Annotated in this window: 52 protein-coding genes (2 of these 52 cut by a window edge); 21 read left to right on the forward strand and 31 right to left on the reverse strand. The window is 62.6% G+C overall.

What is annotated here, in order from left to right; genetic code table 11:
* Window positions 1-15 carry the 3' portion of an NAD(P)H-dependent oxidoreductase gene (locus NKI25_RS20535; protein WP_023676544.1) on the forward strand. It extends 567 nt beyond the left edge of the window, so the window shows 15 of its 582 coding nt (coding positions 568-582); its start codon lies beyond the left edge, outside the window; its stop codon occupies window positions 13-15.
* 214 nt (window positions 16-229) lie between these two features.
* Here the strand turns inward: NKI25_RS20535 and NKI25_RS20540 are convergent, their stop codons facing one another.
* The 5 genes from NKI25_RS20540 to NKI25_RS20560 all read right to left on the reverse strand — a co-directional run bounded on the left by NKI25_RS20540 (window position 230) and on the right by NKI25_RS20560 (window position 7902).
* The gene (locus NKI25_RS20540; protein ID WP_352999214.1) at window positions 230-2704 is read right to left on the reverse strand and encodes a GcvT family protein; all 2475 of its coding nucleotides are present in this window, start codon (window positions 2702-2704) and stop codon (window positions 230-232) included.
* Window positions 2701-3882, reverse strand: coding sequence for a pyridoxal phosphate-dependent aminotransferase (locus NKI25_RS20545; RefSeq protein ID WP_352724938.1), 1182 nt, complete (start codon window positions 3880-3882; stop codon window positions 2701-2703). Before NKI25_RS20545 ends, NKI25_RS20540 begins: the two co-directional genes overlap by 4 nt.
* Window positions 3882-4781 carry a homocysteine S-methyltransferase family protein gene (locus NKI25_RS20550; protein ID WP_352999216.1) on the reverse strand — a complete coding sequence of 300 codons (900 nt, stop codon included), beginning with the start codon at window positions 4779-4781 and terminating at the stop codon, window positions 3882-3884. The genes NKI25_RS20545 and NKI25_RS20550 overlap by 1 nt, the downstream gene beginning before the upstream one ends.
* Window positions 4778-7231, reverse strand: a complete 2454-nt coding sequence (locus NKI25_RS20555; RefSeq protein ID WP_352568960.1) for a GcvT family protein — start codon at window positions 7229-7231, stop codon at window positions 4778-4780. The genes NKI25_RS20550 and NKI25_RS20555 overlap by 4 nt, the downstream gene beginning before the upstream one ends.
* Window positions 7232-7308: 77 nt before the next feature.
* A complete protein-coding gene (locus NKI25_RS20560; protein ID WP_031211731.1) occupies window positions 7309-7902 on the reverse strand; it encodes a helix-turn-helix domain-containing protein in 594 nt (197 codons plus the stop codon).
* A 269-nt stretch (window positions 7903-8171) separates the two neighbouring features.
* Here NKI25_RS20560 and NKI25_RS20565 point away from each other — a divergent pair, with 269 nt between their 5' ends.
* Window positions 8172-8870: a nitroreductase gene (locus NKI25_RS20565; RefSeq protein WP_352623286.1), complete on the forward strand. Its 699-nt coding sequence runs from the start codon at window positions 8172-8174 to the stop codon at window positions 8868-8870.
* A 19-nt stretch (window positions 8871-8889) separates the two neighbouring features.
* Here the strand turns inward: NKI25_RS20565 and NKI25_RS20570 are convergent, their stop codons facing one another.
* The 4 genes from NKI25_RS20570 to NKI25_RS20585 are packed head-to-tail and all read right to left on the reverse strand — an operon-like array spanning window position 8890 to window position 14030.
* A complete protein-coding gene (locus NKI25_RS20570; protein WP_023676538.1) occupies window positions 8890-9477 on the reverse strand; it encodes a sarcosine oxidase subunit gamma in 588 nt (195 codons plus the stop codon).
* Window positions 9470-12466: a sarcosine oxidase subunit alpha gene (locus tag NKI25_RS20575; protein WP_352999218.1), complete on the reverse strand. Its 2997-nt coding sequence runs from the start codon at window positions 12464-12466 to the stop codon at window positions 9470-9472. The genes NKI25_RS20570 and NKI25_RS20575 overlap by 8 nt, the downstream gene beginning before the upstream one ends.
* Complete coding sequence (locus tag NKI25_RS20580) at window positions 12463-12759, reverse strand: sarcosine oxidase subunit delta (RefSeq protein ID WP_023676536.1); 297 nt, start codon at window positions 12757-12759, stop codon at window positions 12463-12465. Before NKI25_RS20580 ends, NKI25_RS20575 begins: the two co-directional genes overlap by 4 nt.
* A gap of 11 nt (window positions 12760-12770) precedes the next feature.
* Complete coding sequence (locus tag NKI25_RS20585; RefSeq protein WP_352568999.1) at window positions 12771-14030, reverse strand: sarcosine oxidase subunit beta; 1260 nt, start codon at window positions 14028-14030, stop codon at window positions 12771-12773.
* 269 nt (window positions 14031-14299) lie between these two features.
* On the opposite strand from NKI25_RS20585, the gene NKI25_RS20590 reads away from it, so the two are divergent.
* The 8 genes from NKI25_RS20590 to NKI25_RS20625 all read left to right on the forward strand — a co-directional run bounded on the left by NKI25_RS20590 (window position 14300) and on the right by NKI25_RS20625 (window position 24650).
* Window positions 14300-16789: a mechanosensitive ion channel family protein gene (locus NKI25_RS20590; protein WP_352587630.1), complete on the forward strand. Its 2490-nt coding sequence runs from the start codon at window positions 14300-14302 to the stop codon at window positions 16787-16789.
* A 156-nt stretch (window positions 16790-16945) separates the two neighbouring features.
* On the forward strand, window positions 16946-17209 hold the full coding sequence (locus NKI25_RS20595) for a hypothetical protein (RefSeq protein WP_023676533.1): 264 nt from the start codon (window positions 16946-16948) through the stop codon (window positions 17207-17209).
* A 268-nt stretch (window positions 17210-17477) separates the two neighbouring features.
* Window positions 17478-20039, forward strand: a complete 2562-nt coding sequence (locus NKI25_RS20600) for a GcvT family protein (RefSeq protein ID WP_352999220.1) — start codon at window positions 17478-17480, stop codon at window positions 20037-20039.
* 7 nt (window positions 20040-20046) lie between these two features.
* On the forward strand, window positions 20047-21009 hold the full coding sequence (locus NKI25_RS20605; RefSeq protein ID WP_352587636.1) for a site-2 protease family protein: 963 nt from the start codon (window positions 20047-20049) through the stop codon (window positions 21007-21009).
* 100 nt (window positions 21010-21109) lie between these two features.
* On the forward strand, window positions 21110-21958 hold the full coding sequence (locus NKI25_RS20610; protein ID WP_352587639.1) for a DUF1194 domain-containing protein: 849 nt from the start codon (window positions 21110-21112) through the stop codon (window positions 21956-21958).
* Between the two features lie 114 nt (window positions 21959-22072).
* Window positions 22073-23023: an ABC transporter substrate-binding protein gene (locus NKI25_RS20615; protein ID WP_352452114.1), complete on the forward strand. Its 951-nt coding sequence runs from the start codon at window positions 22073-22075 to the stop codon at window positions 23021-23023.
* Window positions 23024-23094: 71 nt separating this feature from the next.
* Window positions 23095-23871, forward strand: coding sequence for an ABC transporter permease (locus NKI25_RS20620; protein WP_023676527.1), 777 nt, complete (start codon window positions 23095-23097; stop codon window positions 23869-23871).
* The gene (locus NKI25_RS20625; protein ID WP_352452112.1) at window positions 23868-24650 is read left to right on the forward strand and encodes an ABC transporter ATP-binding protein; all 783 of its coding nucleotides are present in this window, start codon (window positions 23868-23870) and stop codon (window positions 24648-24650) included. The genes NKI25_RS20620 and NKI25_RS20625 overlap by 4 nt, the downstream gene beginning before the upstream one ends.
* Window positions 24651-24676: 26 nt before the next feature.
* On the opposite strand, the gene NKI25_RS20630 is transcribed toward NKI25_RS20625, so the two are convergent.
* The 5 genes from NKI25_RS20630 to NKI25_RS20650 form a co-directional block, all read right to left on the reverse strand.
* Window positions 24677-25168 carry a GNAT family N-acetyltransferase gene (locus NKI25_RS20630; protein WP_352568952.1) on the reverse strand — a complete coding sequence of 164 codons (492 nt, stop codon included), beginning with the start codon at window positions 25166-25168 and terminating at the stop codon, window positions 24677-24679.
* Window positions 25165-25455 carry a type II toxin-antitoxin system TacA family antitoxin gene (locus NKI25_RS20635; RefSeq protein WP_352477597.1) on the reverse strand — a complete coding sequence of 97 codons (291 nt, stop codon included), beginning with the start codon at window positions 25453-25455 and terminating at the stop codon, window positions 25165-25167. The genes NKI25_RS20630 and NKI25_RS20635 overlap by 4 nt, the downstream gene beginning before the upstream one ends.
* 81 nt (window positions 25456-25536) lie before the next feature.
* The gene (locus NKI25_RS20640; RefSeq protein ID WP_348625928.1) at window positions 25537-26475 is read right to left on the reverse strand and encodes a GlxA family transcriptional regulator; all 939 of its coding nucleotides are present in this window, start codon (window positions 26473-26475) and stop codon (window positions 25537-25539) included.
* A gap of 350 nt (window positions 26476-26825) precedes the next feature.
* Window positions 26826-26960, reverse strand: a complete 135-nt coding sequence (locus NKI25_RS20645; protein ID WP_013894968.1) for a hypothetical protein — start codon at window positions 26958-26960, stop codon at window positions 26826-26828.
* Window positions 26961-27295: 335 nt separating this feature from the next.
* The gene (locus NKI25_RS20650; RefSeq protein WP_023676522.1) at window positions 27296-27481 is read right to left on the reverse strand and encodes a hypothetical protein; all 186 of its coding nucleotides are present in this window, start codon (window positions 27479-27481) and stop codon (window positions 27296-27298) included.
* A gap of 229 nt (window positions 27482-27710) precedes the next feature.
* Between NKI25_RS20650 and NKI25_RS20655 the strand changes: the two genes are divergently transcribed.
* On the forward strand, window positions 27711-28610 hold the full coding sequence (locus tag NKI25_RS20655) for a LysR substrate-binding domain-containing protein (RefSeq protein ID WP_023676521.1): 900 nt from the start codon (window positions 27711-27713) through the stop codon (window positions 28608-28610).
* 6 nt (window positions 28611-28616) lie between these two features.
* On the opposite strand, the gene NKI25_RS20660 is transcribed toward NKI25_RS20655, so the two are convergent.
* From NKI25_RS20660 to NKI25_RS20705, 10 genes are all read right to left on the reverse strand, one after another.
* Entirely contained in the window at window positions 28617-29600 is a 984-nt protein-coding gene (locus NKI25_RS20660; protein ID WP_352587646.1) for an alpha/beta hydrolase, read from the reverse strand.
* A 268-nt stretch (window positions 29601-29868) separates the two neighbouring features.
* Window positions 29869-30051, reverse strand: coding sequence for a hypothetical protein (locus tag NKI25_RS20665; RefSeq protein ID WP_352587649.1), 183 nt, complete (start codon window positions 30049-30051; stop codon window positions 29869-29871).
* 187 nt (window positions 30052-30238) lie between these two features.
* Window positions 30239-32308: an ASKHA domain-containing protein gene (locus NKI25_RS20670; protein WP_352452107.1), complete on the reverse strand. Its 2070-nt coding sequence runs from the start codon at window positions 32306-32308 to the stop codon at window positions 30239-30241.
* Window positions 32309-32421: 113 nt separating this feature from the next.
* A complete protein-coding gene (locus NKI25_RS20675; RefSeq protein ID WP_023676516.1) occupies window positions 32422-33396 on the reverse strand; it encodes a methyltetrahydrofolate cobalamin methyltransferase in 975 nt (324 codons plus the stop codon).
* A gap of 80 nt (window positions 33397-33476) precedes the next feature.
* A complete protein-coding gene (locus NKI25_RS20680; RefSeq protein ID WP_023676515.1) occupies window positions 33477-34568 on the reverse strand; it encodes a methylenetetrahydrofolate reductase in 1092 nt (363 codons plus the stop codon).
* Window positions 34565-35188 (reverse strand): methylenetetrahydrofolate reductase C-terminal domain-containing protein, encoded by a 624-nt coding sequence (locus NKI25_RS20685; protein WP_352454616.1) that lies wholly within the window; start codon window positions 35186-35188, stop codon window positions 34565-34567. Before NKI25_RS20685 ends, NKI25_RS20680 begins: the two co-directional genes overlap by 4 nt.
* Window positions 35181-35483 carry a virulence factor gene (locus NKI25_RS20690; RefSeq protein ID WP_352452105.1) on the reverse strand — a complete coding sequence of 101 codons (303 nt, stop codon included), beginning with the start codon at window positions 35481-35483 and terminating at the stop codon, window positions 35181-35183. The genes NKI25_RS20685 and NKI25_RS20690 overlap by 8 nt, the downstream gene beginning before the upstream one ends.
* Before the next feature lie 235 nt (window positions 35484-35718).
* The gene (locus NKI25_RS20695) at window positions 35719-36630 is read right to left on the reverse strand and encodes a fatty acid desaturase (protein WP_352587653.1); all 912 of its coding nucleotides are present in this window, start codon (window positions 36628-36630) and stop codon (window positions 35719-35721) included.
* Between the two features lie 43 nt (window positions 36631-36673).
* A complete protein-coding gene (locus NKI25_RS20700) occupies window positions 36674-37456 on the reverse strand; it encodes a formyl transferase (protein WP_352587656.1) in 783 nt (260 codons plus the stop codon).
* An 80-nt stretch (window positions 37457-37536) separates the two neighbouring features.
* Window positions 37537-38112 (reverse strand): DUF4893 domain-containing protein, encoded by a 576-nt coding sequence (locus NKI25_RS20705; protein ID WP_023676510.1) that lies wholly within the window; start codon window positions 38110-38112, stop codon window positions 37537-37539.
* A 122-nt stretch (window positions 38113-38234) separates the two neighbouring features.
* On the opposite strand from NKI25_RS20705, the gene NKI25_RS20710 reads away from it, so the two are divergent.
* Together NKI25_RS20710 and NKI25_RS20715 are read left to right on the forward strand one after the other, a co-directional pair.
* Window positions 38235-39146 carry an NAD-dependent epimerase/dehydratase family protein gene (locus NKI25_RS20710; protein ID WP_031211725.1) on the forward strand — a complete coding sequence of 304 codons (912 nt, stop codon included), beginning with the start codon at window positions 38235-38237 and terminating at the stop codon, window positions 39144-39146.
* A gap of 41 nt (window positions 39147-39187) precedes the next feature.
* Window positions 39188-39721, forward strand: coding sequence for a hypothetical protein (locus NKI25_RS20715; protein WP_023676509.1), 534 nt, complete (start codon window positions 39188-39190; stop codon window positions 39719-39721).
* A 15-nt stretch (window positions 39722-39736) separates the two neighbouring features.
* On the opposite strand, the gene NKI25_RS20720 is transcribed toward NKI25_RS20715, so the two are convergent.
* On the reverse strand, window positions 39737-40378 hold the full coding sequence (locus NKI25_RS20720; protein ID WP_023676508.1) for a DUF1638 domain-containing protein: 642 nt from the start codon (window positions 40376-40378) through the stop codon (window positions 39737-39739).
* Between the two features lie 64 nt (window positions 40379-40442).
* Between NKI25_RS20720 and NKI25_RS20725 the strand changes: the two genes are divergently transcribed.
* Window positions 40443-40583: an entericidin A/B family lipoprotein gene (locus NKI25_RS20725; protein WP_023676507.1), complete on the forward strand. Its 141-nt coding sequence runs from the start codon at window positions 40443-40445 to the stop codon at window positions 40581-40583.
* Between the two features lie 81 nt (window positions 40584-40664).
* Here NKI25_RS20725 and NKI25_RS20730 read toward each other — a convergent pair whose 3' ends face one another.
* On the reverse strand, window positions 40665-41363 hold the full coding sequence (locus NKI25_RS20730; protein WP_023676506.1) for a cobalamin B12-binding domain-containing protein: 699 nt from the start codon (window positions 41361-41363) through the stop codon (window positions 40665-40667).
* A gap of 308 nt (window positions 41364-41671) precedes the next feature.
* On the opposite strand from NKI25_RS20730, the gene NKI25_RS20735 reads away from it, so the two are divergent.
* From NKI25_RS20735 to NKI25_RS20755, 5 genes are all read left to right on the forward strand, one after another.
* Complete coding sequence (locus NKI25_RS20735) at window positions 41672-43246, forward strand: trimethylamine methyltransferase family protein (RefSeq protein ID WP_352999223.1); 1575 nt, start codon at window positions 41672-41674, stop codon at window positions 43244-43246.
* 148 nt (window positions 43247-43394) lie between these two features.
* On the forward strand, window positions 43395-44024 hold the full coding sequence (locus NKI25_RS20740) for a hypothetical protein (protein ID WP_352999224.1): 630 nt from the start codon (window positions 43395-43397) through the stop codon (window positions 44022-44024).
* Window positions 44025-44128: 104 nt separating this feature from the next.
* The gene (locus tag NKI25_RS20745) at window positions 44129-44884 is read left to right on the forward strand and encodes a dienelactone hydrolase family protein (RefSeq protein WP_352999226.1); all 756 of its coding nucleotides are present in this window, start codon (window positions 44129-44131) and stop codon (window positions 44882-44884) included.
* Window positions 44885-44953: 69 nt separating this feature from the next.
* On the forward strand, window positions 44954-45514 hold the full coding sequence (locus NKI25_RS20750) for an RNA polymerase sigma factor (RefSeq protein ID WP_352452095.1): 561 nt from the start codon (window positions 44954-44956) through the stop codon (window positions 45512-45514).
* A gap of 2 nt (window positions 45515-45516) precedes the next feature.
* The gene (locus NKI25_RS20755; RefSeq protein ID WP_352999228.1) at window positions 45517-47637 is read left to right on the forward strand and encodes a vWA domain-containing protein; all 2121 of its coding nucleotides are present in this window, start codon (window positions 45517-45519) and stop codon (window positions 47635-47637) included.
* A 148-nt stretch (window positions 47638-47785) separates the two neighbouring features.
* On the opposite strand, the gene bmt is transcribed toward NKI25_RS20755, so the two are convergent.
* On the reverse strand, window positions 47786-48802 hold the full coding sequence (gene bmt, locus NKI25_RS20760; protein ID WP_352454606.1) for a betaine--homocysteine S-methyltransferase: 1017 nt from the start codon (window positions 48800-48802) through the stop codon (window positions 47786-47788).
* Window positions 48803-48890: 88 nt separating this feature from the next.
* The gene (locus NKI25_RS20765) at window positions 48891-49733 is read right to left on the reverse strand and encodes a helix-turn-helix domain-containing protein (protein WP_352635626.1); all 843 of its coding nucleotides are present in this window, start codon (window positions 49731-49733) and stop codon (window positions 48891-48893) included.
* Between the two features lie 228 nt (window positions 49734-49961).
* On the opposite strand from NKI25_RS20765, the gene NKI25_RS20770 reads away from it, so the two are divergent.
* Window positions 49962-50972: a fatty acid desaturase gene (locus tag NKI25_RS20770; protein ID WP_352999231.1), complete on the forward strand. Its 1011-nt coding sequence runs from the start codon at window positions 49962-49964 to the stop codon at window positions 50970-50972.
* Between the two features lie 83 nt (window positions 50973-51055).
* On the forward strand, window positions 51056-51856 hold the full coding sequence (locus tag NKI25_RS20775; RefSeq protein WP_352500944.1) for a phosphate/phosphite/phosphonate ABC transporter substrate-binding protein: 801 nt from the start codon (window positions 51056-51058) through the stop codon (window positions 51854-51856).
* A gap of 109 nt (window positions 51857-51965) precedes the next feature.
* Here NKI25_RS20775 and NKI25_RS20780 read toward each other — a convergent pair whose 3' ends face one another.
* The 3 genes from NKI25_RS20780 to NKI25_RS20790 all read right to left on the reverse strand — a co-directional run.
* A complete protein-coding gene (locus NKI25_RS20780) occupies window positions 51966-53279 on the reverse strand; it encodes a M24 family metallopeptidase (RefSeq protein ID WP_352501103.1) in 1314 nt (437 codons plus the stop codon).
* Between the two features lie 25 nt (window positions 53280-53304).
* Window positions 53305-54882, reverse strand: coding sequence for an ArnT family glycosyltransferase (locus tag NKI25_RS20785; protein WP_352999233.1), 1578 nt, complete (start codon window positions 54880-54882; stop codon window positions 53305-53307).
* Between the two features lie 88 nt (window positions 54883-54970).
* Window positions 54971-57223, reverse strand: partial view of a GcvT family protein gene (locus NKI25_RS20790; RefSeq protein WP_352500942.1) — the 3' portion only. 336 nt of this gene lie beyond the right edge of the window; only the last 2253 of its 2589 coding nucleotides appear in the window; its start codon lies beyond the right edge, outside the window; the stop codon is at window positions 54971-54973.

The following is a 57223-nucleotide window of genomic DNA, read 5'->3' on the forward strand; positions in this document are numbered from 1 at the left end:
ATGGACGCGTTCTGACGCGGGAGGGGACTTTTCCTTCTCCCCTTGTGGGAGAAGGTGGATCGGCGCGTAGCGCCGAGCCGGATGAGGGGTGCTGGAAGAAACGCGGCGTGGGAAGATTGGGACGGGACCGCTAAACGCTAATTCCGTTGAGGTAGCGATCCTTCCAACACCCCTCATCCGACCGAGCTTCGCTCGGCCACCTTCTCCCACAAGGGGAGAAGGAAAAGAGTTACATCCGCACCCGTTCCGATTTTGGATCGTACATCGGCTTGAGCGAGGCCTTGGCGGCAAAGCGCTCGCCGGCGATCTCGATCTCGTAGGACGACGCCAGCACGTCCGCCTCGCTCTCGCCCTTGCAAGGCACGTAACCAAGCCCGATTGCGCCGCCGAGATGATGGCCGTAATTGCCCGAGGTGATCGGGCCGACGATCGTGCCGTCGCGCAGGATCGCCTCATTGTGGAAGAGCAGCGGCTCGGGGTCGTTCAGGCGGAACTGCACCAGCCGGCGTGACAGGCCGGTTTCTTTCTTCGTCAGCACCGCATCGCGGCCAAGGAATTCGCCCTTGGCCGTTTTCACCGCGAAACCCAGCCCGGCCTCCAGCACATTGTCCTCGTCGGTGATGTCGTGGCCGAAATGCCTGAAGGCCTTTTCGATGCGGCAGGAATCCAGCGTATGCAGGCCGCATAGCTTCAGGCCGGCGTCAGTGCCGGCTTCCGCGATCGCTTCGAAGACATGGGCAGCCTGGTCGGTCGAGACATAAAGCTCCCAGCCGAGTTCGCCGACATAGGTGACGCGGTGAGCGCGGGCCAGGCCCATGCCGATCTCGATCTCCTGAAACGTCCCGAACGGGTTGTTCTCGTTGGAGAAATCGTTCGGGCTCACCTTTTGGATCAGCTTTCTCGAATCCGGGCCCATCAGGCAAAGCACGGCTTCGGCCGCCGTCACATCGGTGATGACGACGAACTCGTCGGCAAGGTGTTTTCTCAGCCAGGCCAGGTCGCGTTGCAGCGTCGCACCGGGCACGACGAGCAAGAAGGTCGTTTCGGACAGTCGCGAGACGGTGAGATCGCTCTCGATGCCGCCGCGCTGGTTGAGCATCTGGGTATAGACGATCTTGCCCGGCGCCACGTCCACGTCGTTGGCGCAGAGCCTTTGCAGGAAGGCGCAGGCATCGCGGCCTTCGACACGGATCTTGCCGAACGAAGTCATGTCGAACAGGCCGACGCCGTTCCTGATCGCAAGATGTTCCTCGCGCTGGTTGTCGAACCAGTTCTGCCGCTTCCAGGAATAGCGGTATTCGCGCTCCTGGCCGGGCCTAGCGAACCAGTTGGCGCGCTCCCAGCCGGCGACCTCGCCGAACACGGCGCCGCGCGCCTTCAGATGTTCGTGCAGCGGCGAGCGCCTTATGTTCCGCGAGGTCGCCATCTGCCGGTAGGGGAAATGATCGGCGTAGAGCAGGCCGAGCGTTTCGGAGACGCGCTCTTTGAGATAGCGGCGGTTCTTCTGGAACGGCTGGGCGCGGCGGATGTCGACCTCCCAGAGGTCGAAAGGCGCTTCGCCATCATTGATCCATTGCGCCAGCGCCATGCCGGCGCCGCCGGAGGAGACGATGCCGATCGAATTGTAGCCGGTCGCCATCCAGTAGCCGGAAAGCTCCGGCGCCTCGCCGAGATAGTAGCGGTCGTCGGGCGTAAAACTCTCGGGACCGTTGAAGAAGGTGTGAATACCGGCGGTGGCCAGCATCGGCATGCGGTTGACGCCCATTTCGAGGATCGGCTCGAAATGGTCCATGTCCTCCGGCAACTGGTCGAAGCAGAAATCCTCGCTTATGCCGTTCATGCCCCAAGGCTTGGCCACTGGCTCGAAAGCGCCGAGCATCATCTTGCCGGCATCTTCCTTGTAGTAGGCACACTCGTCCGGCACGCGCAGCACCGGCAGGCGGGAGAGCCCGGGGATCGGCTCGGTGACGAGATAGAAATGTTCGCAGGCGTGCAACGGGATGGTGACGCCGTTCTGCGTGCCAAGTTCGCGTGCCCACATGCCGGCGCAGTTGACGACGATATCGGCTTCGATCAGGCCTTGCTCGTCGCCCTGCGCCCAGGAAATGCCGGCGACGCGGCCGGCCCTGGTATGCACCTTGGTCACCTTGACGTTCTCGACGATCGTTGCACCGCGCTGGCGCGCGCCCTTGGCCAACGCCATGGCGATATTGGCCGGATCGCACTGGCCGTCGAGCGGCAGGTGCACGGCGCCGACCACATCTGATACATTGAGATGCGGGTACATCTGCTTGACTTCGTTTGGCGAAATCTCGCGCACGTCGACATCGAAGGCGCGGGCGAGAGATGCCTGCCGATAGATCTCGTGCTTGCGCTCCTCGGTAAGCGCCACCGTGATCGAGCCGACCTGGCGCATGCCGGTGCCGACATCGGTCTCGGCCTCCAGCTTGACGTAGAGGTCGGCCGAGTACTTCGCCAGCCGCGTCATGTTCTGCGAGCCGCGCAATTGGCCGATCAGGCCGGCGGCGTGCCATGTCGTGCCCGACGTCAGCTGCTTGCGCTCGAGCAGCACGATATCGGTCCAGCCGAGCTTGGCCAGATGATAGGCGACCGAGCAACCGGAGACGCCGCCACCGATGATGACCGCCCTCGCTTTGGGAGGAATGGCCTTGGTCGGAATGGTTTTGGTGGGCGAGGCGCTCATGCGGCCTCACAGCGATAGAAGGAGGCGAAGCGGCGCAGGCGTGTGGCAGCCTCCATCAGCACCGGCTCAGGCTGGCAGAGGCTGAAGCGGATGTGGCCGGCTGCAGCCTCGCCGAAGCTCGAGCCGGGCATGACGCCGACCTTCTCCTGGTCGAGGAAAGCCCAGGCGAATTTTTCGTCGTCCGGCTCGATCGCCGATATGTCGAGCATGACGTACATGCCGCCTTCGGAGCCGCGCACGGTGATGTTGTTCATACCGCGCATGGCATCGAGGACGACGGCGCGCCTTGCGGCATAGCGCTCGGCGATCTCCTTGACGCCGTAACCATTTTCGAGCGCCTCAGCGCAGGCGAGGCTGATGAAGGCCGGTAGGCCGTAGGTCATCACCAGATTGAGGTCGGTCAGCAGCGAGACCATCTCCTCGGGCCCGGTCAGCCAGCCCATGCGCCAGCCGGTCATGCCGTGGCTCTTCGACATCGAATTGATGACCAGCGTGCGTTCCGCCATGCCGGGCAGCGAGCGTGGTGAGACGTGCTCGCCGCCGCCCAGCGTCCAGTAGACCTCGTCCGACAGCAGCCATAGGTCATGCTCGCGGCAGATCTGCGCCAGATCCTCCAGGCGCTCTCGCGAATAGACGGCGCCCGTGGGGTTGTTGGGCGTGTTGATCAGGATGGCGCGGGTGTTCGGCCGAAGGGCGGCGCGAATGTCGGCGGCGCGCGGCTGAAAGCCATCCTCGGCGGGGGTCTCGACGACGCTGAACTCGGCGCCCGCCGCACTGAAGGTGTTGGGATAGGTGGCGTAATACGGCGCGACGACGATAGCATGGTCGCCCTGGTCGAGAACCGCTTGAATGGCCGCGTAAAGCGCGGCCTGCCCGCCCGGCGTGGCGATGACCTGGTCGGGATTTGTCGCAACGCCGGTGCACCGCATCGAGGCCGCCGCCATCGCCTTGCGCAGGCGTGGAACGCCGGCAAGCGGCGTGTAGTGGTGATTGCTGGCGCGGACGGCCGTCACGCAGGCTTCGATCGTCTCGCTCGGCGTGTCGAAATCATGGTCGCCGACCGACAGCATGATGATGTCCTCGCCGGCCTGCTTGCGCGCCCAGGCAGCGGAATGAACCTCCCAGCCATCCTTGCCCGAAGGCACGATGCCGGAAATGCGCGATGATGGCCTAGGCATTATGCTGCTCCCGAAATTTCATAACCGGCCTGTTCGAGCCGGTAGCGCAGCGCGGCGATGTGGGCCGGTCCGACTTCGCAGCAGCCGCCGACGATGCCGGCGCCGGCCTCGACCCAACCGACCGCCTGGCCGGCATAGGCATCCGGATCAAGGTCGTGGCGGGCGTGCAGCACTTCCACGGTACCGCCATGCTTGAGCGCCTCAATCGAGGTGAAGCCGTTGGCATAAGCGCCGACCGGACCGCCGAGAGCGATCAGTTCGGGCAGCGCTGCAGCGATCGCTTCGGGCCGGCAGCAATTGATCAGCCGGGCCGCGACGGGCAGGCCGGCAAGAGCGCCCGACGCCGCCGCAATGGCTTCGCCGCTGCGCAGGCGCGGCGTGCCGTGGTCGGCAAGCGTCCACGACACCCATACGGGCTTGCCGCTTTCCGACGCCGCGGTGACGGCGGCGCGCGCCTCTTCGGCCGACGCCATGGTTTCGCACAGAAACAGATCGACGCCGTCCGCCTGCTCGGCAACGATACGGCGATAGATGTCGAGCGTATCCTGGAAGGATATCGACAGCGCCGGCGCATAGCTGCCGAACAGCGGCGACAGGCAGCCGGCGATCGCCGCGTCGCCGGCCTGGTCGCGGGCTTGCCTTGCCAGTTCGATGCCGCGCTTCTGCAGCGGCTTGAACAGCTCTTGCGCGCCTTCGCGTGCCAGCCGCTCCGGCGTGGCTGAATAGGTGTTGATGGTGATGACGCGGGCGCCGGCGCGGATGAATTCCGCATGCAGGTCGCGCACCAGATCCGGTTCGTCGATCAGCACCCTGGCCGACCACAGCGGCGTCGGCTCGGAACTGCTACGGCGGACCAGCTCCTGGCCCATGCCGCCATCGGTGAGGATCACTTTCTTCATGCTCTGAGCCTCTCGTTCTTTGGATCCCATAACGGCTCATCCTTCTGCACGACCGCCCGAAAACGTTCGCCGAAGATCTCGATCTCGACCGCGGTTCCCGGCTCGGTGAGGTCGGCGCGCAGCATGCCGAGCGCGATCGACCTGTCGATGCGATGACCCCAGCCGCCGGATGTCGTCTCGCCGACGATCCGGCCGTCATGCCACAGCGTCGACATGGTGGGCGCATCGCAGTCGCCGGGGTTTTCGACAACCAGCGTGACGAAGCGCTTCTTGATGCCCTGCTGCTTCTCGTTTTGCAGCGCCGTCTTGCCGCGGAAGTCGGGCTTATCCCATCTGACGAATCGCTCCAGCCCGCCCTGCAGGATCGAGTAGTCGGTCGACAGGTCGCCCTTCCAGGTACGGTAGCCTTTTTCGAGCCGCAGCGAATCCAGCGCGTACATGCCGAACGGTTTTAGTCTATGCCTCTTCCCGGCCGCCCAGACGGCGTCGAAGATGGCTGCGGTATCGTCGACCTTGCTGTGGATTTCCCAGCCGAGCTCGCCGGCGAAGGACACGCGCACCAGCTTTGCCCAACGTCCGGCGATACTGGTTTCCTGATGCGTCAGCCAGGGCAGGGTGAGGTCGGCTGCGCAGAGTTCGGCGAGGATTTTTCGCGAGTTGGGGCCGGCGAGGATCTGGGTGGAGTATTCCTCCGTCCTGTCGATCAGCTTGAATGTGGCGTCCTTCGGGATGCGCGACTTCAGCCATTCGAAATCATGCCACTGAGCCACAGCGGCGGTGATCAGCGTCATCAGGTTCTCGTCGTGGCGGACCACCGACATTTCGGTGACGATGCGGCCCTTGTCGTCGGCAAAATAGACGAGGCCGATGCGGCCGGGTTTCGGCACCAGGCCGGTCACCTGGAGGCTCAGCCATTCGGCGGCACCCGGACCGTCGAGATTGAAACGGGAGAACCCCGGCAGGTCCAGAATGCCGGCGGCATCGCGGACGGCGAGGCATTCCTCGCGCACACGATGCTGCCACGGCCCGTCGCGGCGGAAGGTCAGCGTGGATTCTTCGGAGATGTCGTCGCCTGCGTTCGTATACCAGGTGGCGCGTTCCCAGCCATTATAAGCATCGAACCGGGCGCCGAGTGCCTTGATGCGGTCGTGGAGCGGCGACAGCTTGCGGTCGCGCCCGGCCGGCCAGGCATGGCGCGGGAACTGGATGGCATATTCGTTGCCGTAGATCTCCATGCCCTTGGCGACGCAATAATCCGGGGCCGAGGCAAAGGCGGTGAAACGGCGTGGATCGCAGGACCACATGTCCCATTCGGTCTGGCCTTCGGTCACCCACTCGGCCAGCACCTTGCCGGCGCCGCCGCCCTGGGCGATGCCGAAGGTGAAGACGCAGGCCTCGAAGGCGTTGGGCACGCCGGGCATCGGCCCGATCAGAGGGTTGCCGTCCGGCGCATAGGGGATCGGCCCGTTGATGACCTTTGAAAGGCCGGCGGTGCCGAGGATCGGCACGCGGGCGACAGCATCGGCCAGGTAATGTTCCAGCCGATCGAGATCGTCGGGAAACAGCTGGAAGGAAAAGTCGTCGGGCATCGGGTCGTTGTGGCCGACCCAGTGGGCGCGGCAATTGCGCTCATAGGGGCCGAGATTCATGCCGTTCTTTTCCTGGCGCAGATAATAGGACGTATCGACGTCGCGCAGCAGCGGCAGCTTCTTGCCCTGTTCCTTCGACCACGCCGCCAGTTCGGGGATTTCCTCGAACAGGATATATTGATGGCTCATCACCATCATCGGCACCTCGCGGCCGAACATCCTGCCGACTTCGGCGGCGCGGTAGCCGGCGGCGTTGACGACGATCTCGCAGCGGATCTCGCCTTGCGCCGTCTCGACCACCCACTCGTGATTGTCTCGGCTCACGCCGGTGACCGGACAGAAGCGGATGATCTTCGCGCCCATGTCGCGCGCGCCCTTGGCCAGTGCCTGGGTCAGCTGCGCGGGGTCGATATCGCCATCATTCGGATCGTAGAGCGCGCCTTTCAGCTCATGCGTCTCGATGAAGGGGTAACGGCGCTTAATCTCGTCGAGCCCGACCACGTCGATATCCATGCCCTGGTAGCGGCCCATGCCCTTGGCGCGCTGGAATTCCTGCATGCGCTCCGCGCTATGGGCCAGCCTGAGCGAGCCGGTGACGTGGTAGTTCATGGGATAGCGGACCTCGTCGGCCAGCCGGCGATAGAGCTCGGTCGAATAACGCTGCATGTTCATCAGCGACCATGACGAGGAGAAAGTCGGCACGTTGCCGGCGGCATGCCAGGTCGAGCCGGAGGTCAGCTCGTTCTTCTCCAGAAGCACGCAGTCGGTCCAGCCCGCCTTGGCGAGATGGTAGAGCGAGGAGGCGCCGACGGCACCACCTCCGATGATCACAACGCGTGCCGTGGTCGGCAAACCGGCCATGTTCTTCTCCGACTATTTGTTTTGATGCATGTCGTTGTCCCAAAACCGCCACGCACTTTTGGGCGACATGCATTCGTTCAATAGACAGGCGGCGAAACCACCCAGATGACGACAGCCGGCTCGGCTCCAGGATTGCGCCATCGGAACGGCTTGCCGTCGAAGCGGAAGGAGTCGCCTTCGCCAAGCCGGTGCCAGATGCCAGCAATTTCGATGTCGAAACTGCCCGAAGCGACGTAGCCGGCTTCCTCGGTCGGCCGGCGCGCCTCGGCCTTCATCTCGGCACCCGGAGCGAAGACCGAACGCAGCATCTCGAAGCTACCGCCGAGATCGGGCGACAGAAGCTCCTCCACCAGGCCGGAATCGCTTGTGCCAAGCGTGCGCCGGTTGCCGGCGCGCACGACCACGCCGCGCTCGGTCTCGACAGGCACGTCATGGCTGAAGAACAGGCTGACCGGCACGCCGAACAATTCGGCGAAGGCCCTGAGATCGCCGAGCGACGGGACCGACAGACCGCGCTCGACCTGGCTGACCCAGCCGACGGAACGGCCGAGCTTCAGTGCGATTTCAGCAAGCGTCAAGCCGCGCGCCTTGCGCAACGCGCGAATGTCGCCGGCCAGCAGCCGTTCGCCGCTGTCCTGTTCCGATCTGGCGGCGGTTGAGGGCAAAGCCATCCCTGTCTTGGTGAAAAATTCTCAGCAAATTTCATTTGATGGCGGGTTCATGAAAAAATCAAGAGGATTTTCACGCAACCACAAGATTTACTTGCGCCATTTTGACGGTTCGGGCAAAGGCTCGGCGCACGAGCGGCGAGTGGGGCGTCCGGTCGAGGCGGGTAGGCTATCGGGCGTTCAAAAAGACGCGCAAGGATGCTCCATCACTTCTAGTCGGCGCATGATCCTTCCGGAAAATCGGTTCGGGATCATACGCAAAAGGACGGCCCATGCTGGAAAACAACTCCCGGATTGCGGCGGCGATCGTCGATGACGCGATCACCTCGCGGCGGTCGGTACGCGCCTTCTTGCCCGATATGGTCGACGACGAGATCATCCGCGATATTCTCGCCGTTGCCGCGCGCGCGCCCTCAGGCACCAATATGCAACCCTGGAAAGTCTATGTGACCAAGGGCGAGGTCAAGCAGCGCATCACCGACGCCATCCTCAGCTCGGGCATCCGCGCCGAAAAGGCCGAGTGGGACGAGTATCGCTACTATCCCGACCAGTTCTTCGAACCCTATCTGACGCGACGGCGGGCCAACGGTTTCGGCCTCTACGGCGTGCTCGGCATCGGCCGGCGCGAGGTCGACAGGATGCGTGCGCAGCACGACCGCAACTTCGTCTTCTTCGACGCGCCGGTCGGCATGATCTTCACCGTCGACCGGCGGCTGAACAAGGGGTCGTGGATCGACTACGGCATGTTCCTGCAAAACATCATGGTCGCCGCGCGGGGCAGGAGCCTGCACACCTGTCCGCAAGCCGCCTTCGCGCCCTATCACCGGCAGATCAGGCCGGTGCTCAACATTCCCGACGAGGAGATCATCGTCTGCGGCATGGCGCTCGGCCACGAGGATACGTCCAAGCCCGAAAATGCCTTCCGCACCGACCGCGCGCCGCTGGAAGAGTGGGTGACGTTCGCGGAGTGACGTGAAGCGCCGTCCGGCTCTACTGCACTTCGTAGCCGACTTCCTCGCTCGCATGGCAGAGCGCTTTCCAGAACGAGCGGGCAAACGAGCGGAACACATAGATGTCGAACTGATCGGCGCCGGTGCGCTGGATCTGCGCGAAGATGTCGTGATGCATGGTCGAGCGGCCGGCGCCGATCGGGAAGGCCGGCAGCGCGAAGTCGATGGCGAAGAATTTCGCCAGCACCCACTCGGCCTTCGGCCCGGCGATACGGATCGCGGTGCGGCCGTGCGAAAGGTCGGTCACCGTACCGATGGCCGAAGTGACGACACTGGCAAAGGCCGGCGCCAATCCCTCGGCTTCATCGACCACAGTGAACTTTCCCGGCGCAAAGCCGAACACCGACCTGGCGCCGTTCGTCACACCGCCACCGGCGCCGTCGGGCAAAGCCAGGCCGGTGACCGCATGGATGCCGGCCATCAACTTCTTCTCCTCGCCGGGCCAGGCGGCGAGCTGCAGGATCGAACCCGGCCTGGTTTCGGAGAGGATGATTTCGACACCATGCTCGAAATTGCCATGCGAGCCCGGATGCAGCACCGGCTCAAGCGGCGATTGGCGTTCAACCATGCATGCGGCTCCCGTCCGGATCGAAGAAATGGTTGGAGACGATCTCGACCGGCCCGAACCGGTTGCGCAGCGGGTCGGAGACATAAGCGCGCGTGCCGCGCCGCGCCTTGCCGCCCTTGACCAGGGCAAGCGCGATATATTTACCCAGCGCCGGCGAATAGCAGCAAGCGGTGATGTGGCCAAGCGAGCCGTGCGGATTGGCTTCGTCAAGCTCCTCGACGATGTGTGCGCCGCCATTGAGCGGCTGGTTGTCGAGCGAAACAATACCGACGAGTTCCAGGCGGTCGGGCGCGATCAGCCCCTCGCGGTCCATCATCGCCGAACCGATGAACGGCTTCTTCTTCGACAGCATCCAGTCGAGATGCAGGTCGCGTGCCGTGGTACGGCCGTCGATCTCGGCACCGGTGACGTGGCCTTTCTCGATGCGCATGGTGCCCAGCGCCTCCAGCCCGTAGGTCACCAGCCCGAACGGCTTGCCGGCTTCGATCAGCGCCTCCCAGACATGGGTGCCGTAGCCGGCGCCGGAATAGACCTCGAAGGCCATTTCGCCGGAGAAGGACAGCCGGCAGATCATCACCGGCACGCCGGCGATTTCGCCGTGGACGATGCCCATGAAGGGCAGGGCGGCATTGTCGACGGCAGTGCCGCTGACGCAAGCAGCCAGTATCTGCCTTGCCTTCGGCCCGCCGATGGCGGCACCGGCCCATTGGTCGGTCACCGAGGTGACGTGGACCTTCAGCGCCGGCCAGATCACGTCGAGGAAATATTCCAGATGCTGCATCACCTTGCCGGCATTGGCGGTGGTGGTGGTCATCAGGAAATCCTGCTCGCCGAGGCGCCACGTGGTGCCGTCGTCAAAGGCGAGACCGTCCTCGCGCAGCATCAGCCCGTAGCGCGCCTTGCCGACGGCCAGCGTCGAAAACATGTTGGTGTATAGGCGGTCGAGGAATTCCGCCGCGTCGGGGCCTTGCACCGCGATCTTGCCCAGTGTCGAGACATCGACGATGCCGGCGCTCTCGCGCGTGCCTCTCGCTTCGCGGACATAGGCCTGCTCGATCGTCTCGCCGGGATGGCCGTAGATCATCGGCCGATACCACAGGCCGGCGGAATACATGGTGGCGCCGTTGGCGACGTGCCAGTCATGCATCGGCGTCAGCCGCTCGGGCTTCAGATCGCCGAAGCGTTCGGCGGCTAGCGAGCCGATCGACACCGCCGAAAAGGGCGGGCGAAAGCGCGTCGTGCCGACCTGCGGGATCGGCTTGCCCAGCGCCTCGGCCATTATGGCCAGGCCGGGTATGTTGGAGCTCTTGCCCTGGTCGGTTGCCATGCCGAGCGTGGTGTAGCGCTTCAGATGCTCGACCGAGACGAAGCCTTCGCGATGCGCCAGCCGCACGTCATCCGCCGTCACGTCATGCTGGAAGTCGACGAAGCTTTTTCCTTCGGCCTTGATCTCGAACACCGGCGCCGGATCGGGATCGCCAGGTGCTGCTTCGACGGCAGGCAAGGCCGCCGGCGTGGCGGTTGCGCCCGCAGCGGAAAGACCGGCGGCGCGACCTTCGGCGATCGCCTCGGCGGTGGAGAAACTGCCGGTGAAGGCGCCGGCGCCGATCCATTGCTGTGTCGTCGGCTTGGGCGGCAGGAACGCTTGCAATGCTTCGTTCCATTCCGCTTTGGCTCCGGCCTGGCTGGCCAGATGAATGGTCGGCGACCAGCCGCCCGACATCAATAGGCAATCGGCGTGGATGCTGCGCGCATCGCCGGAAAGCGCGCCGTTGACCATGTCGAAGCGCTGCACCTTGAAGCCGGAAAGCGCCTTGCCGCCCTCGGTGGCGATCACCGCGTGGCCAGAAAGGATCTCGGCCTCGGTCTCGCCGGCCAGCTTGCGCATTTCGCTCGAAAGCTCAGGGCGCACGTCGATGATGGCGACGACCACGGCGCCGGCCTTCTTCAGCGCCAGGGCCGCGCGATAGGCGCTGTCATTGTTGGTGAACAGCCCGATCCTGTCGCCGGGCAGCACGCCATATTCAATGGCATAACGCTCGGCAGCATGCGCCAGCATTACGCCTGGCCGATCATTGCCTGGAAAGACCAGCGGACGCTCCAGGGATCCGGTGGCCAGCACCACCGACTTGGCGCGGATCGTCCAGTAGCGATGGCGCGATTCGCCCTTGCCGGGCGTTTCCTTGTGGTCGGTGACACGTTCGAGCGCGGCAAGCGTGTTGCCGTCATAATAGCCCCAGACGGTGGTGCGCGGCAGCAGGCGGACATTGTCACGGCCTTCGAGCTGGCCGGCGGCGCGCGCTGCCCAGTCGGCGGCCGGCATGCCATCGATCGTCTCGCCCGACCAATTGGCCGAGCCGCCGAAATGCGGCTCGAGCTCGGCCAGGATGACGCGTGCACCCTGATCGGCAGCCGCCCTGGCGGCCATCAGCCCCGCCGGGCCGGAGCCGACTACCAGCACATCGCAAAACGCGTTCATGCGTTCGTAGCGCGCCGTATCGGGAGCCGTGCCTGCCTTGCCCAGGCCGGCGGCACGGCGGATGAAATGCTCACAGAACATCCAGAAGCGAGTGCCCTTCAGCGGACCGATCACCGGTCCCATGAAGGTCTTGTAGTAGAAGCCGGCCGACAAAAGCTTGCCGCCGAGCTGGTTCACGGCACTGACGTCCCAGGCAAGCGAAGGGAAGCGGTTCTGGCTGATTGCGGCCAGCCCGTCATAAATCTCGACCATTGTGGCGGGGATGTTCGGCTCGCGAACCTCGCCCCTCAACACTGTGACCAGCGCGTTCGGTTCCTCGACGCTGGCGGTCAGCACGCCGCGCGGGCGGTGATATTTGAACGAACGCCCAAACAGGGTGATGCCGTTGGCCAGCAGCGCCGAAGCCAGCGTGTCGCCGGCATGGCCGGTATAAGGCGCGCCGTCGAAGGTGAAACGGATGGTCCGCAGCCGGTCGATGCGGCCCCCGGCCTCTGTACGGCGCGGGCTCATGGCTTGTCCTCGGCCCGGTGCCGCGCAACCGAGTTGTGGTCGCCGCGCGCGAACGCGGTGCTGGAGATCTCGTGCGTCAGCGTGTTGCGCACGACCCTGAGATGGGCGCGGCAGCCGCCGGAATGCTGCCAGATCTCATTGTGGTCGCCGGCTGGATTAAGCCGGTCGTAGACATAGGCGTTCCAGGCGTCGAGGTTCTGCGAGGCGGGCTGTGGGCGCTGGCGATTGCCGTCGCCCTGATAGGTGAATTCGATCACGTCGCGCGGGCCGCAATAGGGGCAGGTGATGAGCATGGATCTCTAACCTAATGCAGCCGGGGCGTGGCGCCCTGGCCCTTGTCGTCGATCACCAGGCCACGGTAGAAGCGGTCGAGCGTGAAGGCCGAGTTGAGACCGTGCGGCTCGTCCTTGGCAATGGTCCAGGCAAAGCACCAGCCGGAAGCCGGCGTCGCCTTGAAGCCGCCATAGCACCAGCCGCAGTTGAGATACATGCCCGGCAGCGGACCGGTGGTGATGATTGGCGAGCCGTCCATCGACATGTCGCAGACGCCGCCCCATGAGCGCAGCATGCGGACACGGGCCAGCCCAGGGAACAGCGCCAGCATCTCGCTCATCACCTCATCGACGATCGGCAGGCTGCCGCGTTGGGCGTAGCTGTTGTAGCCGTCGAGATCGCCGCCATAGACAAGGCCGCCCTTGTCCGATTGCGACATGTAGAAATGGCCCATGCCGAAGGTCAGGACCGTATCGATGAACGGTTTTAGCGATTCCGTGACGAAGGCCTGCAGCACGTGGCTCTCGATCGGCATCGTCTCGATGCCGGCAAGCCGCATGACCCGCCCGGTGCTGCCGGCAACCGCGACCGCTACCTTTTTTGCGCGGATTTCGCCGCGCGTTGTCGTGACGCCGGTGATGCGGTCGCCGTCGCGCAGGAAGCCGGTGACCTCGCAATTTTCGATGATGTCGACGCCGCGGCGATCTGCGCCGCGCGCATAGCCCCAGGCGACGGCGTCGTGGCGGGCGGTGCCGGCGCGCCGCTGCATCAGGCCGCCGACGATCGGGAAACGCGCGGTGGCTGAGACGTCGAGCGCCGGCACCAGGCGCGCGATTTCGGCCGTGGTCATCAGTTCGGCGTCAACGCCGAGATGGCGCATGGCGTTGCCGCGCCGGGCATAGTCGTCGAGCTGAGCAGGTGTGTGGGCGAGGTTCAGGCAGCCGCGCTGCGAGAACATGACGTTGTAGTTGAGGTCATGGGCCAGGTTCTCCCACAGCTTCATCGAATGCTCGTAAAAGCGCGTGTTGGCCGGCAGGAGATAGTTGGAACGGACCGCCGTGGTGTTGCGGCCGACATTGCCGGAACCGAGCCAGCCCTTCTCCAGCACCGCGACATTGGTGATGCCGTGCTCCTTGGCTAGGTAGTAGGCGGTCGACAGGCCATGGCCGCCGCCGCCGATGACGATCACGTCGTAGGACGCCTTCGGGTCGGGCTTGCGCCAGGCCGGCCTCCAGTCCTTGTTTCCGGTCAGCGCGTTCTTGAGAAGCGAAAAGGCCGAATATTCCGCCATTCTTATTGTCATCCATTTCAGGCTTTGCGGCAGACTATAGAGCAGGCCGCCAACGCAAAGCCAAGATTGCGCCATCGCTTTTCGACTCCCCGACTTCGACTGGATTGGCCGACTTCGATTGGATTGGCCGACTTCGATTGGATTGGCCGACTTCGATTGGCGGACTTCGAAAACGAGCCGCCTGGCATGACTTGCCCCGTGATATGAGCGTCTTTATCAAGGACGTGCTTCAAAACTGCCGATGCCGCCCGCGAGTCGCCAGAAAAATCATGTTCTTTCGTTTACTCCGCCTGGTCCTGATCGTTGCGCTTGTTGTCTTGGCGCCGCCGTCGTTCGACGCGATGGCGCAGGCGCTCGGGCAGGGTGCCGCCGGGCTGGTTACAGACCAGCAGAAGGTCATCCAGAGCCTGACGGCCAAAACCGACGATCTCGAGAAGAAGATACAGCAGGATGGCCAAGACGATGCCACCCTCGTGGAAATCCGCCTGCAATTGGAGGATCTGTCGCGGGCGGCGCTCACCAGCGCGCTGGCGTTCCGCTCGCGTCTCGGCGATATCAACGATCGGATCGAGACGCTGGGACCTCCGCCGGCCGCGGGCCAGCCGACCGAGCCCGACATCGTGACCGGTGAACGCCAGGCGCTGGCTTCCGAAAAAGCCGAGATCAACGCCGTCATTGCCAGCGCGCAGAACCTGTCGATCCGCATCAGCGGGCTGATCGAGAAGATCGGCAACATGCGCAGCGAGCTGTTCCGCAATCAGCTCACCAAGCGCTACGTGCTGTCCGATGCATTGAGCCCGGAGGTCATCTCCGATGCCAACGACGAATTTACCAGTTTCTACAAAGCGGTGTCGTCCTGGCTGAGCTTCGCCTTCAAGTTCAAGTTCCAGGCAATTCTTGCCGCGACGTTGATGGCGCTTGCGCTGGCCGCCGTGCTTTTTGTCGGCGGGCGGCGCCTGTTCGGCCGCGTCTTCGAAGCCGATCCTTCCATCGAAGATCCATCCTATCTCAGCCGCCTGTCGGTGGCGTTCTGGTCGACATTGCTGCCGTCGCTGGCGGTTGGCGCCTTCCTTATCTCGACGGTCTTCTTCTTCAATTATTACAATGTCTTGCGCGGCGACATCGGCATCTTCCTGAATTCGTTGGTTGCCGTTATCGCGGTGGTGTTCTGCGTCAACCGGCTGACCAATGCGGCGCTGGAACCGCGATTGCCGAACTGGCGTCTGATCCCTGTCGAAACCGGCCCGGCGCGCTGGCTGGTGCGGCTGACGACTGCCATGGCCGTCGCCATCGGCATCAATTATTTCCTGTCGGTCGTCAACGACAAGATGGGCTCGCCGCTATCGCTGACCATCGCCAGAAGCTTTGTCGCCACCATCAGCGTCGGCGTCATCCTGATCCTGATGGGGCTGCTGAAGCCGTTCAAGGCTGCCGACGGGAGCTGGCGCCCGTGGCCGGCATGGCTGCGCTACACCGCCGTCGCGCTAGGGCTATTCACCATAGCGTCGGCGCTGCTCGGCTTTATCGGCCTTGCTATTTTCGTCTCGGTGCAGGTCGTGGTTACCGGCACTATCCTGGTCACCGCCTATATCGGCTTCCTGTCGGCGCGGGCGATCGGCATGGAAGGTGGTTTCGCCAACACTTCGATCGGGCGCTGGCTAGCGGCCAATTCAAGCTACGAAGAGACCGCGCTCGACCAGCTCGGGCTTGTCGTCAGCGCCGCCATAAACATCATGATCGTGCTGGTGTTCCTGCCGCTGATCCTGTTGATGTGGGGCTTCCAGCCCGGCGACATCCAGGCCTGGGCCTACAAATTGGCGACGGGCCTCACCATAGGCTCGGTGACGATCTCGGTCACCGGCATCCTCACTGGCGTCGTCGTCTTCATCATCGGCTATTTCCTGACGCGCTGGTTCCAGGGCTGGCTCGACGGTTCGGTGATGGCGCGCGGCCGGGTCGACACCGGTGTGCGCAATTCGATCCGGCTGGCGGTCGGCTATGCCGGCGTCGCGGTCGCGGCACTGGTCGGCATCTCGGCGGCCGGTATCGACCTCTCCAATCTCGCGCTGGTCGCCGGCGCCCTGTCTCTCGGCATCGGTTTCGGCCTGCAGAATGTCGTCTCCAACTTCGTCTCGGGCCTGATCCTTTTGGCCGAGCGGCCGTTCAAGGTCGGCGACTGGATCGTCGCCGGTGACATCAGCGGCACGGTCAAGAAGATCAGTGTACGCGCCACCGAGATCGAAACGTTCCAGCGGCAGTCGGTGATCCTGCCCAATTCGAACCTGATCAACAATGCGGTCGGCAACTGGACGCACCGCAACAAGCTCGGCCGCATCGATATCAAGGTCGGCGTTGCCTATGGCAGCGACATCAAGCACGTGCATGGCGTCCTGTTGGAGATCGCGCGCAGTCATCCGTTGGTGCTGAAAAACCCCGAACCCTTCGTGCTGTTTTCCAATTTCGGCCCCGCCGCGCTCGAATTCGAGATTCGCGTGTTCCTGGCAGACGTTCTTAGTGGCAATATCGTCCAGAACGACATCCGCTTTGCAATCTTCGATGTGTTCGCCGACCAGCATATCGAAATTCCGTCGACGCCGCGCGCCGTCGTCGAGACCAAGAAGCACGAAGCGTGGCCGATCGACGACGACAAGATCGAAGTCGAATTCGCCGAGCGAGCGCAAGCAAAAGCCTTGGCAGTGGCCGAGGCGAAACGTCTCGCCAAATCAGCACGCAAGGTGCGGAAGCCCGATCCTGACTAGCTGATTGGAGCTTGCCTTCAAGCCCTCGGAAACCAATTGCGGCATGAATGCGGCATTCAGTTGCCGTTCAGCTTGCATTGCATATAAGCTCACCTGCAAACGGCGAGAATGCCTTGCGAAATGCAACAGAGGCGGTGGCAACACCGATACTGCAAAATGTGGAAGTCTCTCGTCGCCGCCATCGCTTTTCTGGCCGTGGGCGGTTCGGCCCATGCCGCCAGCGCGGTCAACAAGGACGCCGAGACCCGCACGCTGATCGTGACGGAAGGCGGCGGCAAGACCGAGCTGGCGCTGGCCGCTGGCGAAACCGTGGAATTTTGCCCGAGCGGCTGTTTTGTTACCTTGCCGAATGGCGACCTCGAGGCGCTGACCGGTTCGGAGACGATTGAGATCTCGGGCGGCGTCGCGCGCATCAAGTAAAGTCGACGCCATGATTTTTGAAGGCCGGGCAAACGCCCGGCCTTTTATTTGCTTCCGGTAATCGGCGATGAAGGTATGCACTTTTCTTCGAAGCTGCGCAGGACGGGCTCTAGCAGCGCCTTCATACCGAGCAGGGCGAAGGCGTAGGTCTAACTGCATTCGACGGGCTGGTGGCGCGGGCTTTTTTGACGATGTCGCAAACAGGCTGCAAGCGCGGCGCCGCGCCGCCCTATAGTCTGCTCGCAATGGCATCTTGGAGTCGCGGGCAATGGCAGGGTTTCCGGAAAAGGCGAAGGTCGTCATCGTCGGGCTGGGCGGCATCGTCGGCGCATCGGTCGCCCATCACCTGATCGAGCGCGGATGGGACGATATAGTCGGCATCGACAAATCGGGCATCCCGACGGATATCGGCTCGACGGCGCATGCCTCCGACTTCTGCTACACGACCAGCCATGATTTCCTGTCGTGCTGGACGACGCTCTATTCCATCGATTTCTACGAAAAGATGGGTCACTACGCGCGCATCGGCGGCCTCGAGGTTGCCCGCGTCGGCGACGACGCCCGCATGGCGGAGATCAAGCGCAAGATCGCCTCGGCGAAGGCCTTCGGCACACGCGCCCGCCTGATCGATCCCGCCGAGATCAAGGAAAAATTCCCGCTGATCGAAGAACAGATGGTACAGGGCGGCCTGTGGGATCCCGACGCCGGCCTCGTCATCCCGCGCTCGCAGACCGTCGCCGGCAAGCTTGTCGATCAGGCGGAAGCTTCCGGCAAACTCAGGGCGTTTGCCAATACGTCCGCCAGGTCGCTCGTCATCGAGAACGGCCGCATCAAGGGCGTGGTGACCGACCGCGGCACCATCGAGGCCGACTATGTCGTGGTCTGCACCGGCATCTGGGGACGACTGATCGCGGAAATGGCGGGCGAGGACCTGCCGGTCATGCCGATCGACCATCCGCTTACCTTCTTCGGGCCGTACACCGAGTTCGCCGGCACCGGCAAGGAGATCGGCTGGCCGCTGCTGCGCGACCAGGGCAACTCGGCTTACATGCGCGATACCGGCGATCCCAAGACCGCCGAAGGCGGGCAGATCGAATGGGGTTATTACGAAGAGACCAATCCGCGCCTTTGCCATCCGCGCGATATTCTCGAGAAAAACGAGGCGCGGCTTTCGCCGTCGCAACGCGATCTCGACATGGAGCAGATCCTGGCGCCGCTCGAGCGCGCCATGGAACTGACGCCGATCCTGGGCGAGCTGGGCTACAATGAGAGCCATTCCTTCAACGGCCTATTGCAGGTGACGGCGGACGGCGGCCCCTCGATGGGCGAAAGCCAGAAGGTCAGGGGCCTCTGGTATGCCGTGGCGATCTGGGTCAAGGACGGCCCCGGCATGGGCAAGCTCATCGCCGACTGGATGACGGACGGCCGCACGGCGATCGACCACCACGCCATCGACTATTCGCGTTTCTATCCGCACCAGACGAAAGAACAGTTCATCTGGGATCGCTGCATCGAAACCGCGATGAAGGTCTACAACCCGGCGGTCCATCCGCGCGAGCCCTTCTCCAAGGCTCGCAATGTCCGCCGCTCGCCCTTCTGGGAGCGCGAGAAGGAACTCGGCGGCTATTTCATGGAGCTCGGCGGCTGGGAGCGCGCCCATGGCTACGCCGCCAACGAGCATCTGCTCGAGAAATACGGCAACCGGGTGCCGGTGCGCCAAAACGAATGGGATAACCGCCACTTCTGGCGCGTCTCGAACGCCGAGCATCTCGCGATGAGCGAGGATTGCGGCATCGTCAATCTGTCGCATTTCGCCATGTACGACGTGGAAGGCCCGGACCATGTCGCGCTGATGGAATGGCTGTGCGCGGCAAAGATCGGCGGTGACGGCAATATCGGCAAGGGCATCTATACCCATTTCCTCGACGAGGAAGGCATGGTGCGCGCCGACCTGACCGTCATCCGCATGGCCGACCGCTGCCGCGTCATCGACGGCGCCGATGCCGGGCCGCGCGACTTCCAGTACATGCGCCGGACGGCAGAGGACAAAGGCTTCGACGTTACCGTCACCGATGTGACCGAGAGATATGTGACCGTCGGCATCTGGGGTCCGAACGCGCGGGCAACATTGGGCAAGGTCGTGGAAAACCTCGACGGACTGACGCCTGAGAATTTTCCCTTTGCCGCGATCAAGCCGGTCAGGATCGCCGGCAAGGACGTGACCGCCTTCCGCATCTCCTATGTCGGCGAGCAAGGCTGGGAACTGCACATGCGCTACGAGGACGGCCTGGCTGTCTGGGACGCGCTGCGGTCGACCGGCGTGATGGCCTTTGGCGTCGAGACCTATGCCAACAGCCGCCGCATGGAGAAGAGCCTGCGCCTGCAAAACGCGGACCTCTTGACCGAATACAATCTGCTGGAAGCCGACCTTGCCCGTCCGAAAGTCAAGGAGGCCGATTTCTGCGGCAAGGCAAAGCATCTGGAATATCGCGCCCGGGTGCATCAGCCGGCCATGCTTTGCACGCTTATCATGACGGACAATACAGATTCGAATGGTGTTCCCCGCTATCCGGTTGGCACGATGCCGGTGATGGACCCGCAAACCGGTGAGACGCTCGTCGACGAGCTCGGCCGCCGCTCCTTCACGACCTCGGTGGCCTATGGTCCGACCCTCGGCAAGAACATCGCGCTCGCCTACCTGCCCTGGGCGTATTGCCAGGAGGGCCGCAAGCTGAGCGTCGAATATTTCGGCGAGAAGTACCCGGTCGAAGTGGCCGCCGTCGGCTACAGGCCGCTCTACGACCCGGAGAACCTCAATCCGCGCAGCTAAGCGTTGCTTGCCTGCCGATTCTCCACACAGGCAAGCCGAGCAGTGCCAGCAGGACCTGAATGCAGAAGCCCGATTCATCGTCGGGCTTTTCGCTTTGTGGAGCGATGATTCTCGCTTTCCGTCGCGCTGCGATTGGGGGGTGCCTTTGCGGCGGATCGGCTGGGACAGAAAAAACGATGCGCTTGTGTTTCAGCTGAACCGGAATATCCCGGTTCGCGTCAGCTGGACCTTCGCAATTCCCATTGTGCTGCCCTTCCTGAACGAGTGGGCGAGCCGACCCAAGGATGCACTGATCCATACCTCTATCTTTGCAGCGCTTCTGTTTGCGTCGATATTTCTGCACGAACTGGCGCACGCCTGGATCGGACGCCGACAAGGCGTCGCCACCGACATGATAGAATTATATCTCTTCGGCGGGCTCACGCGTTTCAAACGCGCCGCAGCGCCATCGCCTGCCTGGGCGCGGATTGCGATAGCGGGTCCCCTGGCGAACGTCGCGCTCGCCGCGTTTTTCGATGCGGCCTATTATCTGGTTTTTGGAGAACTCATCCCAGTTGCGCCCGAAAGGCCATTCGGGTGGCTGCCGTCAAGATCGGCCGGTCCTCTGGAATGGACGCTTTGGATTGGCGCATTGTTGAACGTGTCACTTATCATTCTCAACATCCTGCCCGCCTACGATCTGGATGGCGGCGTGATTGCAAGACATTTGTTCCTGAGACGCTTCGGCGTCCGCCGGGCCGCGCAGATCGTCGGCATCTGCGGCATCGTACTTTCAATTCTGCGTTTTGCGATCATCTTGCCTGCCGCGGTTGCAGGTATTCTGTTGTGGCTTCCGCCGTCATTCAAGCCGAACTGGAGGGCAGCGCGCGGGGTCGGTGCTAGAAAACCGAAGCCGGACCCATCCTCCGAGACGGATGTCGAGAAGGCCGTGGAGTGGCGGGGACGGGGCGGGCACCGCATCCACAAATGAAATTCGTTTTCCGGCGGTTCGCAAAAATGTGACCGGATGAGCCCGGCTCTCCACCGGGCTTTTCTCTTTGTCGATCGGCGATTTTCGCTTACCGTGCGGCGTGTCTGGTTTTGCCCGTGCAAGACATCTCGTCTCGGGTGCCGCCGCGCTGGCGTCGGTGCTATGGCTGACTGCAAACTCCCGCGCCGCCGAGCCGGTCGACATCGAACTGGTACTGGCAGTCGACGTTTCGCTGTCCATGTCGCCGGACGAGCTCGAAATCCAGCGTCATGGCTATGCGGCGGCGCTGACGCATGACGATGTCCTGCAGGCAATCGGCGAAGGCGCTCATGGCAAGATTGCCGTCACCTATGTCGAATGGGCTGGCGCGACCTGGCAGCAGGTCGTCGTGCCGTGGACGGTGATCGCCAATCGTGCCGACGCCGAGCGGCTGGCAGCGCAGCTTTCCGCTCATCCGCCGGCCAGTGCCAGGCGCACCTCGATCTCCGGCGCGCTGGAATTCGCCAGCGATCTCTTTGCTGAAAGCGGCTTCCAGGGCGTCAAGCGGGTGATCGACATTTCGGGTGACGGCCCCAACAACCAGGGCGCACCTGTCGATATCACCCGCGACGCCGTGATCAAGCAAGGCATCACCGTCAACGGCCTGCCGCTGATGACCAGGGGCGGGTTCAGCAGCGCTTACGATGTCAACAATCTCGACCGCTACTACAGCGACTGCGTCATCGGCGGGCCGGGCTCCTTCATGATCCCGGTCAATGACTGGACGCAGTTTCCGGAGGCCATCCGCCGCAAGCTGGTGCTGGAGCTTGCCGGTCCGGCCTCGCCGCAGCGAGCGGCGGAAGAGGCGGCGCATCCGCCATTGGTGCTGGCACAGGACATCCCCGTCACCGACTGCCTGGTCGGCGAAAAAATGTGGCGCGACCGCAGCTGGATGTACAACAGCCGCTGATGGCGGAGTTTGCTGTCGATGGTGACATACCGCAGTGCAGCATCTGCTTCATTGACAAGCCTGCGGGCGTCTGTGACACAATTCCCCATCCGAACACATAAAAGGGGAACCGACATGAACAGGATCGGAATTCTTGCCGCAAGCTTGACGCTTGCCGTCGGATTGTCCGCGCCGGCGATGGCCGCCACATCGGTCAGCATCGGCATCAGTGGATGGACCGGCTTTGCGCCGCTGACGCTCGCCAAGCAGGCCGGCATCTTCGAAAAGCACGGCCTCGACGTCACCTTGAAGAAGGTGCCGCAAGCCAGCCGGCCGCTCGCCATCGCCAGCGGCGACCTGCAATGCGCCGCCACCACGGTCGAGACCTGGCTGGTCTGGAACGCCAATGGCGTGACGACCAAGCAGATATTCCAGCTCGACAAATCCTACGGCGCCGACGGCATCGTCGCCCGCAACGACATCAAGACCGTCGCCGATCTCAAAGGTAAGTCGGTCGCGTCTTCGGCGCCGGGCACCTCGCCCTATTTCATGCTGGCCTGGGTGCTCAACAAGAACGGCATGTCGACCAAGGACGTGACGGTCGTCAACCTGGAGCCGGATGCGGCGGCGCAGGCGTTTCTCGCCGGCCAGAACGATGCGGCGGTCACCTATGAGCCGTTCATCTCGGCGGTGCGCGAAAAGTCCGACCAGGGCCATATCCTTGTGACCACTCTCGACTATCCGATGGTGCTCGATACGGTCGGCTGCACGCCGGAGTTCCTCAAGGCCAATCCGGATGCGGGCAAGGCGCTTGCCGACAGCTATTTCGAGGCACTCGACCTGATCAAGAGCGATCCGGCGAAATCCTATGAGACGATGGGTGCCGACGTGAAGCAGTCGGCCAAGGAATTCGAAGAGTCGGCCAAATACCTGAAATGGGCCGACAAGGCTGAAAACAAGCAGTTCTTCACCAAGGAATTCCAGGACTTTTCCAAGACCGCCGGCGAGCTTCTGCTGCAGATGGGTTTGATCAAGGAAGCGCCTGACGTCTCGACATTGGCCGACACCAGCGCCGTCGCCGACTAACCGGCAGGATTGTCGCCCGGCGGCGGCGCGTGCGCCGCCGCTTTTTCATTCAGATCAGAGGACGGTCGAAGATGCCGCGCCCCTTGCATCCGGTCTCGCCGGGCATTCGAACCGTGCTCGGCATTTCGTTCTTCGTGCTGTTCGTGGCGTTCTGGGCGTGGATCACGCTTGGCGGCCACGTCAATCGCATTTTCCTTGCCGATCCGCTGTCGATGGTGAGAGACGGTTGGCGGCTGCTGGTCGAGGACCGCTTCTGGCTCGACATCCTTATCACCATCTGGCGCGTCTTCGGCGGGTTCCTGATGGCGGCCATCGTTGCCGTGCCGCTCGGCATCGTGATGGGTGCCTGGAAGCCCGTGGAGGCGTTCCTGGAGCCGTTCGTCTCCTTCGCCCGCTATCTGCCGGCATCGGCCTTCATCCCGCTGCTCATCCTGTGGGCGGGCGTTGGCGAGCTCGAAAAACTGCTGGTGATCTTCGTCGGCTCGGTGTTCCAGATCATCCTGATCATCGCGGTCAAGGTCGGCGGCACACGGCGCGACCTGGTCGAGGCGGCCTACACGCTTGGCTCGTCCGACAACGGCATCGTGCGGCGCGTGATCATGCCGGCCAATGCGCCGGAGATTGCCGAGACCCTGCGGCTGGTGCTCGGCTGGGCCTGGACCTATGTCATCGTCGCCGAGCTGATCGGCTCGTCGTCGGGCATCGGCTACATGATCATCAACAGCCAGTCGCGGCTGGCGACAGGGCAGATCATCTTCGGCATCATCGTCATCGGCCTGATCGGGCTGTTGTCCGATTTCGCCTTCAAGGCGCTTAACCGTTGGCTGTTTCCATGGAGCCTGGCGTGAGCAAGCTGCTCATCGAAGGCGTCTCGCGCACCTTCGCCGGTGTCGGCGGTGGGCAGCCGGTCAAGGCGCTGATGCCGATCGATCTGGCGGTCGCCGCCAACGACTTCATCACCATCCTGGGGCCATCCGGCTGTGGAAAGTCGACGCTGCTCAGGATCGTCGCCGGCCTCGAAGCGCCGAGTGGGGGACGTGTTCTGCTCGACGGCAGGGTGGTGGACCGGCCCGGTCCAGACCGCGGCATGGTTTTCCAGTCCTATACGCTGTTTCCGTGGCTGACGGTCGCCGAGAACATCGCCTTCGGCCTGCGCGAACGTGGAATGGCCGAGCACGAGCGCAGCGAAATCGTCGCTTCTTACGTCGATCTCGTCGGGCTGAGAGGTTTTGAAAACCATTGGCCGAAGCAGCTTTCCGGCGGCATGCAGCAGCGCACCGCGATTGCCCGGGCACTGGCCAACGATCCGGAGATTCTGCTGCTCGACGAGCCGTTCGGCGCACTCGACAACCAGACCCGCGGGCTGATGCAGGAACTGCTTCTCGGCATCTGGGAGCGCCGGCAAAAAACGGTGCTGTTCGTCACCCACGACATCGAGGAGGCGATCTTCATGGCGTCGCGCGTGGTCGTGATGACGGCACGGCCGGGCCGCATCAAATCGGACGTTGCCGTCGACCTGCCGCATCCGCGCCACTACACGCTGAAGACCAGCCCGGAGTTTTCGGCACTGAAGGCGCGGCTGACAGAAGATATCCGCGTCGAGGCGATGCGCACGGCGCAGATATAGTCGGGTCAGCAAGGCGCCTGAACGGCTCAGAGACTTCGTAAGTCCTTGATAAGCACGTAAAGATGCAGCGGGTCCGTCGGCGATTGCGCGAATCCGTAGCGCTCGTAAAACGTGCGGGCGCCGTCGTTCTTGGCGTGGACGACGACCGCGCGGATACCTGCAATATCGGCCGCCTGCAAACTGCGCAGGACGGCATCGCGCAACAGTCCGCCGCCGACGCCTTTGCCTTGCCAGTCCAGACTGACCGCAAGACGCGCCAGCAGCATTACAGGCACCGGATGGCGTGCGAGACCTTTCGTCAATCGCTCGGGCGCACCCTCATATTTAACTTCACCAACGACTAGGGTATAAAAGCCGATCACATCTTCGCCAGAGAGACCAATGTAGGTCTGCGAAGCATTGGCTTGCTGGTTTTGGAATGCATAGCGTACGAGAAAGCGATTGAGCGGTTCTTCACCGCAGTCGAACATGTCCACCAAATGCTTGCGGGCCAGTTTCTCGATCTGGAATTCGCTCACGCTGGATCGCGACCGGAAAAGATGCTTGGTTCGTTCAATAGGCGCTTGAGGCGGGGGAGATCACGCGTTGGCGCGTCGAGCGCTGCCATGAACGCGACCCATTTTTCGGCGTCGAGATGGAAGCTGCGCCGGTCGGCTAATGTTTCTTCGGCTCGTGCAAGCGCGCTTTCAAGCACGAAATCGCTGAGCGAACGGCGTTCAGTCGCGGCGGCGGTTGCGAGTGTACGCTTTGCCTGGGGGGTAAGGCGCAAGTCCAGTTTTTCCGATCTGGTGGTTCTGGTCGTCATTGGTACCTCTCGATTGAGGGATACCACATTTCGCCAGACAATGTCATGACAATTTCGGCCGCGCCCGCGAAACGTGCTGGATCAAGCCGCCAGAAGCTGCTTGCGGTCGACGCGTTCCTGTTGCGGCGAGCGGGCGTACAACTCGCGATAGCATTTGGAGAAATGCGAGGCGGAAACAAAGCCGCAGGCGACCGCCACTTCGACCACCGGCAACGACGACTGGATCAGCAGGTGCCGGGCGCGGTCGAGGCGGATCTCCAGATAGTAACGGGCAGGGGAGCGCCCCATCTCGGTGCGGAACAGGCGCTCAATCTGCCGGCGCGACAGGTCGACATGGTCGGCGACCTCGATCAGCGAGAGCGGCTCGGAGAGATTGGCTTCCATCAGCTCGATAATGGTCAGAACCTTGGAATTCTGCACGCCAAGGCGGGCGCGCAGCGGCAGGCGCTGGCGGTCGGTCGGGCTGCGCACGCGATCGGTCAGCACCTGCTCGCAGACGCGGTTGACGAGGCTTTCGTCGAAATCGTCGCCGATCAGCTTCAGCATCATGTCGAGCGCGGCGGTGCCGCCGGCGCAGGTGTAGATGTTCTGGTCGATCTCGAAGAGGTCGGCGAAGACATTGGCCTTGGGGAACGCCTCGGAAAAGCCTGGCAGGTTCTCCCAATGGATGGCGCAGCGCTTGTTGGACAGCAGGCCTGCGGCGGCCAGGATATGCGCGCCGGTGCACAGGCCGCCGACGGCAACGCCGCGATTGTACTCCTCGCGCAACCAGGCAAAGGCCGATTTGTTCTGGTAGCGCTCGACATTGATGCCGCTGCAGACGATGGCCATGTTCGGCCGGTCCGGTCCGGACATTTTCTTGCGCTCTTCCTCCAGCGAGGTGTTGACGGCGCATTCGACGCCGTTCGAGGCGCGCACCGGCTTGCCGTCGATGCTGGCGAGCCGCCAGCGATAGGCTTCATAGCCGAGCATGCGGTTGGCCGAACGCAATGGATCGAGCGCCGTCGCGAAGGCGATCATGGTGAAATCGGGGACCAGGAAGAATACGAACGATCGCCGGATCGGGTGCTTTACGACGTTCACGGGTAGATCCTCACGCTGCAATGGCGCGAACAGGATGTCGCGATTAGCATAGCGACATCAGGAAAGACGTTTCCTGTCAATTGGCTAGATGGCAACGGAGCGACTTTATTTGCGACACGGGTCGCAAATGGGCAATCGCTATGCGGCGAAGGACGCGACATGCCGCCGGATCGACCAAACGAGCCTACGCAGTCTGCGCACACGAAAACGCCGCCTCGGCAAAACCGAAGCGGCGCTGGATCGACTTCGAAGCAGCGCTAGGCTGCTTCCGCCGGGATTGCCGCGTCTCAGGCGACGAAGCCGAGGCGCGCGGCAGCCATGGCACCGGTCTGGCCAGGCATGGTGTTGGCCAGGCGCTGGCGCTCGAGCGCGGTCGTCAGGTTCATTTCGCGACGGGCAAAGAGGCGGGCAAAAAGCTTCATGATCATCTCCATTCGGTTGCTCAGACGGGTCGCCTTCGCTTGATGGAGTGGGGCAGCTCGTTTGTTGATGATGATATAGGCTTACGTGAGGGGAAACTAAATCGCAAAAGCGAAGCACTTGATATGAAAAGCGACACGGAATGCGACAAATTTGGGCATTCTGCCCCGGATTTTCGATTATTTACAATGTGTTGATTGCCAGTGCGGGCTGCTATGCGACTTGCTCATATGCGGCATGCGACGGCGACATGGCTCGGGAAAATCATTGGAGTACAAACAAAAAGGCCTGCCGGGCTGATCTGCGCGGCAGGCCTTCAGCTGTTGATACACACGGTTTACTTTGCTCCAGCCCAGGATCCCACACCATGGCGAGTGCCGGCCTTGGCATCGGCAGCTTCAGGCCAGCCGATATCCTTCTGCAGTTCAATCGGCAGCGCGCGGATGGCGCGTTCCGTCTGGTAGCGGGCACGGGCCTCGCTGAACTCGGTCGCGATCCGACCGATGGATAACAGGATAGACATCTCATTCTCCTTCGCGTTGGGCCGGGTTGTCCCGGCGCTTGCAGCGTCAGGCGGTACACCGGGTTTGTTTCAGCTTCATTTCGTGTCGATTGCAGGTCCGTGTCATGGTTGTTTCGGGACCACTTCGATGCGTCCTGCCTTCGATGGAGTTGACTATCCTCCCAAACTGATGTTCAATCAAACGAAATGGAATGATGGTTTGCATCAGAAAAATTGAAGGTCGCTTGCCATGAACGCCCCACTCAATCATCCGCTGCCGCTGCTCGATCTGGATGTTCTGCGCACTTTCGTCGCGATCGCCGAGACCGGCAGCTTCACCACTGCGGCCAATGCGGTCTTCCGCACGCCGTCGGCCGTCTCCATGCAGATCAAGAAGCTGGAGGACATTCTCGGCCGCTCGGTGTTCGCGCGCGACGCCCGTTCGGTGACGCTGACCACCGATGGCGAGATGCTGCTCGGCTATGCGCGCCGGCTGCTGTCGATCAATCGCGAGGTGGTGTCGAAGTTCATCATTCCAGACATTGTCGGGGTGGTGCGGCTCGGCTCGCCGGACGATTACGGCGAACGTGTGCTGCCGCATGTGCTGAAGCGGTTCGCACAGTCGCATCCATCGATCGCGGTCGACGTCACCATCGACCAGAGCGTCAATCTGCGCCGGCGCATGGACGACCGGGCGCTCGACATCACGCTGCTCACCAACTCCTACAAGACCAGCGCGATCGGCGCCGAAGTGCTGCTCACAGAGCCGATCGTCTGGGCCGGTGCCAAGGGCGGTTGCGCGCATCTGCGCGAGCCGCTGCCGGTCTCATTGTGGGAAGAGGGCTGTGCCTGGCGGGCAGGGGCATTGGAGGCGCTTGGCCGCGAGGGCCGCAATTACCGTATCGCCTATATGAGCGCGCACACGGCCGGCCAGCGCGCCGCGATCATGGCGGATCTTGCGGTGGCGCCGCTGCCGAAATCCTTCCTCGGCAGCGACATGGTCGAGCTGTGCCCGAAGGACGGCATGCCTGACATCGGCACCTACAACCTCGCCATGGTGGTGACGCCGGACGCCAGCGCGCCGGTGAAGGCAGTCGCCGACCATATCCGCGCGACGTTTGAGATGTTCAGGGAAACTGGGAAGTTCTGACCCAAACTACGACCTGAGCGGCGCAACCAGATCGCGAGGGGTTCCGTCGCGGCCTGTCCTCTGCAGCGACAACTCTCCTGCCTTGGCATGGTAACTGTCAGTTTCGTTGGTCAAGAAGGCCACTATACTGTCCCGCGCGCGTCGCGCCTCCGGCATGTCGATCAACGGCCAGACATGGAACATGCCTTGCTCGTGGACGATCTCAATTTCGACGCCGGCCGCGCGCGCCTTTTCCGCGAAGATCAGATTGTCGGGGGTGAGCAGATCGCGTGAACCGGTCAGCAGCAGCGTTTTGGGCAGCACCGACAGGTCGCCGTAAACCGGGCTGATCCGCCAGTCGGTGGGATCTATGCCGGCGCTGTAAAGTCGGATCGCCTCGCGGCCGCCGGCAATGCCCAGCCACGGATCGTTGCGTTCGGCCTCATACATTTCTGGGTTGGCGAGCGACACGTCGAGACCGGGCGAAATCAGCACGTGGCGTGATGGCAAGGGCAGGCCATTTTGCGCAGCCATCATCGTCAGCACGACGGCCATGTTTCCGCCGGCGGAATCGCCCATGAAGATGATGTCATTCGCGCTGGTTTCGCCGAACATCAGGCGGTAGACAGCGCCGACCATACCAAACATGGCGTGGAAATCGTGTTCGGGAGCAATGGGATAGATCGGCACAGTGATACCGAACCCGAGACGGTCGGCCATGTCGGCGATCAGCCGCCAATGATAGGGGGTGATTTCGAAGACGTAAGCGCCGCCGTGCAGGTAGAGAATCCGCTTCCGCTCGCCAGCCTTGGGCGCGATCTCGTAGACGGGAAAGCCGTTGATCGTGCGGGTTGTGATCTCCAGGCGTGACCGCAGCGACGCAGGCGGCTGATGGTTTTCCGTCTTGCGCGCATAGGCGATCCAGCGCTGCAGGTTCTCGGGGCTGGAAAACGCCTTCTTGCGGCTGTACCTGAGGACGAACGACACGACATGGCTTTTGAGACTGGGCATGCAGATACACGGACTTCGGCTGAGCCGACTAAGAGAACCCCCCGACTATTTCGAAGATTGTGTCGCCACCAAAAAAGTCAAGATTGATGCAATCTCAACACGGTCGTTTGATCCCAGCTGTCGACAAAGCGTCCGGCCATGAAGTCTCTGGCCTACCGGCGCAGCTCAACGCCGCGGCAGCAACGCGGCGCGCAGCCAATTGCTGGGTGCAGCCGGAGCCGCATTGCGGCTCCGGCGAATACCGAGCAGCTTGCATTGTCGATGAATTTCATCCGCGCTGCATGCCCCATCCGACCGAAAGCTGCCTTTCGCTCGAACGCGGCGACACCGGCCAGCCAATGTCCTTTTGGATCTCAGGCGGCAAGCTGTTGAGGATGCGCAGCGACTTGCGCGCTTCGCGTGTTTTCTTGAAGGCCGCACCATAGCGGCCGAAGCTTTCGAACATCGACATCTTGATCTCCTTGGAGCGTTGCGGTGGCCGAAAACTGTTTCCGCCTGCCGTTCGATGCCGGTTAAATGCTCCGCCTATGTATCTGGCGGATTTCACGAAAACGCGATTTCGTTTCCAGATCGGCGCGATCTGGAAACATTTGCATACAAATGAAAAATGGAAGGTCTGACGGCCTATCGGAGGCGAGTCATCCCCGCCCGCGCCGCGCGGCGTGGCCTTCGCGCGAACGCCGCCGCGGAGCGGCGTCGCCGGCAATGCCGTCTTCGCTCACCGTCTTGCGCGGCGGCAGTTTCACCGCCGCCGAGAGCTTGGGGAACGGGTCGATCTTATTCGGCAGCGCCATGGCATAGACGAAGTGCTCCTGGAATTTCGGCTCCAGCGCCGTCTCGATCTTCTCGATCTTGCTGACGGTTTCCTCGATCTCGCGGCGATAGCCACGGTTCAACAGCGCCATGCGGGCGCCGGCGCCGGCCGCATTGCCAACGGCTGAGACCTTGTCGAGGTCGCAATCCGGAATCAGGCCCAGCACCATTGCGTATTTCGGGTCGATGAACGAGCCGAATGCGCCGGCGAAGTGGATGCGGTCGACATGATCGGTGTGCTGCTTTTCCATCAAAAGCTTGGTGCCGGCATAAAGGGCGGCCTTGGCAAGCTGGATAGCGCGCACATCAGTCTGGGTGATGGTGATCTTGGGCTCGCCTTCCTTCAGCACATACGAGAAGGTGCGGCCATTGGCGACGACGCGAGGCGAGTGGCCGCTCAGCGATCCATCGACGACGCCGTCCTCGGAGATGATGCCGGCGAGATACATCTCGGCGACCACCTCGATGATGCCGGAGCCGCAAATACCGGTGACGCCGGTCGCCTGCACGCTGTCGAGGAAGCCCGGCTCGTCGGACCAGAGTTCCGAGCCGATGACGCGGTATTTCGGTTCCAGCGTTTCAGGATCGATGCGGACGCGCTCGATGGCACCCGGTGCGGCGCGCTGGCCACCGGAGATTTCCGCACCTTCGAAGGCCGGGCCAGTTGGCGATGAGGCCGCCACGACCCGGTGGCGATTGCCGAGCACGATCTCGGCATTGGTGCCGACATCGACGATCAGCATCATCTCGTCCTGGCGGTGCGGCCCTTCCGACAGCGTCACTGCGGCAGCGTCCGCGCCGACATGGCCGGCAATGCAAGGAAGCATATAGAGCCTGGCGCCCTGGTTGAGCTTCAAACCGATATCCGATGCCTTGATGTGCACGGCGCCGGAGACGGCTAGCGCGAAGGGGGCGCCGCCGAGCTCGGTCGGATCGATGCCGAGGAACAGATGGTGCATGATCGGATTGCCGACGAACACGGAATCCAGGATGTCGTTGCGTTGGACGTTGCCTTCGGTGCAGACTTTGTCCACAAGCCCCGAAATGGCCTCGCGCACGGCGACCGTCATACCTTCACGGCCGTCCGGGTTCATCATCACGTACGAGACACGGCTCATCAGATCCTCGCCGAAGCGGATCTGCGGATTGGATGTGCCCGACGAGGCGGCGACGCGGCCCGACAGCAACGACACCAGATGCATGGCGATCGTGGTCGAGCCGATATCGCAGGCAAGTCCGTACGCCTCGTTCTTGAGGCCGGGCCACAAAGCGATGACCCGTGCGGTCTCGCTGTCGGTGTCCTTGTGGATGGCGGCGGTCGCGGTCCAGTTGCCTTTGCGCAAAATACCTTGCACCTGCGGCAACAGATGGAAGTCGAAATCGAGGCTCTTGAGGCCCCAGTCCTTCATCAGCGCGATCTTCAGACGGTCGAGGTCGCCGAGCGGCTTGTGCATGTCGGGTTCTTCGATCTCGACATAGCACATGCGGATTGCCGCATCGCGGGCGATGACCCTGGTGTCGGCGTCCTTGCGGATGGTCTGCGCGTTGATGACGGTGTCCTGCGGCACGTCGACGACGAGATCGCCGAGAATCTGCGCCGAGCAGGACAGCCGGCGGCGCTCGGGCAGGCCGCGTACGCGCTCGTAGCGCTCTTCCTTGGCGCCCTTGGGCGAGAGGTGATCGTTGGAGGAAACGATCTTGTGCTTGGCGAAATTGCCTTCCTGCACCTCGATCTGGCAACGCCCGCAAGTGGCACGCCCGCCGCACACGCTCTCGACATAGACACCGAGCTGGCGCGCGGCATCCAGAACCGGCGTGCCGACCGGAAACCGCCCGCGCTTGCCCGACGGCATGAACAGCACGAGCGGATCGGTGATGTTGACGGGAGAGTTCATACGTTCCAGACTTTACTTTCTACGCAGCTCGGGTCTTGGCCACGGCAGCGATGCCGCTGTGTCTCGGTTCCTCCCCAGTCCTAGGCCCCATATCGTGTCGGCCAAGACCTGGCTCAACCCCGCGCCATACGCGCTTCGCGGCCGCCGCGCCTGCGTCCGCCATTGCCATTGCCATCGCCCGGCGCGTTGACCTGCGTCCGGGCGGCAACGGCCTGGCCGCCTTCAGCAGGCTTGTAGTCCTTGTAGGTCCTGATCCAGTTGGTGCAGTTCTCGTCGGTGCCGTTCAGCACGTTGGCGCCGCGCACCGCTTCCATTTCCTGCGGCCGCACCGGGTTCATGATCGCCGAGGTCATGCCGGCGCCGATCACCATCGGGATGAAGGCGGCGTTGATGCCATGACGGTGCGGCAGGCCGAACGAGATGTTGGAGAGGCCGCAGGTGGTGTTGACCTTGAGCTCCTCGCGCAGCCGGCGTAGCAGGGCAAATACCTGGCGGCCGGCATCGCCCAGCGCGCCGATCGGCATGACCAGCGGGTCGACGACCACATCATGCGCCGGAATGCCGAAGTCGGCACAGCGCTGAACGATCTTCTTGGCGACGGCGAAGCGCACATCGGGGTCCATCGAAATACCGGTCTCGTCGTTGGAAATGGCGACGACGGGAACGTTGTATTTCTTGATCAACGGCAGGATGGCTTCGAGCTTTTCCTCCTCGCCGGTGACGGAATTGACCAGCGGCCGGCCCTTGGCGACCTTCAGCGCCGCTTCGATTGCCGCAGTCACGGAGGAGTCGATCGACAACGGCAGGTCGACCAGGCCTTGCACGATCTCCAGCGTCTGCACCAGCAGCGCCGGCTCGGTGGCGTTGGGATCGACTGCAGTGACGCCGGCATTGACGTCGAGCATGGTCGCCCCACAGGCGGCCTGCTCCAGCGCATCCTTGATGACGGTCTCAAAATTGCCGGCGATCATTTCGGCGGCCAGTTTCTTACGGCCGGTCGGGTTGATGCGCTCGCCGATCACGCAGAAGGGCTGATCGAAGCCGATGATGATTTCTCGTGTCGCCGAGGCGACGATGGTCCGGGTCATGAAATCTCTCCATCGTGATATAAAGAGTTCTTTATATCGTTATCTGTTTCTGATCAAGCGAATGCTGACGATTCGCGCTGTCAATGCGCGGTCTTGACCATGTCGACCTGGGTTTCAGTGAGGTCGTCATGCAGTATGTGGTCGAGCCGGTCGGCAACGAGCTGGTCGTCGCGGCGGATTTCGCGTTTCCACGGCCGGCGACCCTTCAGCACGCCGGATTCGTCGACGATCTCGGCGACGTATTCTTCCTGGCGGTAGGCCATCACATGGACGCCGGATACACCGGGAATTTCCTTCACCTCATTGATGATGTCGATGCAGAGCTGCTTGCCTTCCTTCTTCTGATCCTGGGCGCCTTCCAGGCGCTTGACGATCTGATCGGGAATGTGAATGCCCGGTACGTTGGAGCGGATCCATTTGGCCGTCTTGGCCGAGGCCAGCGGCCCGACGCCGCACAGGATGAAACATTTCTCGGTATAGCCGAGATCGCGGACCTTCTGCATGTAGGTGCGGAACATCGGTACGTCGAAGCAGTACTGGCTCTGCACGAACTGTGCCCCGGCGGCGATCTTCTTGCCCAGCCGATAGGGCCGGAAATCGATCGGCGGCGCGAACGGGTTGATGGCCGCGCCAAGGAAAAGCTGCGGCGGCGTCGTGAGTTTTCGGCCGGACAGGAATTTGCCGTTATCGCGCATAACGCGGCAGGTTTCGAGCAGCGACATGCAGTCGAGATCGAACACCGGCTTGGCGCCGGGCTGGTCGCCGGCCTGCACGCCGTCGCCGGTCAGGCACAGCATGTTGGCGACGCCCATCGCAGCACCCCCAAGCACGTCGCCCTGGATGGCGATGCGGTTCCGGTCGCGGCAGGCGATCTGCATGATCGGGGCATAGCCCATGCGGGTCAGCAGCGCGCAGATGCCGACCGACGACATGTGGCAGTTGGCGCCGGAAGCGTCGACGGCATTGATGGCGTCGACCCAACCGTCGAAAATCCTGGCGCGGTTGTAGACGTCTTCCGGATCGGCGCTGTCAGGCGGATTGAGCTCGGTCGTCACTGCGAACTCGCCGCGCCTGAGGACGCGTTCCAGCCGGCCACGCGAGGTGTGGCCGGGCAGGGGATCGAGCGGCAAATGGATGCCGGCCGGATTCTCGTCTGGCTGACGGCCGATCATGCCGACGCTCCGGTCTTCGTAGTATTCCGGGCCGCATTGCGGGCGGCCGCGGCCTGCGCGGTGACCCGCAGCCACGCGGAGGTTTCGCGCAAGGACTGATCCACCGGCTTCTGCACTTCCAAAATCTTGTCGCCATGCACCATGTTCCGCGAACCTTCCCAGGCTTTGACCCAGACGCAAGGCATGTCAGGCTCGACCTCGCAATTGCCGTTGGCGCGGACACCGCCGCAAGGGCCGTTGCGCAATTGCTTGGGGCAGTTCATTGGGCACGACATGCCGGTCGAGGAAAGGATGCACTGGCCGCACATGCGGCAGTCGAACATGAAACCCTTGACGCGCTTTTCGACGAATTTCACAGGCCCTTCGACACGGCTGTAGCCGATGCCCTTCCACAGCGGATGGAGGAGCAGGAACATGTCGGCGAATTTGCCATAGAACCATTCGAGCAGCCGCGAATGCCGCACAGACCAAAGGCGCACCGCGAAAGAGCGCTGCACACGCCGCTGTGGCGACACGTCGGCCGGCTTGTAGTCGGATTTCGGCGCCGCCTTCTTGACGATGGTCGCCTGGGTCACGCCGGCTTGAGCCGTCGTCGCCGGCATTGATTGGGGATCAGACATTTTCTTTGCCCCCCGCCTTGACCAGAGCGACCAGCCGCTCACGGTCGTATTTCGCATCAAGTTCCTGAAGAGCCTTCTCGGCCTCGGCTTCAAGATCGTCACTGACCGGGAGGGGTTCTGCCTTGCGCCATTCGGCAAGATAGTCGTCGGTGCCGCCAGCGCCGGTGCGCATGGCGCACATGTCGATCGCCTCGGTGAAGCGCAGCGGCAGTTCGCGCTTGGCGTTCTGCCGGCCCTTCTTGACGATGACCTGGGCGGGGATGTCGCGCCAGTAGACGACGATCAGATCGGCCATAATTTCCTGCTCCTGCAGAGCGCCGTGCGTCCAATCGGACGCACAAACGATGCTCTACCATTTAACTCCGCTGCATCGTGCTCTCCGAAGATCGAGTCCGATCTTTTGGCCAATGCAGTGGTTTCGAGCATTGCCGGAAGCGCTGTTGGGCTGCTTGTTATGGGACGACGCGGGGGCCTTCAAAAGCGACGCAATCGACGGCCGCGGTTGAAAGCGGAGTTTCTTCCAGCACTGGTCAGCCGGCGCGGCCATCGTAGCTGCCGACCAGCTTCCTGTGGAAGCGCACGTAACCTCGTTCGGTCGTGCGTAAATGCTCCGCGACGATGTCATGGAAGCGCGGCAGGCGGTGGAAGGGAACGGCCGGATAGGAATGGTGCTCGGAATGGTACGGCATGTTCCAAGCCACGAAGCGCACCAGCCTTGTGGTGAAGGTGGTGCGGGTGTTCTCGAGCATGTTGGCGACATGCGGGCACAACGCGTGCTCGGCCAGCAGGTAGGCACGCAAAAACGGCTGTCCGACCAGCACCGGCAAGATCCAGACCCACAACAGCAGCGCCGACTGCGCGGCGAGCGATGCGGCCAGCAATGCCGCATGGCCGATCAGGAACAGCCGTGCTTCGGCAACCACCTTGCCGCGGCCCTTTTCCGGCACAAAGCCGTCGCGGTTGCGGCCCGCCGCATTGGTTGCGATCACACGGCCCATGGCGATCCAATAGGGGCCGCCTGACAGATAGCGCAGATATTGGCTGATGGTCTCCGGCTTCGGGGCCATCAGTTCGGGGTCGTTGTCCGGGTCGTGCGTATGGCGGTGATGGGCGAAATGGAAATAGCGGAACCATTCCGGCGGCAGCAGGATCAGGAAGCCGGCCACGGCGGCAACAGCGCGATTGAGCCACGCCGTCCTGAACGCCGTTTCATGGATGGTCTCGTGCAACAGCGTGAAGAAGAAGACGATCAGGATTCCCTGCGGCAAGACGAGCAGCGGCCAGAACGGGATGCGGGCGGCGATCAGCGCGCCTAGCAGGATAACCAGCCCGGCATGGACCGCCAGCCGGACAATGCCTGGCCGGTCAACCCTGGCGGTGAGGTCGCGACGGTCCTCGACCGAAAGGCCGGCAATGATGGTGCGGTGGTCGATGTCGCTCATGATGCAATGTTAGTGGCGGGTGGCTGTCCGGTAAATCGGCGCGTCACCAGACGCCGTTCCTTATCCCCGTCCAGAGATAAAACCATACCGTCGGATGATACCATTGTTTCGAAGGCAGGCCGGGATCCACCGTGCCGACCTTGCCGGCCAGCGCATCCCTGACCGCTTCGACGCAGATGTCGCGCGAGAAGGCCGCCTGCCGCAACGCGTAGCTTGAAATTGTGTCGCCCGGCTGCGGTTTGCCACGCGTCTGCCGCAGCACGCCGCCAGTGTCGACGCCGGCGTCGACCAGATGTACGGTGGTGCCGAAGTTCTCCGCATCGCCTGAAGCCAGCGCCCAGTAGCCGCCGTTCATGCCGCGATATTTCGGGGCGATGCCGGCGTGGTAGTTGAGGACCGGGCAAGGGATTTTCGCCAGCGTCTGCCGCGACAGCAAGCGGCAGCCGGCGAGCAGCACCACACCCGGCTGGATTTCCGCGATCGCCTGCAGGCACTCCGGCGCGTTGGCCGACGAGACATAAATGATCTTTTGCCCAGGCTTCGGTTCGGTTTGCAGCTTCTGCCCGGCGGCAAGCCGTGCTGCGTGGCCGGCGAAGAAGCGCTTGCCGAGGCGCGTCAGCACCATCGTGCCGAGTTGACCGATGGCCGAGGTCCAGCCTTGCCGCCGCGCCCGCGCGAGAAGCAATTGCTTTTTGGATTCAGGAGCTTCGAGGATGACGCTGACCGGGCCGAGTTGATCGGCGACGGCGTTGACGATCGCCCAGATATGCGGGCCGCCTTCGGTGACGACGACGATCGGCCGTTGGTTTGTTTTCGACAGTGCCATGCTCTGCGACCCCCCCGCAAAGAACCTGTTCTTTGCGCGCGAATGCTAGGCTGACCGGGTTAACCCCTGGTGATCGGGGCTCAGCGCTTGAATTCGAGGATATCGAGCTTCGATTCGTAATAGGGCGCCGGGAACTCGATGCGCCATTCACTGGCGCTGTTGCGGAAGGCATAGCCGACCTGATCGCTTTCCGGGCCGCTGCCGTAGGGCTTTGCCGGATCGTCGTTGACGTGGAAGGAACCGAGATAGATCGCGCGTTTCTCGCCATCGTCGAAGAAGCGGCCCTTGGTGCGCTGCGAGCCGGTGATCTTTTCCAGTCTCCAGCCGGAGCCGTCGTCACTCACCTTGCATTTGAACCAGCCATAGATGACGAGCGGGCTCAATCCGCCGGCCTTGATGGTGCGGCATTGCCATTTGCCGGTCAGGTCCCTGTCAGAGAAGGGAACCAGCGGCTTTGCCAGCAAAGCGTCGAGCTGCTTGACCTCGGCGGGATCGCCGGCCTTCGCCTCGTCAAGCGCTGCCTTGCGCGTCTCGCCATATTTGTTGAGCCGCGCCTTGTCGGCAGCCGTTATCAGCTTCTGCACCTCGCCATCGGCCAACGCGGGCATGGTCAAGCAGAGGACAGTTGCTGCGGCAAACATGAGGCGAGCGATCATCGGTGGCGTTTCCCTTTTGTTGGCTGGAGCAGGCTGTTTTCTTGTCTGGCGCATACCTTAATGTTTCGCCGCGTTCTGTCATCCGTGCCTGAGCATCGACAGCAGAAACGAGGTGCAAAAGAATGCGGATCTTGCTGACGGGATCGTCCGGTTGGCTGGGCAGCGCCTTGGCGCCGCGCCTGCGGGCTCTTGGTCATGACGTCACCGGCCTCGATCCCGTCCCATCCTCGGAAACGCGAATCGTCGGCTCAGTCGCCGATCGCGACCTGGTCATGAGGGCGGTCGAGGAGAACCGCATCGAGGCCATCATCCATAGCGGCGCGCTGCACAAGCCTGACATCGAACGTCATCGCAACGAGGATTTCGTCGAGACGAATGTGCGCGGCACGCTCAACCTGCTCGATGCGGCAGCAGCTTTTGGCGTTCAGCGCTTCGTGTTTACGTCGACGACATCGCTGATGATTTCCGAGTCCATACGCACCGGCTTCACCGGCGGGGCGCGCAAGGCGGCATGGCTGACGGAAGACATGTCGCCTGAACCGCGCAACATCTATGGCGTCACCAAGCTTTCAGCCGAACAGCTCTGCCGGCTCTATCATTTGCAGTTCGGCCTGCCGGTGATCGTGTTGCGCACCGCCCGGTTTTTTCCCGAGGCGGACGACATGGCGCACGTGATCGAACAGTCGGATGCCAACACCAAGGCCAATGAGCTGTTGTTCCGCCGGCTGACGGTGGAGGACGCAGCCGACGCCCACATCGCTGCCCTGGAGAAAGCGCCGCAATTGGGCTTCGACACTTTCATCATCTCGGCACCGACGCCTTTCCAGCCCGAAGATTGCGCGGCCTTGATCGCCGACGCGCCGTCGGTCGTCGCGCGCTATTTTCCGGATTATCCGGCACTCTACACGAAGAAAGGCTGGACGATGTTTTCGTCGATCGACCGGGTCTACGATGCGTCGCGGGCGAGGAAGCGGCTGGGTTTCGTCTGCAAGACGAGCTTTGCCGATGTGCTTGCCGCCCTGGCGATCGAATAGAAGCGCGGCTATCATCGCAAAACGTTTGCGCGGGGAGGTGCATGTTGGGGGTGACGATCCATTTTGAGGGACAGCTGCGCGAAGACGAGCACTACGCTGTGCTATTGCGGGAAGTGGAGGCGTTTGCTGTCACTCGAGGCTGGCCGTTTCGGAAAATAGACGAAGCCGAAATGGTTCTCCATCGGGTCGTTGATGAACGCAGCGTGGACTATCTCGGCCCGGTTATAGGAATAGAGCTTCTGCCGCATCCCAAGTCGGAGCCCCTTCGGTTCGAGTTCGACAGGCACCTCTTCATGCAGCAATTTTGTAAGACCCAGTTTGCCGGGTCGGACGCGCATATCGAAATCATCGAGCTGCTCCGCAAAGTTGCTCCTCTTTTCGACAAGCTCGATGTCTTTGATGAAGGCGAGTACTGGGAACTGGGCGACTCCTCAATTCTGCAAGTCAACCTCGACACCGTCGAAGCCCTGATTGCAGAGGCGTTGCGCAAGGATCCAACTGCAAGGGGACCGATCCGGTTAGAAAACGGCCGCGTTGTCGATTTCGTGTCGGATCCGCAACCGGCGAGCAAATAATCCGAAGCGGGGCGTCTAACGGACGTCCTCCGGATGTGAGGCCACCCGCTTAAGTTCGCCCGTCAGGTCACCATAGCCGGTCGAGCGCCGCTCATAAGCGAGGCCGAGCATTTTCGCCGCCTTTTCGGCGACTTTGTCGAGTTCCGGGTCGTCGGTCTGGGCGATATAGATCAGCTTCTCGTAATTGCCGAAATAGTCCTTGATCAGCTCCGGGTGCTTGTCCAGACCGAGCGGCTTCATGAAGAAGGCATCGAATTGCCGGCAGAGGAAATCGGTCATGTAGAACGACATCATGTCGTCATCGGCGACCTTCGCATAGGCATCCATGCCCTGGTAGAAGGCAAAGCAATGCGGCCCGGCCATACGCTCGACGCCGTGCTTCTCGCAGATCCGGTCGAGCAGGCCACCCGTGCCGCAATCGGCATAGCCGACGAATATGTGTCTGTAGCCGTCGGTCTTGGCCTTCTCGATAGCCTTGTCCATGGCCGGCGCGATGCGGTCCGGATAGAAATGGAACTCCGCCGGCAAGCAGGTCAGGTCGAGATGGTCGAGCCCGAGCTGCTCCTTGACCGCCAAAACTTCGCGCGCAATCATCCCGCAGGCGATGACGAGCAGCCTGTCGCCTTGATCGGATTGTTGTTTTCGCGCGGTAGTCATGGAACCAGTCTAATCCATCTTCGTTGCTGTCCAGCGAATTTATATCCTGAGGGAGACACCATTCATGAAATTGTTCCGCGTCGCGCCAATCGCTATTCTCGCCTGCGCCTTGGCTGTTTCGGCCTGCGCCAACACGGTGCGCGGCGTCGGTAAGGATATCAAATCCACTGCGAAGGCTGTTGACGATACCGTCAAGAAACCCTGATCCGCACGGCTCTAAATATTTGGGAATAAAAAAGCCGCACTGCAAGGCGCGGCTTTTCTCGTCGGTGCCGGACTTATTGGCTCAGGCCGAAGCGCGGACGTTGTGCTTGCGCTTCATGAAGTCCTTGGCGGTCTCGACCGCCACCGCGGCGTCGCGGCAATAGGCGTCGGCGCCGACGGCTTTGCCGAATTCCTCGTTGAGCGGTGCGCCGCCGACCAGCACGACATAGTCATCGCGAATGCCCTTTTCCTTCATCGTATCGATGACGACTTTCATGTAAGGCATGGTCGTCGTCAGCAGCGCCGACATGCCGATGATGTCGGGCTGGTGCTTTTCGATGGCATCGAGATATTTTTCGACCGCATTGTTGATGCCGAGGTCAATGACATCGAAGCCGGCGCCTTCCATCATCATGCCGACCAGATTCTTGCCGATGTCATGGATGTCGCCCTTGACGGTGCCGATCACCATCTTACCCTGCTTCGGCGCGCCGGTGGCGACAAGCAGCGGACGCAGGATGAACATGCCGGCCTTCATCGCGTTGGCCGACAGCAGCACTTCGGGAACGAACAGGATGCCGTCGCGGAAGTCCTCGCCGACGATGCGCATGCCCTCGACCAGAGCCTCGGTTAACACCTTGTAAGGCGCCCAGCCGCGCTCGAGAAGGATATTGGTGCCTTCCTCGATTTCTTCCTTCAACCCGTCATAAAGATCGTCGTGCATCTGCTGCACCAACTCGTCGTCGGAGAGTTCCGAAAGGATGATCTCGTCGTCGGCCATTTTTTCTCAGGCTCCTTGCCGGCTACAACTGTTGCGGCAGCTTAAAAATATCGCGTCAATACCTAACCCGCACGGGCCGGTTGTCCATAGCTGATTTGCGACTTCCCGCAAAACGAAAGCGACCGTAAATCTCTTGGAATTCTTGTCGATTTTGCGACAGGCGTTGGCGCTGGCGGGCCGTTTCGAATAGGGTGCATGGCTACGATCCGGCCAGAGACCGCAATATGCGGCCGCAAACGGATTTCAGGCCGGTGCAAGAGCCCGGCCGGAGTAAATCAGGCCAGAACGAAAGCCAGGGAAGAACGATTATGAGTGAGAACGCGCCGGTCGATCAGGAAGCGTCAAACGCACGGCGCGGGCGCGCTGCCAGCGGTGGCGCCGCAGCCCGACGGGCTGCACGTTCGGGCGGCGGCCCCGGCACACAGCTCACCTATATCAAGCGCAAGATCAACGTCTATGAAGTGCTGGACGAGGAAGGGCTGGCGCTGATCGAAAAGAACACCGACACGGTGCTGGAGGAGATCGGCATCATCTTTCGCGACGACGCCGAGGCGCTGCAGCTTTGGAAAGAGGCGGGCGCCGACGTCAAGGGCGAGCGGGTGCATTTCCCCAAGGGCCTATGCCGCTCGCTGTTGAAGACCGCTCCGTCCGTCTATACCCAGCACGCCCGCAACGGCGAGCGCTCGGTGCAGATCGGCGGCAACGCGACAGTGTTCGCGCCGGTCTATGGACCGCCCTTCGTGCGCGATCTCGACGGCGTCAGGCGCTACGCGACGATCGAGGATTTCCGGAATTTCGTGAAACTCGCCTATATGGCGCCGTCGATCCACCATTCGGGCGGCACGGTTTGCGAGCCGGTCGACGTGCCGGTCAACAAGCGCCATCTCGACATGGTCTACAGCCATATCAAATATTCGGACAAGCCGTTCATGGGCTCGGTGACCGCGCCCGAGCGCGCTGAAGATACGGTGGCGATGGCCAAGATCGTGTTTGGTGACGATTTCGTCGAGAACAACACGGTGCTGACCAGCCTGATCAACGCCAACTCGCCGATGGTCTTCGACGAGACCATGCTGGGGGCGCTGAAGGTCTATTCGCGCCACAACCAGGCCTGCATCGTCACGCCGTTCATCCTTGCCGGTGCGATGAGCCCGGTGACGGTCGCCGGTACGCTGACGCAGGTTTTGGCCGAAGTGCTGGCCGGGGCGTCGTTCACGCAGCTGATCCGGCCGGGTGCGCCGGTGCTGTTCGGCACCTTCGCCTCGTCGATCTCGATGCAGTCGGGCGCGCCGACCTTCGGCACGCCGGAGCCGTCGCTGGTCTCGTATGGCGCCGCACAGCTTGCCCGTCGGCTCGGCCTGCCGTTTCGCACCGGCGGTTCGCTCTGTGCTTCAAAAATCCCCGATGCGCAGGCGGCCTACGAGAGCGCCAATACGTTGAACTCGACGATCCTCGCCGGCACCAACTTCGTGCTGCATTCGGCCGGCTGGCTCGAGGGCGGTCTCGCCTCCTGCTACGAAAAGTTCATGATGGACATCGACCAGCTCGGCATGACGCAGAAGTTCTCCGAGGGTGTCGACCTGTCGGAAAACGGCCAGGCGATGGATGCCATCCGCCAGGTCGGCCCAGGCAGCCACTATCTCGGCTGCGATCACACCCAGGCCAATTTCCAGACCGCGTTCTACCGTTCCAACATCGCCGATAACAATTCTTACGAGCAATGGCTGGCGGAAGGCGAAAAGACCGCGCCGCAGCGCGCCAACGAGCTCGCCCGCCGCTGGCTGGAAAGCTACGAGGCGCCGCATCTCGATCAGGGTATCGACGACGGGCTGAAGGACTTCATCGGCAGGAAGAAGGCGTCGATGGCCGACGCCTTCACCTGAAAGGAGCCCGAATCAGGCGGGGCTAAAGTCGCCAACATCATCCACAAGGAAGTCTGGCGAAGCGCCTTCTCCGACCCGGACAAGAAGGGGTGATCCCGAGCGCGGCATGACTGAAACAATCGCGGCAGCGCTTTCCGCCTCCGGCCTCATGCTTCGCGGCGGCTTCGATTTTGCGGGCGGTGAGGAAACACCTTCCGGTCTCTCCGGCGCTGCCGCCAGATCCGTTCTGCTGGTGGGGCAGGCGGGCGCCGCACCTTGGCCGCACTTCCTGCGCTGGCTGGAGAGACAGTCACAGCCGATCGACGATCCGCTCGACAGATGGTCTCGCGAAGTGATCGGCGCGGTGGCCGAAAGATTCGGGGCACGCGCGGTGTCGCCGTCCGACAGGCCTTATCTGCCGTTCCAGCAATGGGCGATGCGTGCGGAGGGGCTGAAGCCGTCGCCGCTCGGCATTCTCATGCATCCGCAATATGGGCTCTGGCATGCCTATCGCGGCGCGCTGCTGTTCGAAAATGAGATTGCGCTCCAAGAACCCCACGATGTGATTCACCTTTGCGATACATGTCTGGAAAAACCTTGCCTGAAATCCTGTCCGGTAGAGGCTTATTCTGCGGATGGTTTTGCACATGAAACCTGTCTGGCCCATGTGCGCGGGCAAAACGGCGCGCCCTGCCGGGCCGGCGGCTGCCTTGATCGCAACGCCTGTCCTTACGGCACCGATTATCGCTATCCGGCCGAGGTTCAGGCCTTTCACATGGCAGCATTCGCGCGTCTGTAGCGTCGCCGAATGCCGCACGAAATCTTGAAGCAGATCGCCTCATTACAGCTTGCCGCGACGGTCAGCGCGGATATCTATCGCACGACACGTCAACGGAGCGGGTGATGGCCAAGCAAGCGATCCAGATCAAGACGAGCGACGGCGTGGCCAAAGCCGGGCTGTTCCGCTCGGCAGCCCCGGCCAAGGCCGCGATCATCCTCTACATGGACGCTTTTGGCCCGCGACCGGCGCTCGACCAAATGGCGGAAAGGCTTACGGGCGAGGGCTATGCGGTGCTTGTGCCGGACCTCTTTTACCGCAATGCGCCCTACGGTCCGTTCGATCCCAAGACTTCGTTCGGCGACGAGAGGAGCAAGACCGCCATCACAGGTCTCCTCGGCGGCACGACCCAGGAGATGACGGTCCGCGACAGCGGCGCTTTCCTCGATGTGCTCGCTGCCCAAGGCCTAACCGGGCCGGTCGGCATTGTCGGCTATTGCATGGGCGGAGCGCGGGCGCTGAACGCGGCGGCCAGCTATCCCGATCGCATCGCCGCCGCGGCCACTTTTCACGGCGGCAATCTGGCTGGTGACGCAGCCGACAGTCCGCATCGGAAGGCCGCCTCGGTCAAGGCAAGGGTCTATATCGGCACTGCCGGTGTGGACCGCAGCTTTCCGCCGGAGCAATCGGCGCGGCTGGCCGAAACACTGCGCGCCGCCAAGGTCGATCATGTCATAGAGAACTATGCCGGCATGGCGCATGGCTGGTGCATGCCGGACCATAGTGCCTTCGATGCAGCCGGCGCCGAACGCCACTGGAAGCGGCTGACGACGCTGTTTGCGGAGACGCTCGGCCAAGGCACGCCAACCATTACGACGTGACCGCCCGCCCAAAAAATTCTTTCCATCGCCCCAAGGAACCGCCATTAGCCTTCGTCCAACAGGCAAATGATGGCGATGATGCTGGACGAAAGCGAAGCCTCCGACGCCGAACTGATCGGACGGGCGAAGGGCGGAGACCGGGGTGCTTTCGGCAAGTTGCTCGAAAGGCACTATGGTTTCGTCTATCGCGCCGCCTATCGTTGGTGCGGGAAAAAGGCCGACGCCGAGGACATCGCCCAGGAAGTCTGCGTCCGGCTCGGGCGGGCGATCCGCGACTATCACGGCAGCGGTGCCTTCACGACGTGGCTCTACACCATGACGCTGAATGCGGCGCGCGACATGATGCGCAAGACCGCCCGCGAGACGGTCAAGACCGAGGCCTATGGCGCCTATGCGCTAATTTCGGGGGAAATCTCGGCTGAGCCGGAAGACCCGGCCGAGGCGCTCTGGGCAGCGGTGCGCAAGCTGCCGGACAAGCAGCGCGATGCGGTGCTGCTGGTTTATGGCGAAGGGCTGAGCCACGCCGCCGCCGCCGAGGCGATGGCGATCTCGGAGACAACGGTTTCCTGGCACATTCATGAAGCGAAGAAACGGTTGAAGACGCTAATGCGTTCAGCCGGGGAAGTGTGACCATGGTCGACGACAACGAACTCAACAGACTGCGCGACATCGCGGCACCGGCGCCGGACGCGGACGCAAAGGCGCGTGCCCTCCAGGCCGCGCTGCGCGCCTATGATATGGACGAAAAAACTTTACCTGCCGCCCAAGGATCGGCAGGCGGGGTTCGTCTCACAGAGCGAGCACAAAGGCTCTGGAGCGAAATCATGCAAAAGAAACTCTTCGCCACGCCGGCTATTGCCGGGCTCGTTGCCCTGCCGATCGCCGGATACGCCACCATCCATATGTTGGGGGAATCCAAATTCGGCGGGCCCGAATTCGGCGGGGACGATAAGATCACCGAAACACTGGCCGACAAGCCGGCGACTGTCAAACCGCCGGTCGTGGCCGAAGCAGACAAGCAGAAGAAGGCGGACGCCGACAGTGAAAGCCGCGACACCGGCGAGGCGCTTGTGGCGCCGACATCGCCGCCGAAGGCGGAATCGACCGCAGTCGGCGGGTTGACGCAGCAGGATGTGCTCAGCCGCAATGCACCTGAACCGGCGCAGAGCGGCGAGTTCGCGCTGGATGGGGGTGCAAGCTCCGCGGCTCCGGCAGTCGATGGCGGCGCGCGGGTCGGACGCGTGCCTGGCACGGTTGCCGAGCCCAAGCTGATGGCACAGCAGCCCGCCGCTGCGCCGGCCGACCAGATGCTGCCGCAAGAGGAAAACCGCGACCGCGTCGAGAATTTCAAGACCAACCCGGTGCATGCCGCACTTGAAGACCCGGTCTCGACCTTCTCGATCGATGTCGACACCGCTTCCTATTCCTTCGTCCGGCGCTCGCTGAAGGAAGGCTTTATCCCGCAGGCCGACACGGTTCGCGTCGAGGAGATGATCAACTACTTCCCTTATGCCTGGAAGGGACCGGACTCCGCCTCGACGCCGTTCAACTCGACCGTCAGCGTCATGCCGACGCCGTGGAACGAGCACACCAGGCTGATGCATGTCGCAATCAAGGGTTTCGACGTGAAGCCGGCCGAGCAGCCCAGGGCCAATCTGGTCTTCCTGATCGATGTGTCGGGCTCGATGAACGAGCAGGACAAGCTGCCGCTCCTGCAGTCGGCCTTCCGGCTGCTTGTCAACAAGCTGAGACCTGACGACACCGTCTCGATCGTCACCTATGCGGGCGATGCCGGTACCGTGCTGGAGCCCACCAAGGCTTCGGAAAAGGACAAGATCCTCGCTGCCATCGACAATCTGACATCCGGCGGCTCGACGGCAGGCGAGGCCGGCATCAAGGAAGCCTACAGGCTGGCGCAGAAATCCTTCGTCAAGGACGGCATCAATCGGGTGATGCTCGCCACCGATGGCGACTTCAATGTCGGCCAGACCGACGACGACGACCTGAAGCGGCTGATCGAAAAGGAGCGCAAGACAGGCGTATTCCTGTCGGTGTTCGGCTTCGGCCGCGACAATCTGAACGACCAGATGATGCAGACCATCGCCCAGAACGGCAATGGCACTGCTGCCTACATCGATACGTTGGCGGAGGCCGAGAAGGTGCTGGTCGAGGATGCCTCCTCGACACTGTTCACCATCGCCAAGGACGTGAAGATCCAGGTCGAGTTCAACCCGAACAAGGTCTCGGAGTACCGGCTGATTGGCTACGAAACCCGCGCCTTGAACCGAGAGGATTTCAACAATGACCGGGTCGATGCCGGCGAGATCGGCTCAGGTCATTCAGTCACCGCGATCTACGAGATCACGCCTAAGGGCAGCGGCGGCGAACAGATCGACCAGCTGCGCTACGGCCAGGCCTCGGTGAACAATGGCGGTGTCGCCAATGCCGACGAATATGCTTTCGTCAAGATCCGTTACAAGCTGCCGAACGAGGACACCTCGAAGCTGATCACCACGCCGGTAACGTCAACCAACGAGGTGGCGTCGTTCGACCAGGCCAGCACCGACCAGCGTTTCTCCGTTGCCGTTGCTGCCTTCGGCCAGAAGCTGCGCGACGAGGATGCGACCGCGAAGTTCGGCTACGACAAGATCATGCAGATTGCCACCGCCGCCAGAGGAGCCGACCCGTTTGGATACCGGTCCGAGTTCCTCTCGCTTGTGCGCCTTGCCTCGGCGCTCGGCGGTAACCGGTAGTGGCAATGACGGCCGGTTTCTTCAGATGGGATCGTTCTGATAGGGGGAGCCGGCCTACGGGCGGGTGAGGCAGGCCGGCGAGGGAAACCTTGCCGGCCTTTTTTCGCGGCCGCACTGCTTCGCGCGGACCATGTCGCAGACGAAAGCGTCAGGCGCGTCCGCGGCGCCGCTCGCGGCGGGCTTCGCTGGTCTCGGCGACGTTGACCGTAGCCTGCTTGTTGCGCATCGGGCCGATGCGTTCGACGATCTGCTCGACGGTCGGGCGATCCGACTTGGTGTGCGCATCGAGCGCCTTGCGCATGGCGGCGAGGTGCTGGAACGAGGTGCCGCAGCAGCCGCCGACGATTTTGGCGCCGGCATCGACGGCGAGGCGCACATAGTCGGCCATCAGCTCGGGTGTGCCGGAATAGTAGATCTCGGCACCGCGAAATTCGGGAATGCCGCAATTGCCCTTGACGATCACCGTTGCTTCCGGCTTCGCCTCGGTCATGTCGAGCAGCGAAGCGAGAATGTCGGAGGCGCCGACACCGCAATTGGCGCCGACACCGAGCGGTGTCTGCGACAGGCCGTCGACGACGCCGTGGATGTCCTTCGGCAGCAGTCCCATCATGGTGCGGCCGGCGGTGTCGAAGGAGCCGGTATAGGTATAGGGCAGGCCGACGCGGATGGCGGCTTCGGCGGCGGCGCGGATTTCGTCAGGCGCCGACATGGTTTCGATCCAGGCGACTTCGGCGCCGCCGGCCTTCAGCCCCTCAATCTGCTCGGCAAAGGCTTCGACCGCCTCGTCATAGGTCATGGCGCCGAGCGGCACCAGCAGCTCGCCGGTCGGGCCAACGGAGCCGGCCACGATCACCTTGCGGCCAGCGTTGCCGGCGACGGCGCTTGCGATCTCGGCCGCGCGCTTGTTCAGCGCATAGACGCGGTCCTGCGCGTGGTGCAGCTTGAGCCGATGGCGGGTGCCGCCAAAAGAGTTGGTCAGGATGATGTCGGCGCCGGCATCGACAAAGTTCTGGTGCAGGCTGGTGATGGTGTCGGGCGCGGTCTCGTTCAAGAGCTCGGGAGCCTCTCCGGCCTCAAGGCCCATGGCGAACAGATTGGTGCCGGTGGCGCCATCGGCGAGCAGGACGCCCTTTTCGGCAAGCAGAGCGTCGATCGGATTGGTCATGTGAAATACGCCTTCCCGGAAGAATAACTGAGATAAGGATATAAAGAATTCTTTATGTGCCGTCAATGTCGGCACGTAGAGCAACCGGTCAAAATTGCATCTCCGCCAGCTTTCGTGTGAAGCTGGCCGCTTCATGCGCGTTGACGTCCGCGGCACGGATCAGATTGTCGAAATGGCTGGTCAGGGTGCGGATCGGCTGCGTGGCGTTCAGCACCAGATACATGTCGCCGACGTAAATGGCGGCGCGATAGGGCCCGAAGATGGTGTAGGGGATCGAATAGCGCATCCGCCCGTCATAGAGAAACAGGCGGAAGGTGGGATAGAGGTCGTCGAGCAGCGTCGCCATATGGAGGAGCTGCTGGTGGCGGTCGGCCTCCGGAAAGCGGTCCCACACGCCCAGCCCACGCGCGAAGATCTCCAGCGTGTGGCGCGGCATACAGACTTCCATGTCGGTTTCGGGCCGTCGGTTGTAGTCGATGCGGTACTGCGTTTCGCCGGCCTGTGCCTCGCGGCTCTTGTTGGCGATGACGGCTTCGTAGTCGACAAGCGCCTCGGTGCGCAGAAGATCGGGAATGCCGGCCGGCACGTAGCGGATTTTCGTTCCCGCCGCCTCGGCATGCCAGCGAGCCAGCAGCGTGCGGTCGAAGCCGTCCGGCGCCTCCTCGATCTCAAGGCTCTCGCGGATTTCACCGGTGACGCCCTCATCGTGGCTGAGGCCGAGCAGCCAGTCGAGCGAGACTTTGAATTCGGCGGCGATGTTGAGCAGCGTTTCAGCACGGGGAAGGCGGGTCGAGGCGCCGGAGAGCAGCTGCGACAGTGCCGAACGGTCGATGCCAACCGCGGCGGCGAAGGCTGATTGGTTCAAATCGGACCTTGTCAAGAGCATTTTCAGGCGCTCGCGAAAGATCGTCGACAGGTTGCGCTTGTCCAAATCTCTACTCTCCCTGACGTGAGCAAAATTTTGCGCCGAAGCGGTCTACATGGCGTTTCGAGCGCAAATGAATCTACGAGCTTGTTTACAATGGATAACATCTGCAGCTGAAAATGCGCAATCGCAACAGTTTGTGCGCTTTATCGCGTTGCAGCGATGCAACGCTCCTGACACAATGCTGTCAGGAATCAAACGGGTTCCGGCGACTGGAAGGCAGTGGTCGATAGCATGACGAGCATGGGCAACAGGCGACACGGCGCAGCGACCATCGAATGGCCGACCGTATTTCTCGCACTTCTATGCTACGGCGGCTGGCTCGCTGCCGGCTTTCTGCTCTGGCCCTCTTACCCGCTGCTGGCACTCGCCTTTCTGACCCTGATTGCGGCGCTGCAATCCTCGCTGATGCACGAGGTCCTGCACGGCCACCCAACCCGGAATGCGCGGCTCAACGAAGCCTTTGTGTTCCTGCCGATTGGCCTTGTCTGGCCGTTTCGCCGATTCAAGACCATTCATCTGCGCCACCATGCAGACGAGCGCCTGACCGATCCGCTCGATGATCCCGAAAGCTATTACGAGGCTCTCTGGCAGCACGAGGAGCTGCCGTCGGCGATGAAATTCCTGCTGAAGGTCAACAACACGATGATCGGGCGTTTGGTGCTAGGCCCGTGGCTTTCCTGCATCGGCTTTTTCATCGACGACGCCAGGCAGGTTGCCGCGGGCGACAATTCCATCCGCAAGGCATGGCTGCTGCATGCGATCGGCCTCGTCGTGGTGCTGCCTGTCGTGCAGTTCGGCTTCGGCATGCCGTTATGGCTCTACATACTGGTGCCGGTGTGGCTTGGGCAGTCGCTGATTTCGATCCGCACCTACGCCGAGCACCAATGGTCTGAACATCCGGAAGGCCGCACGATCATCGTCGAGCGCTCGCCGCTGTCCTTCCTGTTCCTCAACAACAATCTGCATTTCGTCCATCACAAGAGCCCGACGGTGGCCTGGTACAGGCTGCCGAAGGTGTTTCGCGACCGCCGCGATGAATGGCTGCGGATGAACAATGGCTACGCCTATCCGAACTATTTCGCGCTGCTCAAGGCCTATGCCTTCAAGGCGAAGGAGCCGGTCGTCCATCCCGTGCTGCGGCGCATGCCGGAACCGGGACGCGCGTTCAAGCCGCGTGTCAGGGCACGCAGCCTCAATGGGCTTGGCAGTGCGCCGGTACCCGCCGAGCCGCCGAAAGAATGATTCTTGCGTTGTTGCAGGCGGTGCCGCGCGGACGACGCTTTCCTGACCTTGTCAATTTCCCCGCATAACGGTCAAATCCCGGCATGAGCGAATTCATTGCGGCTTTGCCGATGTACGACTGGCCGGAAGCGCGGGACGATGTCGACGCGCAATGGGCGCGGCTGCGCGATGCTTTCAGACAAAAAGGCATCGATGCGCCGGAGACGATCATCCGCCGCACCGGCGATTTGCCCCCCGTGCCTGGCGGTATTCGCGATGATCAGGGAAAACCCATCGCGCCCGATCCGGCGACATTGCCGCCGGACGAACTGGATTTTCACCAGCTCTGGCTGCATCCGGCGCTGCTCTTTGCGCAAACCTGCTGGGGACCGATGGAACTCGGCCTGTCGCAGCGTGTCCAGCTCGTCGGCCAGCCGCGTTACGACGCCTTCGAGGGTGGACAGGGCGAACTCTATTCGAGCGCCATCGTCATGAGGGCGGGCGAGGCACCGCCGGCAAGGGCGCCGGCCGACGGCGGTGCCGTCATTCCGCTCGATCAGCTTCGCAGCAAGCGCTTCACCTTCAACAGCCTCGATTCCATGTCGGGCATCATCGCGCCAGCCCGCGACCTGCAAGCATTGGGCGAGAGTTTGGATATCTTTTCCGCGCTGAGCGAAAGCTGTGGGCACCGTGCTTCGATCGTTGCCGTTGCCGAGGGCAGGGCGGACGTCGCGGCGATCGATTGCGAGAGCTGGGCGCTGGCGCAGAGTTTCGAGCCGGCGGCGCAGAAGGTGACGGTCGTCGGCTGGACAAGGCGGCGCAAAGGCTTGCCGTTCATCACCGCCAGGACGACGCCGGAAACGATCGTCGCTGCGATGCGCGAGGCGATCGCGGCGCTCACGTAAAGCGCGTCGCGTTCGGTCGGCCTCATGCGACGCGCTTTAGATTCTTGTTTTATGCATGTCGTTATCGCAAAGCCGCTGCACACTTTTGCGCGACATGCATTAGCGTCGCTCAGCCGCCAAGCAGCCGATTGTCGAGCGGGTAGGTCGAAAGCTTCTCGTTGCCGGTTTCAGTGATCAGGATCTGTTCTTCGATCTTGACCCCTTCGTAGCCGCCAAGCCGACCGATATAGCTCTCGACGCACAGCACCATGCCAGGTTCGAGCACTCCGTCCGGTGTGTCGTCGGTCCAGTCGCTAGCATGCGGCAAAGTCGGGTATTCGTCGGCAAGGCCGACGCCGTGATAGAGCACCCCGTAACGGGCCGGGAAGCAGTCTCCCGGTGGCACTGACGAGCGCTCGACGAGGTCGCGGAACGATATGCCCGGCCGCATCAGCTCCGTGTTGTGGGCGATCTGGTCGGCGGCGATGCGGAACAGGTCGCGCTGCTCCTGCGACGGCGGCGCGTCACCGCAGAGCCAGGTGCGCGAAAGGTCGGCGCAGAAGCCGTAAGGACCGATCAGGTCGGTGTCGAAAGCGACGAACTCGCCGGCCTCGATCGTCCGCGACGAACACTCCTGGAACCATGGATTGGTGCGCGGACCCGACGACAGGAGCCGGGTTTCGATCCATTCGCCGCCGCGCGCGATGTTGCCGCGATGGAGTTCGGCCCACAATTCGTTCTCGGAGATGCCGGGCCTCAGCGCCTGCTCCATCTCGCCCATCGCCGCCTCGCAAGCGGCGATCGCCCGGCGCATGGCAAGGATTTCGTCGGGCGATTTGATCAGCCGCGCATTTTCCATCACCGCCTCGCCATTGCCGGTCGAGATGCCGAGGCGGGCGAGCTCTTCGATGCCCTCGGGATTGATGTGGTCGACGGCGATGCGGCGATTGCCGCCGCCATGTTTCAATACCAGGTCGGCGATGCCGGCTGCCCAGCGGCGGACTTTTTGACCGGTCAGCTCGCCGCTGTACAGATAAGCCCACGACACCGCCGGCCGCACCTCGTCGACGACGCCGGAATGATCGGAAAGGTGCTCGCAGGAGAAATAGTCGAACAGCACCACCGGGCCATCGGTGGCAACGAAACAATGCCTGGTCCGATTGTGTGCGACCCAGAGCTGCATGTTGGTTGCGTCGGTGGCATAGCGGATGTTGACCGGATCGTAGAGCAGGGCTCCCGCATAGTCGCGGCGCTTCAGCTCGGCGCGGATGCGCTCGAGCCGGTATCGGCGCATGGCGGGCAGGTCAGGAGCAGCAATGCCCGCCGCCTGCCATTCGGCTTCCGCCAGCGCTCCATAGCCCAGCGCATGCTGGTTGAGTTCAGCGGCCTTCAGCCGCGATTTTTTGTGCAGCACATCATTCGAGCCGTCGGGCTCGAACGGCATGATCTTGCGGTGATGACGGGGCCGGTCAGTCGGGTTCCTGTCCACCCTCGGGTCCTCCGCTAACGCCTTCCTTAGGCGCCGTGGCTTCTCCCACCGCCATTCTCTTCAATCTTACATAGGCGCCGGCCCGGGCGGACTTGCCGGTGCCGCGCAACAGCGGAACCATCATTTGCCGTGGTTGGCCGTCCGGCTCATAGCCGGCCGCTTTGAGCTGCTCCAAAATGACCGGCCGCGGATCGTCGCGGTCAAGCCAGACGAGTACGGCCGGCTCCTTCATCAGCGTTTCGAAATTAGGCACTTCCTGGTCAAGTGCGACCAGTTTTTCGTCGACCAGCCGCAGGTTTCCGACCCATGCACCATCAGATATTGCGGTTTTGACCGGTCCGTCCGCAGTCAGTTGGCGATAGAGGGCGGGGTAATCCACGCGGATCATCCGCGAGAGGCCACTGGTCCCGTTTACCTGGACGTACCAGGTGGCGGGCGCGAGCAGCACGGCGATGATCGCTCCAGCCGCGATCACCAGGAGCTGCGCATTCCTGCCGCGCGGCGCCAGCCGTTCCATAGTGGCGACGATGGCCAGCGGCAACATGAACAGGACGGGCAGCAGCCAGCGGTCCTTGACCACCGTCACGCCGGTGGCAAGTACAAGTATTGCCAGCATGGCCAAGCCGACCGCCAAGGTACGCCACAACAGAATTTCCCGGGCCGGACCTTCCGGATGCCGCTCCGAGAAACGGAACTTCGCCAGCCAGAAAGCCAGGGCGGAAACGAGCACGGGCAAGACCGCGAAATTGAAGGTGCCCATGATAAACTTGCCGGCGCCGACAAAGGCCGCCGCCACGCGCCCTTGTTGCGCGTCTATTCCGAACTTTTCGCCTCTCGACAATAAATCGGCGGGATGCATGAGGCTCCAATAGGTGGTTGGCGCCAGCACCAATATCGCGACCGCTATGCTGATGGCGAACTTCGGATCGAGGATCGCGCTGCGCCATTCGCGCAGCGACAGCACGGCCGCAACAAGGGCCACCACGAGGAAGACATCATTATATTTGGCAAGAATTGCCGCCGCGGTGGCCAGGCCAAACGCCGCATAGGCGATCATGCTTCGCCGCTCGAGAAGATAGGCCATGGCCAGCAGGAGCAGCGAGCAGAAGCCGACGACGGCGACGGAATGCGACAAGGCGCGCTGCGATTCCCAGACGATCTGCGGGATCGTAAACAGGCCGAACATGGCCGCCGCCGCTGTCGCTTTGGTGTAGCCGAACCGCCGCATGGCGGCGAACACGCTGCAGGCGGCAAGGAACAGCACGGAGTATTTGACGAGCTTCAGCGTGAAGATACTGGTGCCGAAAACATGCGCGGCCAGCCAGTTGATCCAGGTGTACAGGGGTGGTTGCGAGCCGCCATATCCAGCCCAGAGATACGGAACATAGATCAGCTGCTCCGCATCATCGATGCCGACGCCGGTTCCCGCCCAAGAGCTCAACAGGGACAGTATGATGGTCTGCAAGGCAAAGTAAGCCGCGACCATGACGATCGCCGCCGGGAAGGGGCCGATCCGTCCCTCGGCCAGCCACTCGGCCCATCTCAGATTGTACTTCAATGAAATCTCATCGCCCTTGCCAGCAGAGTGTTGCCGGCTGCGCTAGCATGAAGAGTATGCTCCGCACAATGCGACCGGCTGGCTGCGCCTACGTCCTCATCTTTTCGCCGCTCGGGTCGAAGGGCGGCTCGACATTGATGCGTGCCGGCCGCCGTTGCCCGAGGATTTCGATCTCGAACAGCCCGGCGCTCTCGTTCTCGGCAAGCGCTGCCGGTACATAGCCTTGCGCCATCGACTTCTCGACATAATGCGCATAGCCGCCGGAGGTGACCCAGCCGACCACCCGCCAGTCGCCGTCGACAATGCCGCGCACGGCAGACGCGCCTCCTTCGGCGGCGTTCGAGCCGCGCACTTCCTTGCCGCCCGCGTCGAAGCGCGGCGCGCCATAGCCATGCGGCTTTTCCACGGTGCCGTAATCCTTGCCGCCGACCTTGGCCCAGATCGGCTCGTCGCCCATGACGTCTGCATCTGCGGCATCGACGATGAAGGAGACACGGCGCAGTTTCGGCCCTTCTGCCTGTTCCTTGGCCGCTGCTTCCCGGCCGATGAAGTCGTTCTTCTCTAGCTTGATGAAGCGGTCCATCGAGCCTTCGAACGGTCCGTAGATCGGACGTAACTCGCGGAACCAGGTCGGGAAGTTCTTCTCAAGGCGCATAGAGAGCAAAGCCCGCATGCCGAAATCGACAAGCCCAAACTCTTCGCCAGCCTCCTTGATTGCCTTGTAGACCAGGCGCTGGTAGGCAGGCGCCATCCAGATCTCGTAGCCGAGGTCGCCGGTGTAGGTGATGCGATTGACCATGCAAGGCGCGCCGCCGACCGCCATCTCGCGGAAATCCATGAAGCGGAAGGCCTTGGTCGAGATGTCGACATCGACCAGTTTCTGCAGCAGGTCGCGGGATTTCGGCCCGGCGATCGACAACCCGACCAGCGTCTGGTCGAAGCGGTGGATGCGGATGCTTCCATCCTTTGGCAGATGCTTCTCGAACCAGCGCATGTGGTATTTTTGCGCTGCCGAAGAACCCCAGATCATGAAGCGTTCTTCCCCACCCCTTGGGCCCGCCTTGGCGATGGTGAAGTCGCCGATCAGCCGGCCGAACTCGTTCAGCATGGGCGTCAGCACGATGCGGCCGGTCTTCGGCATGCGATTGGTCATCAGACGGTTGAGGAAGTCCTCGGCCCCTGGCCCGGAGACTTCGTATTTGGCGAAGTTGGCGATCTCGGTGATGCCGACCCTCTCGCGGGTGGCGCGCACCTCCTCGCCGATCGGGCGGAAATCATTGGAGCGGTGGAAGGACACGACGTCCTTCGGCTCCGAGCCTCTCGGCGCGAACCAGAGCGGGGTTTCGAGACCCCAGCTGTCGCCCATGACGGCGTTGTTGGCGAGCATGGTGTCGTAAAGCGGGGTCGTCTGCGCTGGTCTTGCCGCCGGTAATTCCTCGTTGGGAAAGCGGATGGAGAAACGGCGCGAATAATTTTCGCGGACCTTTGCGTTGGTATACCGCAGCGTTGCCCATTCGCCGAAGCGCGCAACGTCCATGCCCCAGACGTCGAAGCCGGGGTCGCCATGAACCATCCAGTTCGACAGCGCCAGGCCGACGCCGCCGCCCTGGCTGAAGCCGGCCATGACGGCGCAGGCGCACCAGAAATTGGTCAGGCCCTGCACCGGGCCGACCAGCGGGTTGCCGTCCAGCGCGAAGGTGAAGGGGCCGTTGATGATCTGCTTGATGCCGGCCTTTTCGATGCCGGGGAAATGCTTGAAGCCGATCTCGAGCGACGGCGCGATGCGGTCGATGTCGGGCTGCAGCAGCTCGTGGCCGAAATCCCACGGCGTGTTGACCGGCGACCACGGCTTGCAGGCCTTTTCATAGGTGCCGAGCAGGATGCCGTTGCGTTCCTGGCGGGTATAGATCTCGCCCTTGAAATCGAGCACGCCAATCATCTCGCGGCCGGTCGACTTGTTGAATTCCTCGACCTCCGGCATCGGCTCGGTTAGCAGATACATGTGCTCCATGGCCAGCACCGGCAGTTCGACGCCGACCATGCGACCGATCTCGCGCGCCCACAGGCCGCCGCAGTTGACCACATGCTCGGCTTTGACTGTGCCTTGCTCAGTGACGACGTTCCAGGTGCCGTCGACCTCCTGCGTCAGTTCCACGACGCGGTTGCGCAGTACGATCTCGGCGCCTAGCTTCCTGGCGGCCTTGGCATACGCATGGGTGGTGCCGGAAGGGTCGAGATGGCCCTCGACTGGATCCCACATGGCGCCGACGAAATTCGTCTCGTCCATCAGCGGGAACATCGCCTTGGCTTCGGACGGCGTGATCAGTTCGGTGTCCATGCC

This window comes from Mesorhizobium sp. M0808 (genome assembly GCF_040320025.1).
Classification (GTDB): Bacteria; Pseudomonadota; Alphaproteobacteria; order Rhizobiales; family Rhizobiaceae; genus Mesorhizobium.

Bases quoted from the DNA above. Each gene is read 5' to 3' on its own strand.
- NKI25_RS20540 (WP_352999214.1), bottom strand. From the start codon at position 2,704: ATGAGCGCCTCGCCCACCAAAACCATTCCGACCAAGGCCATTCCTCCC.
- NKI25_RS20545 (WP_352724938.1), bottom strand. From the start codon at position 3,882: ATGCCTAGGCCATCATCGCGCATTTCCGGCATCGTGCCTTCGGGCAAG.
- NKI25_RS20550 (WP_352999216.1), bottom strand. From the start codon at position 4,781: ATGAAGAAAGTGATCCTCACCGATGGCGGCATGGGCCAGGAGCTGGTC.
- NKI25_RS20555 (WP_352568960.1), bottom strand. From the start codon at position 7,231: ATGGCCGGTTTGCCGACCACGGCACGCGTTGTGATCATCGGAGGTGGT.
- NKI25_RS20560 (WP_031211731.1), bottom strand. From the start codon at position 7,902: ATGGCTTTGCCCTCAACCGCCGCCAGATCGGAACAGGACAGCGGCGAA.
- NKI25_RS20565 (WP_352623286.1), top strand. From the start codon at position 8,172: ATGCTGGAAAACAACTCCCGGATTGCGGCGGCGATCGTCGATGACGCG.
- NKI25_RS20570 (WP_023676538.1), bottom strand. From the start codon at position 9,477: ATGGTTGAACGCCAATCGCCGCTTGAGCCGGTGCTGCATCCGGGCTCG.
- NKI25_RS20575 (WP_352999218.1), bottom strand. From the start codon at position 12,466: ATGAGCCCGCGCCGTACAGAGGCCGGGGGCCGCATCGACCGGCTGCGG.
- NKI25_RS20580 (WP_023676536.1), bottom strand. From the start codon at position 12,759: ATGCTCATCACCTGCCCCTATTGCGGCCCGCGCGACGTGATCGAATTC.
- NKI25_RS20585 (WP_352568999.1), bottom strand. From the start codon at position 14,030: ATGGCGGAATATTCGGCCTTTTCGCTTCTCAAGAACGCGCTGACCGGA.
- NKI25_RS20590 (WP_352587630.1), top strand. From the start codon at position 14,300: ATGTTCTTTCGTTTACTCCGCCTGGTCCTGATCGTTGCGCTTGTTGTC.
- NKI25_RS20595 (WP_023676533.1), top strand. From the start codon at position 16,946: ATGTGGAAGTCTCTCGTCGCCGCCATCGCTTTTCTGGCCGTGGGCGGT.
- NKI25_RS20600 (WP_352999220.1), top strand. From the start codon at position 17,478: ATGGCAGGGTTTCCGGAAAAGGCGAAGGTCGTCATCGTCGGGCTGGGC.
- NKI25_RS20615 (WP_352452114.1), top strand. From the start codon at position 22,073: ATGAACAGGATCGGAATTCTTGCCGCAAGCTTGACGCTTGCCGTCGGA.
- NKI25_RS20620 (WP_023676527.1), top strand. From the start codon at position 23,095: ATGCCGCGCCCCTTGCATCCGGTCTCGCCGGGCATTCGAACCGTGCTC.
- NKI25_RS20635 (WP_352477597.1), bottom strand. From the start codon at position 25,455: ATGACGACCAGAACCACCAGATCGGAAAAACTGGACTTGCGCCTTACC.
- NKI25_RS20640 (WP_348625928.1), bottom strand. From the start codon at position 26,475: ATGATCGCCTTCGCGACGGCGCTCGATCCATTGCGTTCGGCCAACCGC.
- NKI25_RS20645 (WP_013894968.1), bottom strand. From the start codon at position 26,960: ATGAAGCTTTTTGCCCGCCTCTTTGCCCGTCGCGAAATGAACCTGACG.
- NKI25_RS20650 (WP_023676522.1), bottom strand. From the start codon at position 27,481: ATGTCTATCCTGTTATCCATCGGTCGGATCGCGACCGAGTTCAGCGAG.
- NKI25_RS20655 (WP_023676521.1), top strand. From the start codon at position 27,711: ATGAACGCCCCACTCAATCATCCGCTGCCGCTGCTCGATCTGGATGTT.
- NKI25_RS20660 (WP_352587646.1), bottom strand. From the start codon at position 29,600: ATGCCCAGTCTCAAAAGCCATGTCGTGTCGTTCGTCCTCAGGTACAGC.
- NKI25_RS20665 (WP_352587649.1), bottom strand. From the start codon at position 30,051: ATGTCGATGTTCGAAAGCTTCGGCCGCTATGGTGCGGCCTTCAAGAAA.
- NKI25_RS20670 (WP_352452107.1), bottom strand. From the start codon at position 32,308: ATGAACTCTCCCGTCAACATCACCGATCCGCTCGTGCTGTTCATGCCG.
- NKI25_RS20675 (WP_023676516.1), bottom strand. From the start codon at position 33,396: ATGACCCGGACCATCGTCGCCTCGGCGACACGAGAAATCATCATCGGC.
- NKI25_RS20680 (WP_023676515.1), bottom strand. From the start codon at position 34,568: ATGATCGGCCGTCAGCCAGACGAGAATCCGGCCGGCATCCATTTGCCG.
- NKI25_RS20685 (WP_352454616.1), bottom strand. From the start codon at position 35,188: ATGTCTGATCCCCAATCAATGCCGGCGACGACGGCTCAAGCCGGCGTG.
- NKI25_RS20690 (WP_352452105.1), bottom strand. From the start codon at position 35,483: ATGGCCGATCTGATCGTCGTCTACTGGCGCGACATCCCCGCCCAGGTC.
- NKI25_RS20695 (WP_352587653.1), bottom strand. From the start codon at position 36,630: ATGAGCGACATCGACCACCGCACCATCATTGCCGGCCTTTCGGTCGAG.
- NKI25_RS20700 (WP_352587656.1), bottom strand. From the start codon at position 37,456: ATGGCACTGTCGAAAACAAACCAACGGCCGATCGTCGTCGTCACCGAA.
- NKI25_RS20705 (WP_023676510.1), bottom strand. From the start codon at position 38,112: ATGATCGCTCGCCTCATGTTTGCCGCAGCAACTGTCCTCTGCTTGACC.
- NKI25_RS20710 (WP_031211725.1), top strand. From the start codon at position 38,235: ATGCGGATCTTGCTGACGGGATCGTCCGGTTGGCTGGGCAGCGCCTTG.
- NKI25_RS20715 (WP_023676509.1), top strand. From the start codon at position 39,188: ATGTTGGGGGTGACGATCCATTTTGAGGGACAGCTGCGCGAAGACGAG.
- NKI25_RS20720 (WP_023676508.1), bottom strand. From the start codon at position 40,378: ATGACTACCGCGCGAAAACAACAATCCGATCAAGGCGACAGGCTGCTC.
- NKI25_RS20725 (WP_023676507.1), top strand. From the start codon at position 40,443: ATGAAATTGTTCCGCGTCGCGCCAATCGCTATTCTCGCCTGCGCCTTG.
- NKI25_RS20730 (WP_023676506.1), bottom strand. From the start codon at position 41,363: ATGGCCGACGACGAGATCATCCTTTCGGAACTCTCCGACGACGAGTTG.
- NKI25_RS20735 (WP_352999223.1), top strand. From the start codon at position 41,672: ATGAGTGAGAACGCGCCGGTCGATCAGGAAGCGTCAAACGCACGGCGC.
- NKI25_RS20740 (WP_352999224.1), top strand. From the start codon at position 43,395: ATGCTTCGCGGCGGCTTCGATTTTGCGGGCGGTGAGGAAACACCTTCC.
- NKI25_RS20745 (WP_352999226.1), top strand. From the start codon at position 44,129: ATGGCCAAGCAAGCGATCCAGATCAAGACGAGCGACGGCGTGGCCAAA.
- NKI25_RS20750 (WP_352452095.1), top strand. From the start codon at position 44,954: ATGGCGATGATGCTGGACGAAAGCGAAGCCTCCGACGCCGAACTGATC.
- NKI25_RS20755 (WP_352999228.1), top strand. From the start codon at position 45,517: ATGGTCGACGACAACGAACTCAACAGACTGCGCGACATCGCGGCACCG.
- bmt (WP_352454606.1), bottom strand. From the start codon at position 48,802: ATGACCAATCCGATCGACGCTCTGCTTGCCGAAAAGGGCGTCCTGCTC.
- NKI25_RS20770 (WP_352999231.1), top strand. From the start codon at position 49,962: ATGACGAGCATGGGCAACAGGCGACACGGCGCAGCGACCATCGAATGG.
- NKI25_RS20775 (WP_352500944.1), top strand. From the start codon at position 51,056: ATGAGCGAATTCATTGCGGCTTTGCCGATGTACGACTGGCCGGAAGCG.
- NKI25_RS20780 (WP_352501103.1), bottom strand. From the start codon at position 53,279: ATGCCGTTCGAGCCCGACGGCTCGAATGATGTGCTGCACAAAAAATCG.